This window comes from Lactococcus sp. SK2-659, assembly GCF_020218185.2.
Taxonomy (GTDB): Bacteria; Bacillota; Bacilli; order Lactobacillales; family Streptococcaceae; genus Lactococcus; species Lactococcus lactis.
This window is the reverse complement of the sequence record NZ_JAIWQZ020000002.1, coordinates 1-54936: the sequence shown is the minus strand read 5'-3', so window position 1 is coordinate 54936 and position 54936 is coordinate 1. Positions and strand designations below refer to the sequence as shown.

At 36.0% G+C, this 54936-nt stretch carries 69 protein-coding genes, 1 tRNA gene and 1 riboswitch (1 of these 71 only partly in view); of the genes, 47 read left to right on the top strand and 23 right to left on the bottom strand.

Annotated features, from left to right (window positions below):
• From LDP15_RS07380 to LDP15_RS07370, 3 genes are all read left to right on the top strand, one after another.
• Positions 1-162, top strand: partial view of a C39 family peptidase gene (locus LDP15_RS07380; RefSeq protein ID WP_225513535.1) — the 3' portion only. Its footprint begins 582 nt before the window's first position; 162 of the gene's 744 nt are visible here — the last part of the coding sequence; its start codon lies beyond the left edge, outside the window; the stop codon is at positions 160-162.
• A 113-nt stretch (positions 163-275) separates the two neighbouring features.
• Entirely contained in the window at positions 276-1415 is a 1140-nt protein-coding gene (dnaJ, locus tag LDP15_RS07375) for a molecular chaperone DnaJ (protein WP_010906396.1), read from the top strand.
• Positions 1416-1548: 133 nt separating this feature from the next.
• The gene (locus LDP15_RS07370) at positions 1549-2076 is read left to right on the top strand and encodes a YqeG family HAD IIIA-type phosphatase (RefSeq protein ID WP_003132009.1); all 528 of its coding nucleotides are present in this window, start codon (positions 1549-1551) and stop codon (positions 2074-2076) included.
• A 192-nt stretch (positions 2077-2268) separates the two neighbouring features.
• On the opposite strand, the gene zwf is transcribed toward LDP15_RS07370, so the two are convergent.
• Positions 2269-3780, bottom strand: a complete 1512-nt coding sequence (gene zwf / locus LDP15_RS07365) for a glucose-6-phosphate dehydrogenase (protein WP_015427223.1) — start codon at positions 3778-3780, stop codon at positions 2269-2271.
• A 70-nt stretch (positions 3781-3850) separates the two neighbouring features.
• Positions 3851-4030 carry a hypothetical protein gene (locus LDP15_RS07360; protein ID WP_003132007.1) on the bottom strand — a complete coding sequence of 60 codons (180 nt, stop codon included), beginning with the start codon at positions 4028-4030 and terminating at the stop codon, positions 3851-3853.
• Positions 4031-4215: 185 nt separating this feature from the next.
• Here LDP15_RS07360 and LDP15_RS07355 point away from each other — a divergent pair, with 185 nt between their 5' ends.
• From LDP15_RS07355 to glnA, 19 genes are all read left to right on the top strand, one after another.
• The gene (locus tag LDP15_RS07355; protein ID WP_010906392.1) at positions 4216-5067 is read left to right on the top strand and encodes a sulfite exporter TauE/SafE family protein; all 852 of its coding nucleotides are present in this window, start codon (positions 4216-4218) and stop codon (positions 5065-5067) included.
• Positions 5067-5444 carry a DUF1634 domain-containing protein gene (locus LDP15_RS07350; protein ID WP_003132003.1) on the top strand — a complete coding sequence of 126 codons (378 nt, stop codon included), beginning with the start codon at positions 5067-5069 and terminating at the stop codon, positions 5442-5444. Before LDP15_RS07355 ends, LDP15_RS07350 begins: the two co-directional genes overlap by 1 nt.
• A gap of 144 nt (positions 5445-5588) precedes the next feature.
• A tRNA-Leu gene (locus LDP15_RS07345) sits at positions 5589-5671 on the top strand.
• 71 nt (positions 5672-5742) lie between these two features.
• Complete coding sequence (locus LDP15_RS07340) at positions 5743-5949, top strand: hypothetical protein (protein ID WP_003132002.1); 207 nt, start codon at positions 5743-5745, stop codon at positions 5947-5949.
• A gap of 41 nt (positions 5950-5990) precedes the next feature.
• Positions 5991-6872, top strand: coding sequence for an NAD(P)-dependent oxidoreductase (locus LDP15_RS07335; protein ID WP_015427221.1), 882 nt, complete (start codon positions 5991-5993; stop codon positions 6870-6872).
• A 216-nt stretch (positions 6873-7088) separates the two neighbouring features.
• A complete protein-coding gene (locus LDP15_RS07330) occupies positions 7089-7436 on the top strand; it encodes a RicAFT regulatory complex protein RicA family protein (RefSeq protein ID WP_015427220.1) in 348 nt (115 codons plus the stop codon).
• A 192-nt stretch (positions 7437-7628) separates the two neighbouring features.
• Positions 7629-10151 carry a DNA mismatch repair protein MutS gene (mutS, locus tag LDP15_RS07325; RefSeq protein ID WP_015427219.1) on the top strand — a complete coding sequence of 841 codons (2523 nt, stop codon included), beginning with the start codon at positions 7629-7631 and terminating at the stop codon, positions 10149-10151.
• Between the two features lie 114 nt (positions 10152-10265).
• Positions 10266-10961 carry a hypothetical protein gene (locus tag LDP15_RS07320; protein ID WP_225513534.1) on the top strand — a complete coding sequence of 232 codons (696 nt, stop codon included), beginning with the start codon at positions 10266-10268 and terminating at the stop codon, positions 10959-10961.
• Between the two features lie 128 nt (positions 10962-11089).
• On the top strand, positions 11090-13060 hold the full coding sequence (mutL, locus tag LDP15_RS07315) for a DNA mismatch repair endonuclease MutL (RefSeq protein WP_042230802.1): 1971 nt from the start codon (positions 11090-11092) through the stop codon (positions 13058-13060).
• A gap of 112 nt (positions 13061-13172) precedes the next feature.
• Positions 13173-13766 (top strand): Holliday junction branch migration protein RuvA, encoded by a 594-nt coding sequence (gene ruvA / locus LDP15_RS07310; RefSeq protein ID WP_003131995.1) that lies wholly within the window; start codon positions 13173-13175, stop codon positions 13764-13766.
• A gap of 126 nt (positions 13767-13892) precedes the next feature.
• Positions 13893-14894: a Holliday junction branch migration DNA helicase RuvB gene (gene ruvB / locus LDP15_RS07305; RefSeq protein ID WP_003131994.1), complete on the top strand. Its 1002-nt coding sequence runs from the start codon at positions 13893-13895 to the stop codon at positions 14892-14894.
• Positions 14895-15029: 135 nt separating this feature from the next.
• Positions 15030-15914: an XRE/MutR family transcriptional regulator gene (locus LDP15_RS07300; RefSeq protein WP_015427217.1), complete on the top strand. Its 885-nt coding sequence runs from the start codon at positions 15030-15032 to the stop codon at positions 15912-15914.
• Between the two features lie 219 nt (positions 15915-16133).
• The gene (locus LDP15_RS07295) at positions 16134-16703 is read left to right on the top strand and encodes a hypothetical protein (protein WP_015427216.1); all 570 of its coding nucleotides are present in this window, start codon (positions 16134-16136) and stop codon (positions 16701-16703) included.
• A 304-nt stretch (positions 16704-17007) separates the two neighbouring features.
• The gene (locus LDP15_RS07290; RefSeq protein WP_225513533.1) at positions 17008-18126 is read left to right on the top strand and encodes an ABC transporter permease; all 1119 of its coding nucleotides are present in this window, start codon (positions 17008-17010) and stop codon (positions 18124-18126) included.
• A complete protein-coding gene (locus LDP15_RS07285; protein WP_015427214.1) occupies positions 18123-18719 on the top strand; it encodes an AAA family ATPase in 597 nt (198 codons plus the stop codon). Before LDP15_RS07290 ends, LDP15_RS07285 begins: the two co-directional genes overlap by 4 nt.
• Positions 18720-18823: 104 nt before the next feature.
• Positions 18824-18988, top strand: coding sequence for a hypothetical protein (locus LDP15_RS07280; RefSeq protein WP_021467656.1), 165 nt, complete (start codon positions 18824-18826; stop codon positions 18986-18988).
• Positions 18989-19131: 143 nt separating this feature from the next.
• Positions 19132-19569: a low molecular weight protein-tyrosine-phosphatase gene (locus LDP15_RS07275; protein ID WP_015427213.1), complete on the top strand. Its 438-nt coding sequence runs from the start codon at positions 19132-19134 to the stop codon at positions 19567-19569.
• A 100-nt stretch (positions 19570-19669) separates the two neighbouring features.
• Complete coding sequence (locus LDP15_RS07270) at positions 19670-20035, top strand: MerR family transcriptional regulator (RefSeq protein ID WP_003131985.1); 366 nt, start codon at positions 19670-19672, stop codon at positions 20033-20035.
• A 61-nt stretch (positions 20036-20096) separates the two neighbouring features.
• A complete protein-coding gene (glnA, locus tag LDP15_RS07265; protein ID WP_003131984.1) occupies positions 20097-21437 on the top strand; it encodes a type I glutamate--ammonia ligase in 1341 nt (446 codons plus the stop codon).
• 60 nt (positions 21438-21497) lie between these two features.
• On the opposite strand, the gene LDP15_RS07260 is transcribed toward glnA, so the two are convergent.
• The 15 genes from LDP15_RS07260 to LDP15_RS07190 all read right to left on the bottom strand — a co-directional run bounded on the left by LDP15_RS07260 (position 21498) and on the right by LDP15_RS07190 (position 30427).
• Positions 21498-21698, bottom strand: a complete 201-nt coding sequence (locus tag LDP15_RS07260; protein WP_003131983.1) for a hypothetical protein — start codon at positions 21696-21698, stop codon at positions 21498-21500.
• A gap of 441 nt (positions 21699-22139) precedes the next feature.
• A complete protein-coding gene (locus tag LDP15_RS07255; protein ID WP_195928055.1) occupies positions 22140-22859 on the bottom strand; it encodes a hypothetical protein in 720 nt (239 codons plus the stop codon).
• Between the two features lie 370 nt (positions 22860-23229).
• On the bottom strand, positions 23230-23496 hold the full coding sequence (locus LDP15_RS07250) for a hypothetical protein (protein WP_195928054.1): 267 nt from the start codon (positions 23494-23496) through the stop codon (positions 23230-23232).
• Positions 23497-23979: 483 nt separating this feature from the next.
• Positions 23980-24519 (bottom strand): hypothetical protein, encoded by a 540-nt coding sequence (locus LDP15_RS07245; RefSeq protein WP_195928052.1) that lies wholly within the window; start codon positions 24517-24519, stop codon positions 23980-23982.
• Positions 24520-24748: 229 nt separating this feature from the next.
• On the bottom strand, positions 24749-26383 hold the full coding sequence (locus tag LDP15_RS07240; RefSeq protein WP_225513532.1) for a phage/plasmid primase, P4 family: 1635 nt from the start codon (positions 26381-26383) through the stop codon (positions 24749-24751).
• A 10-nt stretch (positions 26384-26393) separates the two neighbouring features.
• The gene (locus LDP15_RS07235; protein ID WP_225513531.1) at positions 26394-27188 is read right to left on the bottom strand and encodes a bifunctional DNA primase/polymerase; all 795 of its coding nucleotides are present in this window, start codon (positions 27186-27188) and stop codon (positions 26394-26396) included.
• Positions 27189-27191: 3 nt separating this feature from the next.
• Positions 27192-27521: a hypothetical protein gene (locus LDP15_RS07230; protein WP_195928049.1), complete on the bottom strand. Its 330-nt coding sequence runs from the start codon at positions 27519-27521 to the stop codon at positions 27192-27194.
• Entirely contained in the window at positions 27518-27832 is a 315-nt protein-coding gene (locus LDP15_RS07225; RefSeq protein WP_195928048.1) for a hypothetical protein, read from the bottom strand. The genes LDP15_RS07230 and LDP15_RS07225 overlap by 4 nt, the downstream gene beginning before the upstream one ends.
• Complete coding sequence (locus tag LDP15_RS07220) at positions 27829-28083, bottom strand: hypothetical protein (protein WP_195928047.1); 255 nt, start codon at positions 28081-28083, stop codon at positions 27829-27831. The genes LDP15_RS07225 and LDP15_RS07220 overlap by 4 nt, the downstream gene beginning before the upstream one ends.
• Positions 28080-28319, bottom strand: coding sequence for a hypothetical protein (locus tag LDP15_RS07215; RefSeq protein WP_225513530.1), 240 nt, complete (start codon positions 28317-28319; stop codon positions 28080-28082). The genes LDP15_RS07220 and LDP15_RS07215 overlap by 4 nt, the downstream gene beginning before the upstream one ends.
• Positions 28320-28361: 42 nt before the next feature.
• Complete coding sequence (locus LDP15_RS07210; RefSeq protein WP_195928045.1) at positions 28362-28640, bottom strand: hypothetical protein; 279 nt, start codon at positions 28638-28640, stop codon at positions 28362-28364.
• Between the two features lie 11 nt (positions 28641-28651).
• Positions 28652-29077, bottom strand: a complete 426-nt coding sequence (locus LDP15_RS07205; RefSeq protein WP_195928044.1) for a hypothetical protein — start codon at positions 29075-29077, stop codon at positions 28652-28654.
• Positions 29078-29081: 4 nt separating this feature from the next.
• The gene (locus tag LDP15_RS07200) at positions 29082-29276 is read right to left on the bottom strand and encodes a DUF1655 domain-containing protein (RefSeq protein ID WP_195928043.1); all 195 of its coding nucleotides are present in this window, start codon (positions 29274-29276) and stop codon (positions 29082-29084) included.
• 74 nt (positions 29277-29350) lie between these two features.
• Positions 29351-30043: a Bro-N domain-containing protein gene (locus LDP15_RS07195; RefSeq protein WP_012898679.1), complete on the bottom strand. Its 693-nt coding sequence runs from the start codon at positions 30041-30043 to the stop codon at positions 29351-29353.
• A gap of 171 nt (positions 30044-30214) precedes the next feature.
• Positions 30215-30427 carry a helix-turn-helix transcriptional regulator gene (locus tag LDP15_RS07190; RefSeq protein WP_195928042.1) on the bottom strand — a complete coding sequence of 71 codons (213 nt, stop codon included), beginning with the start codon at positions 30425-30427 and terminating at the stop codon, positions 30215-30217.
• Positions 30428-30571: 144 nt separating this feature from the next.
• On the opposite strand from LDP15_RS07190, the gene LDP15_RS07185 reads away from it, so the two are divergent.
• From LDP15_RS07185 to LDP15_RS07120, 14 genes are all read left to right on the top strand, one after another.
• Positions 30572-31123: a helix-turn-helix domain-containing protein gene (locus tag LDP15_RS07185; protein WP_195928041.1), complete on the top strand. Its 552-nt coding sequence runs from the start codon at positions 30572-30574 to the stop codon at positions 31121-31123.
• Positions 31124-31325: 202 nt separating this feature from the next.
• A complete protein-coding gene (locus LDP15_RS07180) occupies positions 31326-32189 on the top strand; it encodes a hypothetical protein (RefSeq protein WP_195928040.1) in 864 nt (287 codons plus the stop codon).
• A 160-nt stretch (positions 32190-32349) separates the two neighbouring features.
• Positions 32350-32544, top strand: a complete 195-nt coding sequence (locus LDP15_RS07175; protein WP_195928039.1) for a hypothetical protein — start codon at positions 32350-32352, stop codon at positions 32542-32544.
• Positions 32545-32687: 143 nt separating this feature from the next.
• On the top strand, positions 32688-33041 hold the full coding sequence (locus LDP15_RS07170) for a potassium channel family protein (RefSeq protein ID WP_058223882.1): 354 nt from the start codon (positions 32688-32690) through the stop codon (positions 33039-33041).
• Between the two features lie 267 nt (positions 33042-33308).
• Positions 33309-33518 (top strand): hypothetical protein, encoded by a 210-nt coding sequence (locus tag LDP15_RS07165; protein WP_032944136.1) that lies wholly within the window; start codon positions 33309-33311, stop codon positions 33516-33518.
• A 66-nt stretch (positions 33519-33584) separates the two neighbouring features.
• Positions 33585-34247 (top strand): GIY-YIG nuclease family protein, encoded by a 663-nt coding sequence (locus LDP15_RS07160; RefSeq protein WP_195928038.1) that lies wholly within the window; start codon positions 33585-33587, stop codon positions 34245-34247.
• 50 nt (positions 34248-34297) lie between these two features.
• Positions 34298-34690: a tautomerase family protein gene (locus LDP15_RS07155; protein WP_023190162.1), complete on the top strand. Its 393-nt coding sequence runs from the start codon at positions 34298-34300 to the stop codon at positions 34688-34690.
• 129 nt (positions 34691-34819) lie between these two features.
• Positions 34820-35062 (top strand): hypothetical protein, encoded by a 243-nt coding sequence (locus LDP15_RS07150; RefSeq protein WP_010905057.1) that lies wholly within the window; start codon positions 34820-34822, stop codon positions 35060-35062.
• A gap of 135 nt (positions 35063-35197) precedes the next feature.
• Positions 35198-35422 carry a DUF6440 family protein gene (locus tag LDP15_RS07145; RefSeq protein WP_010905058.1) on the top strand — a complete coding sequence of 75 codons (225 nt, stop codon included), beginning with the start codon at positions 35198-35200 and terminating at the stop codon, positions 35420-35422.
• 536 nt (positions 35423-35958) lie between these two features.
• A complete protein-coding gene (locus LDP15_RS07140) occupies positions 35959-36276 on the top strand; it encodes a hypothetical protein (protein ID WP_119723797.1) in 318 nt (105 codons plus the stop codon).
• A gap of 275 nt (positions 36277-36551) precedes the next feature.
• Complete coding sequence (locus LDP15_RS07135) at positions 36552-36716, top strand: hypothetical protein (protein WP_023190160.1); 165 nt, start codon at positions 36552-36554, stop codon at positions 36714-36716.
• Positions 36717-36836: 120 nt separating this feature from the next.
• Positions 36837-37142, top strand: coding sequence for a bacteriocin immunity protein (locus LDP15_RS07130; protein WP_012898670.1), 306 nt, complete (start codon positions 36837-36839; stop codon positions 37140-37142).
• A 257-nt stretch (positions 37143-37399) separates the two neighbouring features.
• Complete coding sequence (locus tag LDP15_RS07125) at positions 37400-38584, top strand: site-specific integrase (RefSeq protein ID WP_119723796.1); 1185 nt, start codon at positions 37400-37402, stop codon at positions 38582-38584.
• A gap of 289 nt (positions 38585-38873) precedes the next feature.
• Entirely contained in the window at positions 38874-39320 is a 447-nt protein-coding gene (locus tag LDP15_RS07120) for a hypothetical protein (protein WP_015427212.1), read from the top strand.
• An 87-nt stretch (positions 39321-39407) separates the two neighbouring features.
• On the opposite strand, the gene LDP15_RS07115 is transcribed toward LDP15_RS07120, so the two are convergent.
• Complete coding sequence (locus tag LDP15_RS07115) at positions 39408-39680, bottom strand: chorismate mutase (protein WP_003131960.1); 273 nt, start codon at positions 39678-39680, stop codon at positions 39408-39410.
• A gap of 388 nt (positions 39681-40068) precedes the next feature.
• Between LDP15_RS07115 and LDP15_RS07110 the strand changes: the two genes are divergently transcribed.
• The 3 genes from LDP15_RS07110 to dnaX are packed head-to-tail and all read left to right on the top strand — an operon-like array spanning position 40069 to position 42937.
• Positions 40069-40557 carry a GAF domain-containing protein gene (locus LDP15_RS07110; protein ID WP_015427211.1) on the top strand — a complete coding sequence of 163 codons (489 nt, stop codon included), beginning with the start codon at positions 40069-40071 and terminating at the stop codon, positions 40555-40557.
• 31 nt (positions 40558-40588) lie between these two features.
• Positions 40589-41230 (top strand): phosphotransferase, encoded by a 642-nt coding sequence (locus LDP15_RS07105; protein WP_015427210.1) that lies wholly within the window; start codon positions 40589-40591, stop codon positions 41228-41230.
• A gap of 48 nt (positions 41231-41278) precedes the next feature.
• Positions 41279-42937 carry a DNA polymerase III subunit gamma/tau gene (gene dnaX / locus LDP15_RS07100; protein ID WP_015427209.1) on the top strand — a complete coding sequence of 553 codons (1659 nt, stop codon included), beginning with the start codon at positions 41279-41281 and terminating at the stop codon, positions 42935-42937.
• A gap of 33 nt (positions 42938-42970) precedes the next feature.
• Here dnaX and LDP15_RS07095 read toward each other — a convergent pair whose 3' ends face one another.
• The 3 genes from LDP15_RS07095 to LDP15_RS07085 all read right to left on the bottom strand — a co-directional run bounded on the left by LDP15_RS07095 (position 42971) and on the right by LDP15_RS07085 (position 45540).
• A complete protein-coding gene (locus LDP15_RS07095; RefSeq protein ID WP_017865200.1) occupies positions 42971-44437 on the bottom strand; it encodes an amino acid permease in 1467 nt (488 codons plus the stop codon).
• A 157-nt stretch (positions 44438-44594) separates the two neighbouring features.
• Positions 44595-44777: riboswitch (Lysine riboswitch) on the bottom strand.
• Between the two features lie 257 nt (positions 44778-45034).
• Positions 45035-45316, bottom strand: a complete 282-nt coding sequence (locus LDP15_RS07090; protein WP_015427208.1) for a hypothetical protein — start codon at positions 45314-45316, stop codon at positions 45035-45037.
• An 8-nt stretch (positions 45317-45324) separates the two neighbouring features.
• Complete coding sequence (locus LDP15_RS07085) at positions 45325-45540, bottom strand: lactococcin family bacteriocin (protein ID WP_080619335.1); 216 nt, start codon at positions 45538-45540, stop codon at positions 45325-45327.
• Positions 45541-45922: 382 nt separating this feature from the next.
• Here LDP15_RS07085 and LDP15_RS07080 point away from each other — a divergent pair, with 382 nt between their 5' ends.
• The 5 genes from LDP15_RS07080 (at position 45923) to LDP15_RS07060 (ending at position 49184) form a co-directional block, all read left to right on the top strand.
• The gene (locus tag LDP15_RS07080) at positions 45923-46777 is read left to right on the top strand and encodes an undecaprenyl-diphosphate phosphatase (RefSeq protein ID WP_012898664.1); all 855 of its coding nucleotides are present in this window, start codon (positions 45923-45925) and stop codon (positions 46775-46777) included.
• 191 nt (positions 46778-46968) lie between these two features.
• Complete coding sequence (gene rpsF / locus LDP15_RS07075) at positions 46969-47262, top strand: 30S ribosomal protein S6 (protein WP_003131954.1); 294 nt, start codon at positions 46969-46971, stop codon at positions 47260-47262.
• 29 nt (positions 47263-47291) lie between these two features.
• Entirely contained in the window at positions 47292-47792 is a 501-nt protein-coding gene (locus tag LDP15_RS07070; RefSeq protein ID WP_003131953.1) for a single-stranded DNA-binding protein, read from the top strand.
• Positions 47793-47965: 173 nt separating this feature from the next.
• Positions 47966-48211: a 30S ribosomal protein S18 gene (gene rpsR, locus LDP15_RS07065; RefSeq protein WP_003131952.1), complete on the top strand. Its 246-nt coding sequence runs from the start codon at positions 47966-47968 to the stop codon at positions 48209-48211.
• Between the two features lie 199 nt (positions 48212-48410).
• The gene (locus LDP15_RS07060; protein WP_015427206.1) at positions 48411-49184 is read left to right on the top strand and encodes a metallophosphoesterase; all 774 of its coding nucleotides are present in this window, start codon (positions 48411-48413) and stop codon (positions 49182-49184) included.
• A gap of 81 nt (positions 49185-49265) precedes the next feature.
• Here LDP15_RS07060 and LDP15_RS07055 read toward each other — a convergent pair whose 3' ends face one another.
• Together LDP15_RS07055 and LDP15_RS07050 are read right to left on the bottom strand one after the other, a co-directional pair.
• On the bottom strand, positions 49266-49574 hold the full coding sequence (locus LDP15_RS07055; protein WP_015427205.1) for a DUF960 domain-containing protein: 309 nt from the start codon (positions 49572-49574) through the stop codon (positions 49266-49268).
• A gap of 37 nt (positions 49575-49611) precedes the next feature.
• Entirely contained in the window at positions 49612-50460 is an 849-nt protein-coding gene (locus LDP15_RS07050; RefSeq protein WP_012898662.1) for a MurR/RpiR family transcriptional regulator, read from the bottom strand.
• Positions 50461-50824: 364 nt separating this feature from the next.
• Here LDP15_RS07050 and gnd point away from each other — a divergent pair, with 364 nt between their 5' ends.
• From gnd to LDP15_RS07035, 3 genes are all read left to right on the top strand, one after another.
• Positions 50825-51730, top strand: coding sequence for a phosphogluconate dehydrogenase (NAD(+)-dependent, decarboxylating) (gnd, locus tag LDP15_RS07045; RefSeq protein ID WP_042230655.1), 906 nt, complete (start codon positions 50825-50827; stop codon positions 51728-51730).
• A gap of 120 nt (positions 51731-51850) precedes the next feature.
• A complete protein-coding gene (gntK, locus tag LDP15_RS07040; protein WP_003131772.1) occupies positions 51851-53362 on the top strand; it encodes a gluconokinase in 1512 nt (503 codons plus the stop codon).
• A gap of 133 nt (positions 53363-53495) precedes the next feature.
• Entirely contained in the window at positions 53496-54911 is a 1416-nt protein-coding gene (locus LDP15_RS07035) for a gluconate:H+ symporter (protein WP_015427203.1), read from the top strand.
• Positions 54912-54936: the final 25 nt, after the last annotated feature.

Sequence of the window (54936 nt, the reverse complement as noted above, 5' to 3'; positions counted from 1 at the left end):
AAGGTTGTAGCTAATACGCATGCTGTTATTTTAGATGGATATAACGAAAAGAAAAATGAGTTTCATGTTACTGATCCAATAAAAGGAAAATATTGGTTGGCTGAATCTACAGTTGATTCGGTTTATAGTGGAACAAATCAATTTGCGATAGAATTTTTATAGTGTAATTAGCACTCTTATAAAAAGAGTGCTAATTTTTTTGCCAAAAATGAAAAAACGTGGTAAAATAGTGCTATTGAAAAATTGATTTAGTAAAGGAAGTGAGTAATTTAGAAATGAATAATACTGAATATTATGAACGACTAGGTGTCGATAAAAATGCCAGTCAAGATGAAATAAAAAAAGCTTATCGTAAAATGTCCAAAAAATATCACCCCGATTTAAATAAAGAAGAGGGTGCTGAAGAAAAATATAAAGAAGTTCAAGAAGCATACGAAACGCTTTCGGATGAACAAAAACGTGCTGCTTATGACCAATATGGTGAAGCTGGAGCCAATGGTGGCTTTGGTGGCGGCGGCTTCGGCGGAGCTTCTGGTTTCTCTGGTTTCGGCGGCGGCTCAGGTGGCTTTGGTGGTTTTGAAGATATATTCTCAAGTTTCTTTGGAGGAGGTGGTGCACAAGTTAACCCTAATGCACCCCGTCAAGGAGATGACTTACAGTATCGGATAAACTTAAAATTTGAAGAAGCTATTTTTGGCGTGGAAAAACAAGTCAAATATAATCGTGAAGAACTCTGTCACACTTGTGGAGGTTCTGGAGCGAAAGCTGGCACACATCCAGAAACTTGTCATAAATGTGGTGGCCGTGGACAAATTAATGTTGTTCGTGATACACCGCTTGGACGGATGCAAACACAAGTAACATGTGATGTTTGTAACGGAACAGGTAAAGAAATCAAAGAGAAATGTGAAACTTGTCATGGTTCAGGCCATGAAAAAGTGGCACATACTGTTAAGGTTACTGTACCTGCTGGTGTTGAAACTGGACAAAAAATGCGTTTGCAAGGACAAGGTGATGCTGGTGTGAATGGTGGACCTTATGGTGATTTGTATGTTGTTTTCCAAGTGGAAGCTTCAGACAAATTTGAGCGTGATGGTGCAGAAATTTACTACAAGATGCCAATGGACTTTGTTCAAGCTGCTTTAGGTGATGAAATTGAGGTTCCGACTGTTCATGGGAATGTGAAGTTGAAAATTCCTGCTGGAACACAAACGGGGGCTAATTTCCGTCTAAAAGGTAAAGGTGCGCCAAAACTCCGTGGTTCTGGTAATGGTGACCAATATGTTATTATCAATATTGTCACTCCTAAGAATTTGAATCAAGCTCAAAAAGAAGCACTCCAAGCTTTTGCTAAAGCAAGCGGTGTTGAAGTCTCTGGTTCAGGTAAAAAAGGTTTCTTTGATAAGTTTAAATAAAAATAAAAGTCGCTCTTGGCGGCTTTTTTTTGTTCTGTCAGTAATTTTGTTCTCTATTTTTTTGCTGACAAGTTTGTCAGTATTTTTAGGGAAGAAAACAGGAATTTCTGTAAGTTTTTGATATAATAGGGGCATGAAAATTGATAATTATAAGCCTGATTATTTAGTGGAAGCTGTCTATCAACTAGACCCTAAACGTCTGCAAGCCTTGAATGTTCGTGCCGTAATGGTGGATTTGGACAATACTTTAATTGCCTGGGATAATCCTGACGGAACTCCAGAGCTTTTGGCTTGGCTTTTGGATATGCGAGAAAATGGTTTAAAAGTGGTGGTTGTATCAAATAATAAACAAGCAAGAGTTGCTCGTGCTGTGGAAAAGTTTGGTGTTCAATATATTTGGCGGGCAATGAAACCTTTTGCTTGGGGGATAAAAAAAGCATTGAGATTGCTTGATGAGCGTCCTGAAAATGTGATTATGGTTGGTGATCAATTGATGACGGATATTAGAGCTGCTCATCGTGCCGGCGTCAGAAGTATTTTGGTCAAACCTTTGGTTGCATCAGACTCTTGGAGTACACAAGTTAATCGTTGGCGTGAACGACGCGTTTGGAAAAAATTGATTGCTCGAGATGGTGAGCCTGTGTGGAAAACAAGTTTATAAAAATAGATTTCAAAAAAGAATTTTACCTGTGGAAAAATAAATTCACAAGTAAAATCCTTTTTTTATCTTATTTTACTGATAAAAACGAAAAGTTTTCCACAGAATTGTGAAGTCTTTCCACAAATGTGTGGAAAACTGTGTAAAGGTTTGTGGAAAAGATAAAAAACCTATCGTTAAGATAGGTTTTTTTCGTTATTTATTGTAGTAACCACGTTCTTGATACCATAAATCAGGTTGCCAAGCCCATTCGTGACCATTTTTTTCTAGTAAGTCAAATGCAGCCTTAGGTCCCATTGTGCGAGCCGCATAAGTTGGGAGCTCAGAAGTTTCTTTATCCCAAGCTTCTCGAATAACATCAATAAGTTCCCAAGCGCGAGCCGCTTCTTCCCAATGTGAGAAATTTGTTCCGTCTCCATTAAGGACGTCTAGGAAAAGTTTTTCATATGCTTCAGGAGAATTTCCAAGAAATTCACTATCGTGTCGGAAATTCAAACGCAAAGGCTCTAAATGGAAGCCTTGACCGGCCGCTTTTCCATTTACTGAAAGTGAAAAACCTTCAGTTGGTTGAATGTAAATGGTCAAAACATTTTGAACGGATTGGTCATCGCAATTTTCTGCAAAGAGATTGTCTTTATCTTTTTTGAAAACGATATTAATACGAGTTCCTTTTTCAGTCATACGTTTTCCTGAGCGAACATAGAAAGGAACGCCTGACCAACGCTCATTATCAATGACAAATTTTCCAGCAGCGAAAGTTTCAGTTCGACTGTCTGTTGCAACAGAATCTTCTTCGCGATAACCTAGGTAATCTTCACCGTCAAAACGTCCTGCGATATATTGACCACGAACGAAGTTTTCTAAAGCTTCCTCAGAAGAATATTGACGGATTGCGTTAAGAGCTTTAACTTTTTCTTTTACAATATAAGCTTCATCAAATTTTTCAGGTTTTTCCATGGCAATGAGGCTGAGTACTTGTAAGACATGGTTTTGAATCATATCTTTTAAAGCACCAGAAGTTTCGTAGTAACCGCCACGGTCTTCGACGCCGATAAATTCGGCAAAAGTAATCTGAACGTTATCAATGTGTTGATTATTCCAAAGCGATTCAAAGATTGGATTGGCAAAACGAACAGCCGAAACAGCTTGAATCATTTCTTTTCCAAGGTAGTGGTCAATTCGGAAAATTTGTTCTTCACTAAATACTTTCGCGAGGCTGTCATTAAGTGATTTTGCCGTATCGTAGCTTGTTCCAAATGGTTTTTCAATGACGATTCTCTCAAAACCTTCACCTGTCAAAATATTTTCTGATTTAAGGTGTTCAGCGATAGTGCCAAAAAATTGAGGAGCCATTGCTAAAAAGAAGACTTGATTGCCCGCAGTTTTATACTGTTTACGCAATTTTTCACCCAAATCTTTTAAGTTAATGTAATGTGAGCTGTCGCTAACATCGTGACTTTGATAATAAAAATGGCTGGCGAAATTTTCGGCTTCCGTTTTTGAGTTCATTAAATCTTTGATAGACTCTAAAACAACTTCACGATAATATTCGTTTGTCCATGGACGGCGAGCGGTACCAATGACTGCAAAATTGTCAGCTAGCTCACCTTTTTTGAAAAGGCGAAAGAGTGAAGGGTAGAGCTTTCTTTTAGCGAGGTCACCAGTTGCTCCGAAGATGGTGAAAAGTGCTTGTTTTTGTTCGGTCATATTTTTTCCTTTTTTAAAAAACAATAATTAATTTACTGACAGACTGATTTAGAAGTTCTGTCAGTAAAATTTAACCATTTGTATTAGTTTCATTGACGTAATCATGAGCGTACTGTTCAATATCGGCTTTGAGTTCAGCTTTCATTTCTTGAAATTCGGATTCGCTATAATCGCGCTCGGCTATTTTAGCATTATAAAAGGGAATTGCTAGCTCTTGACGAAGTCGTGTCTCAAGTTCTTGTCTATTCATTTTAACCTCCAATAAGTTGCCTCAAAAACTCTTGTGAAGCATTAATCTTATAAGAATTATATCATAAATTGGGGTTGTAAAAAATAGAATAGGATTTAAATGTTCTTGATAAAGTATCTTAATCAAAGGAACAAGCAGCTTTAAAAAGTTTTTGGTAGAATAGGGTTATTAGATTGGAGAAACACATGTCTTTATTAGTATTTACTCTGTTGATGTTACTTCTTGGTTTCGTCGCAGGGGTATTTGGCTCAATTTTGGGTCTTGGGGGTGGAATTATTATCACGCCTATTATTACGACATTTTTTGGTGTTGATATTAAATATGCCATTGGGGCAAGTATTGTTGCCGTTATTGCAACAAGTTCTGGTGCGGCCATTTCTTATTTGAAAGATGATATGATTAATGTTCGTACCGCTATGTTTTTGGAAATATTTACCACAATTGGTGGTTTAGTTGGTGCAATTTTAGCAGGATTTTTTGATGCTACGATTTTAAATATTTTATTTGGTTGTCTTTTGATTTTCCAAGGCTACAATATGTGGCGGAAAATGCATAAAGGTGAGGAAGTTGTTCAAAAGGTTGAGTCAGATAAGATAGCTGAGAAGTTAAAATTAAACTCAAGTTATTACGATAAACAACTTGGCAAAGAAATTCCTTATCAAGTAGAAAAGGTTCCAGGTGGTGCTGCTGTAATGCTTGGTGCTGGTGTTGCATCAGGTCTTTTGGGAATTGGTTCTGGGGTCTTTAAGGTCATGGCAATGGATTCAATGATGAAAATGCCTTTAAAAGCTTCAACAGCGACTTCAAATTTGATGATTGGGGTAACAGCAGCGGCTTCTGCAACGGTTTATTTTTTCAATGGCTATGTTAATCCAAGTTTAGCAGGTCCGCTTGCTATTGGGATTGTTGCCGGTGCAGCTTTGGGCTCAAAAATTATGCCTAAGTTACCAGCAAAAACAATTCGATTGATTTTCATTCCAGTTATTTTAATTATGGCATTGCAAATGTTGCTTAAAGGATTGGGGGTATCGTTCTAATGGTAAATAAAGAATTAACAAAAGAAGAGTTACTCAAAATAGAGCGAAATATCGGAAAAATTCTTAGGATTGGTGTATTTGTTAGTACTACAGTCATTATTATTGGAATTTTGATGTTTCTCCTAAGCGGCCATTCAGGTTACGCTGAAGGGGTTTGGCCAGATAAATTTAATGAAATTTTAAGCGGTTTAGTTGAATTTAAAGCATTGGCTTGGTTGATGACTGGATTATTCCTCTTAATTTTGACTCCTGTTTTGCGAGTAGTTGCTTCAATTGTGGCTTTTGCAAAAGAAGGTGATAAACTTTATGTGGCAATTACAACTTTGGTTTTGATTATATTAATTGTTGCGATGTTTGTAGGGCACGGAGGTGCTTAAATAGGGCGTCATAGCGGATTTTCAACTTGCATTTTTTTTATTAAACTGATATTATAGAAAAGTGTTATGACCCATAGGGGAAGTGCCTTTGAAGTAGTTGCTTTAGCGACTTACGTAAAATGACGAGCTTATGAGAATTCGCAAGGGGAAGTGGTGGAATGGCAGACACGCATGCTTCAGGTGCATGTGCGAGAAATCGCGTGAGGGTTCAAATCCCTTCTTCCCCATGATTAAGTGGACGGTTGGCTGGAAGCTGGCCGTTTTTTGCTCTTTTGAGCTTTTTAAGAGATGGAGAAATATGACTAGATTAACAAGAGAAGAACTAGAGAAAATCATTGATGAAAATCCTTTACGCTCTTTATCAAGTATTGGCGAAGAAACAGGAAATTCACGAGTGGCTATTGAAAAATGGTTGAAAACTTATCAATTGGATGAATATCGTAACCGAAAAATCAAACGGTTGCGGGGAGATAAAGCCCGTAAACGTCGTGATTACCAAAATTAGACGAAACAGATTTTATAAATCTGCTAAGTAAAGGAGAAGAAATGTCAAAAATAGCATTTATTGGTACGGGTGTGATGGGAGCCGCAATGGCTGGTCATCTTATGGACGCAGGTCATGATTTAATTGTTTATAATCGGACAAAATCAAAAACGGACGGTCTTGTGGCACGTGGTGCAACTTATGCTGAAAATCCACAAAAGGCTGCGGCTCAAGCTGAGTTTGTGATTACAATTGTTGGTTATCCTAAGGACGTCCGCGAAGTTTATTTTGGTGCAGAAGGAATTTTCAAAAATGATTGTTCAGGAAAAGTTCTTATTGATATGACGACGACTGAGCCAACTTTAGCACAAGAAATTTATCAAGAAGCTAAAAAAGTTGGAGCTTTCGCACTTGATGCCCCTGTTTCTGGAGGAGATTTGGGTGCAAAAAATGCGACACTGACCATTATGGTTGGTGGTGATTCAGAAACTTATGAGAAAGCTTTACCTTTATTTGAAAAAATGGGAAAAACTATTACTCATCAAGGGGTGGCTGGAAGTGGACAACACACCAAAATGGCTAACCAAATTTGTATTGCGGGTACAATGACTGGAATGACAGAGCTTTTAGCTTATGCCCAAAAGGCTGGTTTGGATTTGGATAAAGTTTTAAATACTGTTGGGGGAGGTTCTGGTGCCACTTGGTCTTTGGCTAATTACGGTCCTCGGATTCTCCGTGAAGATTATAGTGCAGGATTTTTTGTTAAGCATTTCATCAAAGACTTAGGGATTGCACTTTCTGAGGCAGAAAAAATGAATCTTAAACTTCCTGCAACTAAAGGGGCAAAGGAACTCTATGAGCAATTAGCTGATAAAGGCTTTGAAAATGATGGGACTCAAGCTTTGATTAAACTTTGGTGGCCAAATGGACATCGTCCAGAATAAGAGAAATAGCGCAAAACAGCCTGAACATTTCAGGCTGTTTTTATAGATAAAAAAGTTGAAGTGATTGAAAAACTAAATATATTTTATAGATTTCACCCTAATTTATAAAGCGAAGTATCGTCACTTTACCAAATATGTTATAATTATTTTATAAAGTCTAAGAGTTTTAATGAAAGAAATAATTAGTAATTAATGAAATTTTAAGGAGGGCTTGAGATGCACTATGATGACTTAGTGGATTTGCTTGTTGAAAAAATAAAAAGTCTTGATTATGTTAAAGATTTTCAACGAGCTGAAACAGCACTAATGGCTAATCAAGAACTTTTTAAAGCTCAAGAAGAAATGAAAGCTCTACAAAAAGAGGCTGTTTTATATCAAAAAATTGATAAAATACAAGCTTACAAAAAGACTTCACAGTCGGCTCAAGTCATTGAAAAACGGATTAAGCATCATCCTTTGGTAGAAGATTATGCTACAAAATTAGAGGATGTCAATGATTTAGTTCAATATATCACTGGTGAATTAGAAGAAAAAGTAAATCTTTTGTTGGAAACTGGTGAATAAAAAGTACTGACAAGAAATTCTGGCATAGGATATGCCATGTAAGCTTGCTTATGGAGATGCTAGAATTTTTGTCAGTAAAAATATAATAAAAAAATACTGACAGAATTTCTGTTTTAGGATATTTAGTGTTAAATTTTCTTACGGATATGCTAAGAATTTCGTCAGTAAAATTTAGATGGGATAGGAAGAAAAATGGCTGAAAAAATTTCACCAGGAATGCAACAATATTTAGACATCAAACAAGATTATCCCGATGCTTTCTTGCTCTTTCGGATGGGTGATTTTTATGAGCTTTTCTATGATGATGCAGTGAATGCTGCCCAAATATTAGAATTAACCCTGACTTCAAGAAATAAAAATTCAGAAAATCCAATTCCAATGGCTGGTGTTCCTCACCATGCAGCAGCTGAATACATTGATAAATTGGTTGATTTAGGCTACAAAGTGGCTGTTGCTGAACAAATGGAAGACCCGAAAAAAGCGGTCGGAATTGTTAAACGGGCAGTAACACAGGTGATTACCCCAGGGACAACGATTGACACTGCAAATTCGGTTGATAATAATTTCTTGGTGGCAATTGACTTCAAAGATAAACATTATGCTCTTTCTTATATGGACTTATCAACTGGGGAATTCAAGGTGACAGAGCTCAGCGAATTTTCAGCGGTGGTAGGAGAAATTGCTTCACTCAAGGCGCGGGAAATTGTAGCTGGTTTTACTTTAGATGAAAGTCAATTAAAAGTTTTTGAAAGACAAATGAATCTTTTGATTTCAGAACAAATTGAAATTCCTGAAAATTTACTAATAGATTTGTCAGGATTGACCGCTTTAGAAAATCAAGTCGCTTCAAAATTGTTGGCTTACGTAAAAGAAACACAAATGCGTGATTTGAGTCACTTACAAGAAGTTGAACATTATGAAATTAAAGACTTTTTGCAAATGGACTTTGCGACAAAATCATCTTTAGAGCTGACGGCAAATAAAAGAGAAAATAAAAAACATGGCACACTTTATTGGTTGCTTGATGAAACGAAAACAGCGATGGGAACCCGAATGTTACGGTCGTGGATTGACCGTCCTTTGGTTTCAAATTCAGCCATTCAAAAACGAATGGAAATTGTTCAAATTTTCTTAGACCATTTCTTTGAGCGTTCTGATTTGATAGAAGCCTTAAAAGGGGTCTACGATTTAGAACGTTTGGCTTCACGTGTTTCTTTTGGTAAGGCTGTTCCAGTTGATTTTTTGCAGCTGGCTAATTCTTTATCAAATGTTCCTGCTATCAAAAATATTTTGGGAATGCTTAATGAAGCTCCATTAGAAGAGTTAAAAAGCCAATTAGACGAAATTCCAGAATTATCTGGTTTAATTAATTCAGCTATTAGTGAGAATGCCTCAAGAACGATTACTGAAGGGGGCATTATTAAAAAAGGCTACAATGCTCAATTAGATAAATATCGGGAGGCTCTTGAAAATGGGACTTCTTGGATTGCTAAATTGGAAGCAGATGAAAAAGCCAAGACAGGAATTTCCACACTGCGAATTGATTATAATCGTAAGGATGGTTATTATTTTCATATTACCCAAAGTCAGCTGAATAGTGTTCCTGAGCATTTTTATCGGAAGGCAACTTTGAAAAATTCTGAGCGTTTTGGTTCTCAGGAATTAACTGAAATTGAAGAAATTATGTTGGAAGCGCGTGAAAAATCATCATCTCTAGAATATGATTTATTCATGGGCCTTCGGACTGAAACGGAGCAATATATTGGCAGACTACAAGCTCTAGCCAAAACAATTGCTGAAATTGACTGTTTACAAAGTCTATCTGTCGTTGCCGAAAAACAAGGTTATATCCGTCCGACGCTTACAGACGGTTCAAGAATTGTTGAAATTAAAGGCGGTCGTCATGCGGTAGTTGAAGCGGTCATGGGTGCTCAAGAATATGTGCCAAATGACATTGAACTGCCTGAACAAACAGATATTCAGCTAATTACAGGACCAAATATGTCAGGTAAATCAACCTACATGCGTCAATTTGCTTTGACGGTGATTATGGCTCAAATTGGATCTTTTGTTCCAGCCGAAACAGCCAATTTACCAATTTTTGATGCCATCTTTACACGGATTGGTGCCAGTGATAACTTGATTTCAGGGGAATCGACCTTTATGGTTGAAATGTCTGAGGCCAATCATGCCATTCAAAAGGCAAGCAGTCGCAGCCTGATTATTTTTGATGAATTAGGTCGAGGAACGGCAACTTATGATGGGATGGCTCTAGCTCAAGCAATTATTGAATATGTTCATGACCATATTGGGGCAAAGACCTTGTTTGCTACGCATTATCATGAATTGACAGACTTAGATGAAGCGCTCGATCATCTTGATAATGTCCATGTTGCTACCTTGGAGCAAAATGGGAATGTGACTTTTTTGCATAAAATAACAGAGGGGCCAGCTGATAAATCCTATGGGATTCATGTGGCGAAAATTGCAGGTTTACCACAGCCTTTGTTAGAGCGAGCAGATTTGATTTTGCAGAAGTTAGAAAATAAACCTTTGCCTGCTAAAAAAGTTGCTGATGAACAAGAACAACTTAGTTTATTTGATTTTGCTGAAAATTCTTCAGAAATTATTGAAAAGATAAAAAGGCAAAATGTTGATAATATGACTGCAAGAGAGGCTTTGAATTTCTTGTGGGAACTTAAAGATTCACTTTGAACTTGGTATCGAAGCTTATTCTGTAAATAAGCTAAGGAAAAAGGCTATAATTACTTAAAAAGAGATTCATTGAAAGATGAATTGAGTAGAAGCTAACATAAAAAGGAGCTAAACATGGAAAATGAAAAAGAACTTAAAGGGCAAGAAATTCCAGAGACTCAAGTGGAGCCAACTGAAGAATTAAATTCTGAGAATCTTGCTTCTCAAGAAGAAACAACTAAGAGTGATATTAGTGAATGGGATGCCTCTGAGCCTGTACTTGATGAGCCAGTAGTTGCCAAGGCTGAAGTTTCAGAAGGTTTTGTAAGTGAACCAGTGATTGCAGAACCAGTAATTGCTGCTAGTGAACCACTTGATTCAAAAGTCGAAGAGAAAACGAGCGAACAATCAGCTTATGCAGATATTCCTCAGAATCGCTCACTAGAAAATCAAGATGAAATTAAAACTAAATGGAACTGGGGAGCTTTCTCTTTTCCAATGTGGTTTGGGATTGCCAACCGTGCTTATTTGGGACTCTTGATTTTGATTGGATTAATCCCATGGATAGGTTGGATTTTTGGGATTGTATGGATGATTGTTTTTGGTTTTAATGGCGAAAAATGGGCACTTGAAAATCGAGATAATAAATATCGTGATGAGGAAGAGTTCCGTAAGGTCATGGACGGTTGGAATCGAGCAGGTTTCGTTGCATTCATTATTGGAATTGTATTATTTGTGATTGCAATTTTGATTCTTATTTTCGTATTAGTCTTTGCTTTTAACAGCTATAATAATTTTGATAATGATTACCGCGATTTTGGAAACTACTAATTAATGTAAAAATGATAGACAATTTTCATCTTGTCTATCATTTTTTGTCAGTAAAAAATGAAAAGCGAGCCCTTGCTTTTTGTGTTATAATTAGAATTAATTTTAAAAAACAAGAGAGCGAGATTATTGTGGGAAAAATTATTGAACTAAATGAAGCGCTCGCCAATCAAATTGCTGCTGGAGAGGTGGTTGAACGGCCTGCTAGTGTTGTCAAAGAATTAGTCGAAAACTCAATTGATGCTGGAAGCAGTAAAATTATTATCAATGTTGAAGAAGCTGGTTTGCGATTAATTGAAGTCATTGATAATGGTTTGGGTTTGGAAAAAGAAGATGTGGCTTTGGCTTTACGTCGTCATGCAACAAGTAAAATCAAGTATTCGGCAGATTTGTTTCGGATTAGAACACTCGGTTTTCGGGGGGAGGCTCTGCCATCAATCGCTTCTGTCAGCCAGATGACCATTGAAACAAGTACGGCTGAGGAAGAATCAGGAACAAAACTAATTGCTAAAGGTGGAAATATCGAAACTTTAGAACCACTTGCTAAGCGCGTGGGGACGAAAATTTCTGTTGCTAATCTTTTTTATAATACACCAGCAAGACTCAAGTATATCAAGTCCTTGCAGGCTGAACTTTCTCATATCACAGACATCATCAACCGATTGAGTCTGGCTCATCCAGAGATTTCCTTTACTTTAGTTAATGAGGGTAAAGAATTTTTGAAAACGGCTGGAAATGGTGATTTACGTCAGGTTATTGCTGCAATTTATGGCATAGGGACAGCGAAAAAAATGCGTCAAATCAAGGGCTCAGACTTAGATTTTGAACTAACAGGTTATGTCAGCATACCAGAGCTGACAAGGGCTAATCGTAATTATATTACGATTTTAATAAATGGTCGATTTATCAAAAACTTTTTATTGAATCGGGCAATTTTAGAAGGATATGGCAATCGATTGATGGTGGGACGGTTCCCTTTTGCTATTTTATCGATTAAAATTGACCCAACACTTGCTGATGTTAATGTTCATCCGACAAAACAAGAGGTGCGTTTGTCTAAAGAGCGTGAATTGATGGCTTTAATTTCTAAAGCAATTGATGAGGCTTTATCAGAAGGTGTTTTGATTCCAGAAGCTTTGGAAAATTTGCAAGGAAGAGCTAAAGAAAAGGAGAGTCTTTCTGTTCAAACGGAACTTCCTTTGCAAAATAATCCTTTATATTATGATAATGTTCGCCAAGATTTTTATGTCAGAGAAGAGGCAACTTTTAAAATCAATAAAAATCAAGATTCAAATGATTCGTCTGAACAAACTTTTGATAATTTTACAGAAAATCAACTTAATACAGATGCTGTCAGTGAAAAAATGACTGACAGAACTGTTGAAAGTACTACTGAAATTACTGACAACAGTCTAGAAAATACTGTCAGCAACTTTGGAATTGATTTTGATAATGAAGCAAAGATAAGTCAGTCATCAACTTTTCCGCAGCTTGAATACTTGGCACAATTGCATGCGACTTATTTACTTTGTCAGTCCAAAGAAGGACTTTATTTGGTTGACCAACATGCGGCTCAAGAGCGAATAAAATATGAGTATTGGAAAGATAAAATTGGTGAGGTCAGTATGGAGCAACAAATTTTACTTGCGCCATATTTGTTCACTTTAGCCAAAAATGATTTTATTGTTTTAGCCGAGAAGAAAGATTTGTTACATGAAGCCGGTGTTTTCTTAGAAGAATACGGAGAAAATCAGTTCATTTTAAGAGAACATCCAATCTGGTTAAAAGAAACCGAGATAGAGAAATCAATTAATGAAATGATTGATATTATTCTCTCATCAAAAGAATTTTCACTCAAAAAATATCGTCATGATTTAGCTGCAATGGTTGCTTGCAAAAGTTCAATTAAAGCTAATCATCCCCTTGATGCCGAATCAGCTAGAGCTTTACTCGCAGAATTAGCAACTTGTAAAAATCCTTATAGTTGTGCGCATGGACGGCCAACGATTGTTCATTTTTCAGGGAATGACATTCAAAAAATGTTCCGGAGAATCCAAGAAACGCATCGTTCAAAAGCAGCTTCGTGGAAAGATTTTGAGTAAAAAGTGACTAAACAGATTAATGATGAAGTTGGTCAGTAAAAAAATAGATAAAAACTACTGACAGACTTGAATAAGGGAGTTTGTCAATCAAAAAAATTAGAAAAGTAAAAAAATGTTTGAATATCTTAATGGAAAATTAGTAAAAATTTCCCCAACAAATATTGTAATTGATGTAGCAGGAATTGGCTATCTTATCAGTGTAGCTAACCCTTACGCTTGGTCGGCTTTGATGAACACAGAAGTAAAAATTTATGTTCATCAAGTCATTCGTGAAGATGCCCACAGTCTCTATGGTTTTGTTAACGAAGCCGAAAAAGCTTTATTCTTACGTCTGATCAGCGTTTCTGGGATTGGGCCAAAATCAGCTCTGGCCATCATTGCGGCGGCTGATAACGAAGGTTTAATCACTGCTATTGACAATAGTGATATCAAGTATTTAACTAAATTTCCAGGAGTTGGTAAAAAAACAGCCATGCAGATGGTGCTTGATTTGGCTGGGAAATTTGATGCGACAGGAACTGTAGGTATTTCTCTTCTTGATGCTGGACCTGCTGGCAATCTTGCTTTGGAAGAAGCGATTGAAGCGCTACAAGCTTTGGGTTATAAAGCAACAGAATTGAAGAAAATTGAGAAAAAATTAGCTCAAGAAACAGGTCTGACCAGCGAAGAATATATCAAATCAGCCTTAAAACTTATGATGAAATAAAAAAGTTTGAAGAAAGAACTGACAGACATCAAAAACAGTCATTCAAGTCTTTCTGTCAGTAAAATTTACTGACAGCTTCACATAAGTCATCAAAAATCATCTCTAAAAGGAGAATTACAAGATAAGATGAACGATATATTAAACAAAGAGCCAATGGAAGAAGATTACGGTATTGAAAAATCTCTACGTCCGCAATTTTTTAATCAATATATTGGTCAAGATAAAGTCAAAGAACAATTAGAAATCTTTATTAAAGCAGCAAAAATGCGTGAAGAAGTTTTGGACCACGTACTACTTTTTGGTCCTCCGGGACTTGGTAAGACAACAATGGCATTTGTCATTGCCAATGAGTTGGGAGTTAATATTAAACAAACAGCGGGTCCTGCCATTGAAAAGCCAGGAGATTTAGTTGCAATTTTGAATGAATTGGAACCTGGTGATGTGCTATTTATTGATGAAATTCATCGGATGCCAATGCAAGTTGAAGAAGTTCTTTATAGCGCTATGGAAGATTTCTACATTGATATTATGCTTGGTTCTGGTGATGGTTCACGCTCGGTTCATTTAGATTTGCCGCCATTTACTCTAGTTGGGGCAACAACAAGAGCTGGAATGCTTTCTAATCCATTGCGTGCCCGTTTTGGAATTTCAAGTCATATGGAGTATTATCAAGAGCGTGATTTAGAAGAAATTGTTAAAAGAACAGCTGATATTTTTGAAGTCGAAGTTATTGATAATGCCGCTTTAGAGATTGCTTTACGTAGTCGAGGGACTCCGCGGATTGCCAATCGTTTACTTAAACGAGTGCGTGATTTTGCTCAAATAATGGGGGATGGCCGAGTGGATAAAGCAATTACCGATAAGGCCTTGTCTATTCTTGATGTTGATGCCGCTGGTTTGGATTATATTGACCAAAAAATCCTCCGCACAATGATTGAAATGTACCACGGTGGTCCTGTTGGGATTGGAACTTTGGCGGTAAATATTGCCGAAGACCGTGAAACGGTCGAGGATATGTATGAACCTTATTTGATTCAAAAAGGATTTTTGATGAGAACTAAACAGGGACGTAAGGTGACCCAAAGAGCCTATGAACACCTAGGTTATGTTTACAATGAAGAAGATTGACAGTTAGTATCTGTCAGTAAAAAAGTTTGTCAGAGCTTGACAAGCTTTTTTATATTACAAAAAAATCGCTGTTGTAACAATAATGAGAAAAGTGTATAATATGACCATAAAGTTGCGACTGGAGAGACAAGACAAATGGTCAATCAATACTATGGTTTAAAACTTCAAGAACTCTGTGAAGCTAAAGAAATCACGAAAAATGAAATTATCAAAAAAACAGGAATTCCTAAAAGTAGCCTCTCTCGTTTTTTTAGTGGGGAAGGTTATTTAAATCTTGACCAAATTGATGCTTTACTTGAATTTCTTCACCTGGAACTTTCTGAATATGATTATTATCTTAATAATTTTAAACATAATTTTTACGAAGAATTATTTAGTAAAATTGACCAAGCGGCAACGAATAATAATATTGAAGAACTAAAAGATATTGCCTGGCAATGTGAGCAAATTGGCGAACATTTGATTGCTCTTTGTGCCAAAGCACGCTTAGAAAAGTTGACAGAAAACGAAGTGGTTGAGTTAAGTTCTTTTATTTTAGGAATTGAAATATTTAGTTTTTATGAACTTCTCATTTTGTCAGATACCATTGAGCAATTTTCGTCAGAAATGATAAAAGCGATTATTCAAGATTTGAGCCATCATCATCAAAGGTTAGCCAATCGTACACGTTATCGCAAAATTATTTGTCAAATCGCCTGTCGCGGAGCAGTGACTTGTATCCAAGAAGGGAAAGAAAAGGAAGCGCAAGAATGTCTGGCTCTGGTCAAAGCATATTGTCATGAAAAAGACGCATATTCTAGATTGATTTATCGCTTTACTAAAGGTTATTATTGTATTTTTTATGGTCAAGGTGAAGAACGACTTCTGGGAATTGAAAGCATGAAAAAAGTCATCGAAATTTTTGATTGGGAAGGAAGTATAAATTTAGCAAAAACCTACCAAAAACTCTATGATAAATATGTGAAAAACTATAATTTTCCTCAATGGTTAAGTGATATTATAGGGAAAGATTCAATTTGAATCTTTTTTTTGTGCTTTCGAAATCGGTGCTACAATAAAGTTAAGGAGACAAAAATAAAAACAAACGAGGAAAAACCAATGGACAAATTCGCAAGCTACTGAGCGCAGCCAAGAAAACAAAGTAAAAAATGAAAGGAAGCTCTCAACATGAGAAAAATATCATCAGCTTGATTCAGAAAAGATAATTTCTTTCTGAATTTGGGCAGAAAGAGGTAAATTATGAAAACAAAACAAATTTTATCAACTCTTATGAGTTCGGTGGTTGTCTTGTCAGCGTTATCTCCGCTTGTAGTTAATGCAGATATCATTACAACCGAAATGCCACAACAAGCTACGTTAGTTAATTATAAAACTTTGGGTGAAAATGACACTCTAGATTTAGAAGTAGAGTCGGAGGTAATTTATCAAAATCCTCAAACTGGTGAAATCTATACTTCTGATGAAGTAATTGTATCAGGTGTTCCTCAAAACCCACGCCTACGTTCAGTATCTGCAAGCCCTATTTCGGTGGGAATTCTTTGGAAATATAATACAAAGGCTAGTGGTACATTGATGCGAGATACATTTCGTAAATGTGCAACGGCCGAAGGGGCAGTGGGGGTTATAGGTGCCATTGCTGCGGTAGGGTTGGAAACAGGTCCTGTTGACGCTGTACTTGCTGTTATACTAGCTGCCGGAACGCTTGCTTTTCATTCACGTTTCTCAGAAGCGGCAGATATGATAAACCAACATCCAAATTCAGGAAAAATTTATATGTACTTGGACCATTGCACATATGCCAGCTATTGATTGGTGGTGAGAGAAATGAAAGAATATTATATTATTTGGTTTATCGTTTTTTTAATCATTCTTTCTAAAAGTAAAAATAGTACTCAAAAGAGGAGTTTGATTCCATTTCATTGGTTACTGGTCTTACTTGGAGTGTTTGCATTACTTCCAATAATTATATCAATAGTGTTTATTAACAGTAAATTTTGAAATAACTGGAGAAGACCCAGTCGGGTCTTTTTATAGTGAGGTAAATCTAATGAAATACTTCAAATTTGAATTAAAAAAGTTTATTCTAAACAAAAGAAACAGGTACTTATTAGCTTTGATTTCTTCTCTAATTGTTGTTTACAGTATTTATACAACAATTTCGTTTAGCGATATTGTTGGCGATAATACTACAACACTCCTTCAAGAGGTCCAGACTACTGAAAAATCAGTTCAGGATAACATCAAAAATACTAAAGATATTCTAAAAACGACAAAAGTGAAAGCAGAGCTTGCTGATCTGAATGATTCGTTAAATTACTATCTGCAAGAAGATAACATTTATCAAAAACAAATCGCAGTTATAAATGCCAATGATATTAATGGATATTATCGTTTACAAAAAGAAGTTGACCAATTACTCCTTAAACAATATGGTAACCAATCATCATCTGGTCAAGATAAATTCCTGAAAGCAGAAATTAAGTATATCAAGACAGTTCAAGAGAGAAAGTTAGATTTTGAAGTAATTCCTACCATGCAATCTCATGCTTTTGGAAATTTTCATCAGCAGTTCATTCCAATTTTAACGAGTAGTCTATTCATTGTCTTATTTGCTTCCATGGTTTCAATCCTTGTCGCCACTAGTTATGAATCAAAAGAAAACAGATTTTATCGATTTGCGGGAATTGATTTGCAGAAAAATTTAATAATAAAAGTTTTATCTGGAACTTTAGCGACCTTTGCTTGGATTATTATTTCTAGTATCATTTATTTTCTGGTAATTGGGGTGGTGAATGGTTTTGGAGCATGGAATTATCCCGCCTATCTTGGCAATTCGGATTTGAAAACAGGATTTACTTTGACTAATCTCACAATTCCAAATGGAATTTTGGATTTAGGAAGTATCCTCTATCTGTTTTTTGTCATCTTTTTCTTGGCTTCATTAGGTGCCTTGATTTCTGTTTTTGTAAAACGGAGTATGGTTGTTGTTGGGGTTATAGCTCTATTTGTCATGGGATATTCGATGATAGGAAATGTTTCTTGGATAATTTCAATTAGACGTTTTGTGCCACTTTCTTATCTTGAACCTCTAAAACTTTTTGGAAATCCTAGTGCTCTTTTTGGGAAATATTCTATATTAATCGGGGCTGGCTATCTACTTTCTTTAAGTGTATTATTTTTGCTCATTTCTGTCTTCATTATTAAAAATCAAAAAACAAGGAGAATCTCATGATATTAAAAATAAAAAATTTAAAGATACCAGACATTGCTCCGCTTAATTTTGAGATTTCTGAAAATGGTTTGTACGGTCTGATTGGACGAAATGGGATTGGGAAAAGTACACTTTTCGGCATTCTTTCAGGAGAAATAGAAAATGGGCGTGTCGCTTATCTTCCCGATGTAGAATCTTTTGAAGAAAGTTTAAAAATGCATGATTATTTTAAAATTTTGAAAAATAGTGAACAGGATAGAGCAAGAGAGTTAAGTCTTACTTTTGGTGCAGATAAATTTGCGAAAAAGAGAATTGGCCAATTTTCTTTAGGAATGAAAGAGCTTTTTGCGACAATTTTATCATTTTCTATCGACTGTGATATTTTAATCATTGACGAGCTATTCAGTGGGCTTGACGTTTCCAAAAAAGCCCTAGTTTATGAAGAAGTGAAAAAAATCGCTCAAGAAAAAATTGTTTTATTAACCTCACACAATCTCAAGGAAATTGAACATTTCTGTGACCAAGCTTATCTATTGTCCGAAAAAGGACTGACTTTGGTGACAAATTTTGATGAAGCGGCAAAAGAAATCGGTTATATGGATGTATTTTTTTAGTGAAAGGGAATTAATGCGAAAGAATACTACATTATTTGGTTTATATATTTTCTAATAATTGTTTCCGATTAAGAGATAAGTCGAATGAAAGATAAGGAGAACTTATGTCAGTAATTACACCTGCCCCTCAACCTAAAAGTGATATTTTTCGGGAGGTTGAACAACTCCAAAATTCTTTTAAAAATAATGAAAGTAAAGTTTTGGTAGATAACAATAAAATTTATAAAAAATTGGAGGAAAAAAAGGAAAAAATTAAGCAGAAAGATTAGTTCGTCTGTCAGTAAAAAAGTTTGTCAAATTTTGGCAGACTTTTTCATTTTAGAATTCTGTCAGTAATATCTTGTGAAATAGGGTATAATAGAATAAATGCTCAAAATTAGTTAATTTATAAATGATATAAAGTAAGGAAGTCATGGAAAAGATTGTTTTTGTCTGTTTAGGAAATATTTGTCGTAGCCCAATGGCAGAATTTGTCATGAAAGATTTAGTTGAAAAGGCAGGGAATGAATCAAAGTTTTTGATTGAAAGTCGAGCAACTTCTTCTTGGGAGCATGGAAATCCAATTCATTCTGGAACCCAAACAAAACTAAAAGAACAAAAGATTGCTTTTGATCTTCACAAGGGAAGTCAAAAAATCAGTAGTGAAGATTTTTATGAATTTGATAAAATTATCGCAATGGATGAATCTAATTTAGAAAATCTTAGAAAAATGGCACCAGAAGGAACGCGTCAAAAAATCGCGATGCTTTTAGAACAAGGTGTTCCAGATCCATGGTTCACGGGCGATTTCCAAGAAACTTATCAACTTGTTAAGACGGGTTGTCAAAGATTATTGGATGAAATTGTATAAAATATTTCAAATAAAATAAACCGATGTGAGAAAATCTCACATTAAAACTTGACTTTGCTAATAACAAGGTCTATAATGAAAGGCATGGAGGCGAGAATTGGTGAAAGAACGTGAATTAAGACGCTCTATGGCAGTACTTCCAATAGGAACTGTCATGAAACTCACTGACCTAAGCGCAAGGCAGATTCGTTATTACGAAGAGCAAGAGCTTATTTTCCCGGAGCGAAGTGACGGTAATCGTCGCATGTATTCGCTCAATGACATAGATGCTCTATTTGATATTGCTGACTTATTGCAAGAAGGTAATAATATTGCAGATATCAAAGAAATTTATGCCAAAAGGGATGCTAAGAAGGCTCAAACTTTATCTATCGGAGAAGTCCACCATGCACTTGAACGCGAATTTGCCCAACAAGGTAGATTCGGAACTCCTGATCCCACTCATTTTACCCAACCGCGGATGTAAGTTTAGTTTACTTTATTTGTCAACTAAGTTTACAGCGAAAATTTAACTAGGAGAGTAAAGCATGACAATCACAGCAGCAGACATTCGTCGCGACGTCAAAGAAAAGGATATTAAATTCTTGCGTTTGATGTTTACAGACATTCTTGGAACACTTAAAAACGTTGAAGTTCCAGCTACAGATGAACAATTGGACAAATTGTTTGAAAACAAAATGATGTTTGACGGTTCATCAATCGAAGGATTCGTTCGTATCAATGAATCAGACATGTATCTTTATCCAGACCTTGACACTTGGATTGTTTTTCCTTGGGGAGATGAGTATGGTAAAGTGGCAGGTGTAATTTGTGATGTTTACACTCCAGAAGGTGAACCTTTTGCTGGAGACCCACGTGGTGTCTTGAAACGTAATCTTAAATCAATGGAAAAATTAGGCTTCAAGAGCTTTAACCTTGGACCTGAACCAGAGTTCTTCCTTTTCAAACTTAATGAAAATGATGAACCAACACTTGAAGTGAATGATAAAGGTGGTTATTTTGACCTTGCACCAACTGACCTTGCTGGAAACACAAGACGTGAAATCGTAAATGTATTGACAGACCTTGGTTTTGAAGTTGAAGCTTCTCACCACGAAGTAGCAATCGGTCAACATGAAATTGACTTTAAATATGCCAACGCTTTGAAAGCTTGTGATAATATTCAAATCTTTAAACTTGTTGTTAAAACAATTGCGCGTAAACATGGTTTACATGCAACGTTTATGGCAAAACCAGTTCACGGAATCAACGGTTCTGGGATGCATTGTAACATGTCTTTATTTACAGAAGATGGTGCCAATGCCTTTGCTGATCCAACAGGAGATATGGGACTTTCAGATGTTGCACATAGCTTTATTGCTGGACTTTTGAAACATGCTTATAACTTTACAGCAATTACAAACCCAACTGTTAACTCATATAAACGTTTGGTTCCTGGTTATGAAGCACCCGTTTATGTCGCTTGGGCTGGACGTAACAGATCACCTTTGATTCGCGTACCTGCTTCACGTGGTTTGTCAACTCGTGTTGAACTTCGTGCGGTTGACCCAACAGCAAATCCATATCTTGCATTGGCTGTTCTATTGGCAGCTGGTCTTGATGGTGTTGAACATAAATTGGAAGCGCCAGAAGCAATCGAATCAAATATTTACGTAATGACAGAAGAAGAGCGTAAAGCACATGGCATTACAGATTTGCCATCTACTTTGCATAATGCCGTTAAAGCATTGCGTGAAGATACAATTGTGACTGAAGCGCTTGGAGAACACGTTTTGGTTAACTTTGTTGAAGCGAAACGCATTGAATGGGCAAGCTATGCACAATTCGTATCGCAATGGGAAATTGATAACTATTTAGAACTTTATTAATTGATATAAAAAAATCACTGACAAAGCCTGTCAGTGATTTTTTTGGACCATTTAAATATTTTAGTTGTTTTCAGTAATTGTCAAAACGTTGAAGGCAGTTTTTCCGTCTTCGGCAATCAAGAATCCTTTGTGTTCAGCAACATAGTCAATAGCTGCTTGGAAATCAGCGAATTCTTTGACGATTGAGCAAGTGTTTGTGGCACCGACATAATTGTTTTCTGAGTCCTCGTAATAATTGATTCCTTTAAATTTAAATTTCATAATAAAAAGTCCTTTCTTTGTTATAGTTTTAGTATACCACGACAACCCATTAGAACCAAATAGAGGGTATTATACGCATTTTATGCAATTATGCAATAAAAAATGACCCATTAGACCACAATATACATGTTTTTAAACGTAGTAAAAAGCGTAAAAAAACACGAACGTAGTAAAAAGCGTTAAAAAAATGAACAAATTTTTGTCAGGCAAGGGGCTGTATATCAACGATATATGGCTTTTTATTTTGCTGACTTTTTTAAACGAACGTAAAAAAATATTTTGAGATTCCCGTGGTTGAGCGATTCTTAATTTTTGAAATATGTTTAAGTCGTTTTTTTATATATGAAAGGATGAAATAACGCTATAGTAAAACCGCCAAGAGTTGTCTCAGCGGTTTTTTTATTTAAAAAGTACACTCCTATTATATCATTTTTCTTTCGTCTATTCTCCATATTCTTTACGAAGCCATGCTCTATATTTAGTTTCTTCTAGAATGATAAGACCACCCCCATCATCATGATAAGCTCCCGTCTCTTCAATTTCCTTTTGACGATATTCTTCACGATACTGATTCATCTCAGCGTTATATTTTTGCACTTCTCGCATCGCGATGAGTCTTGGGTCAAAATCTTTGTGAACAGCACGAAGAATGCCTTTTAGTCTTTCAGATACATGCCGCTCTCCATGAGCTTCTTTATAAGATTGTAAGGGTAAAAGTTCTAAATCATATTCTTTCAATTTATTTTCTAAGTTGCTACTAAGCTCACGTTCTGAACTTCTGTATTCACTAGTTTCTTCCTCCGCGGCTTTCATAAGTGGAATAATTTTAGAATCAAGGTCATTTAAAAGCTTATCGATTTTTTTATTATTTGAGCTTTCCCATGTCTTACTATCTTCATCATGAGCTTTTTTCAACTGAGGCAATACCTCTAAATCAAGGACGGCTTGTTTTTTATCTCGTTCTAGCTCCTCGAGTGAACTATCAATTTCCTCGATTTCATATCTTGCTTCACGTTTTTTGGCTGCACTTGAAAAAGGAACCTTGCTATCAATTTTCTTCTGAAGCGTTTCTCGTCTTTTGACCAGCTTCGCCTTTTCATCGTTAAATTTCTTTTCTGTCTCTAGAATTAATTGATAAATTTTTTGTGTGTTTTCTAACATTTTAGTTCTCCTCATTTTTAAATAATTGTTCTCAGTTTGTTAACATTTAGCTGTTTTTTAACAGTTATTTTAACAATATTGACCATTTTAGGGCGGTTTTTCCCTTATATTTTTTAGAATTACAAAATCTCCTCAATCGTTATTTTTATTGACTTTGGAGTGTTTTCAACGTTTTCAGCATATTTTTCAACAAAAACACTATAAATAGCTTAACAGAGCCGTTTATTTGTATTTTTGTTTTCAGTTAACACCCCCCTATCAAAAAAATAGCTTTATTTTTGGTTAAAAGACCCCAACCGGTCTGTGGTAAATTTGGAAATAGACCCAATTATTTTAGACCCGGGGGTAGTTTTGACAGAAAAGATAAGATTTATTCTTTTTCTTCGTTTTCTAGTTCGGAATCTTTAAACATTAAGAGTAAGTGTCCATCGTCGTACTGTTCAATGAATGCCTGTACGGCTCGTATGAGGAGCTGACCAACCACTCGCTCCGTTAGCCTTCTACTCTTAGCAATAGAAACAATCCCCTCACGTTTAAAGTAGTAGCATTCAAAGATATTGCGTTGCTCTCTGTCGTCAATCTTATTAAGAGCTGACATAATCAGATTAGATTGATAAGGCTGTGACTTATGTCTCATGATGATAGCTAAGATGTCCCTGAGCTTTAACCATTGCTCATGACTTAATCCCAAGTAGTTCGCCTTTGGTTTCTTGATATACATTGCTTCCTCCGTGATATAATAGATATATCGAAAGGAGTACTATGACAACCCTAGGTTTCTAAGTATCTTATCTAAATCTTTCGCAATATCTTTCTGGATATATTCCTCACGTTCAACTGTATTGCAATGCTTAGCTTCTAGATGTAATTGAGCAGCATGATTTAATGTCTGCTTGATACTCACCCAATCAGACTTTGATAAGCGGTTATGCCTGACTGGAATCCCTCCCCCAAACAGAGCTGAATCCGTGGCGCTTTGTATGATCAGATTGATTAAGCGCCTTATCTATTTTATCCAGCTTCTTTTGATTCTCTAATCTCAATCGCTGAATGTTAGAGTGTGGTTTAAAATTTAACATCTTATTCTCCTTACGGCTGTCCTAACTGACAGTCTTTTTATTTACTCTTCTAATTCAAAGCCGATGAGTTCCGCGATATTGTCTAAGGCTTGTACATTCATATCTACTAAATCAGATAATTTAATAATCGTTCCGTCTGTATATCTTGGAATATGGTTAGGGTCTGCAGTAATCATTGAATCGTTAAGCGAGTATAAGTCTTGTACCTGTTCTTTGAGTGCCAATTCATGCGGTTTGTTTTTACTCTCTGCTGAAAGGCTCATTTCATTCAATCCTAATGCCTTAATCAAACGCTCAATACTATCCGTCAGTAATTCCGCAAAGACTTGCACGTCATTGCCTGATATTTCATGAGGTGCAAAGGTCAGTTGTTGCATTTCCTCAATGATTGATTTTACTGTCTCCTGTGGTTCATACTCTTGCGGTTCTGTCAGTTCGTCCGCATAGATTTCAAGAGTTTCAAAATCTTTGTTGATATTTTTTAGTGCCTCTTGGCTGGCTTCATTATCAATGCTGTTACTATATTTTTCAATCAAAAGTGCTTTTGCTTTGTTCAAGTGTTCTGTGATTTCGTTGCTCATTTTATTATCTCCAATTTTTCTATGCGATGATTTGTAGTATTTTTTATGCCAACATTTGTCAACAATTCAATTTGTCGGACAGCGTGCTTTTCTCATGTTTTTATTTCCTCTGATAAATTCCTAGCGAAGTAGGAAAAGTACGGTAACACGGTAACAACTCTCCGTAAACGGCTTAACCGTGCGGTTAAAGTTGTTACCGCTATCGGTAACATGTTACCGTAGTACGGTATCATTTTCGCTTTTTCTTACGTAAATATCCTTTAGTGACCTTTTTTTGTTTGTCTTCGTCCCAATGAAATAGCCGTCTAAAAAGCTCGTATTGCTCGGCTCGGTGTAAATCAATCGCTCTGTTAAAGCCTGCTGTATGAGGTCTTTTACTTGTTTTTTCCCATTCTTCTTTAATATGGTCAGGTAGTTTATTCTCAAACTCTCGCTTAGTAAAGGGCTTTACTCCCTCATCTTCACACCATGCACGATATAAGGCACTTAGAAAAGCAGTCGGTAGAAAATCACTTACAAATTCCTCAAACATATCATTTACAAAGGCTAGTACATTGTCATTAGATATTTTAAAATCATCTAATAGCCCTAGTGTAGCTTTCGGTTCATCAAACTTATCAAAGTTGAGGGATAATGCAATTTTAAGGACATACTCTAAAACGTCTTTGCGTTTAATATAATCATCTTTGATTTTCCAGTCGTCATTATCTGCCGTGAAAGACTTGTTAAAGGGAACAATAAGCAAACGCCTATAAGTTCCGTTCGACTTGTTTCTGAACTTAGGTAAGAAGTTAGTGGACTGAATGACTAATTTATTAAAGACGGCTAGTGTCGGTTGCTTTCCTTTCGCTTCAATCGGTACTGGGTCGCCAGTAACCACGCTGAAATAGTTCCCTGCATTGTCTAAATAGCTGACTTGACTATCATCTCCAATAATGCACGTCTTCCCAACGACTTGGGAAAGGGCGAACCGTTCCGAAAACTGTTCTGCTTTGACACTTGCGACGTTCTCACGTCCGATTAAGTTCATGATGAGGCTCTGAAAAGTCCCTTTTCCGTCGTTTCCTTTACCGACTAGCCACACGCCTTTACGATAGGAATAGTTGCCGTTGGTACTTGCGGAAATAATCTGCCATAAAAGGCTAACAAGCTCTTTATCTCCACTCATTAAATCAAGTAACCAGTCGTCTACGTTCCAGCCGTTAATATGAGGTACTTTTGCCTTGGCATTGTACTTTGTAGCAATCGTTGAGGTAAATACGTACTTAGGACTAAATGGCTCTAATTGTTGTGTTTTCTTATTGAAAATACCGTTCGCAACTGGGATAAGATGAGCTTCTGCGGTTTGTTGTTTAACCTCTGCTAAGGTTTCAAGTTTGAACAAGACTTCTTTTGACCGTGCCTGACTGTATGACGGCTCTAGCCAGTAAATGAGCCGATGAAAGAAGTTTTCATTTGTTTCATATATCCCTAGTTCAGGGTTATAAACGCCTAACAGTCCGCTCTGGTGGTCTAATTTGATGACTTTGAGCGTTTTATAGATGATTCTAGCCGTATCTAAGGGACTTAATGACTTGGGTGCGTTGCCGTCCTCTTTAGGTGTGCTTAAAAATAAGTTACGGTGTTCAAAGAATAGTTTTCTAACTGCTCTAAGCGTTTGAGTGCTTGCTTTGACATAGTCAGGGCTATTGATGATTTCTTTTTCTTGTTCCAGCCAGTCTTTTAAGCTTTCCTGATAACCTGCTATATTAACGACTTTCTTGCCGTCTTCGCCATAATCTGTGAAGTCCTCTATTTTAGGTTTCGGACTTCTTACTGTTTCCTGTGGTGTTTCTGCCACAAGTTTTTCTAGTTGGTCTGTCATGAGTTCCTTTCTATTTCATCTTGAATACACTTTTCCAAATGGTCGCCAGCTCGTCATCAGGTAATGGCGGACTGGTTCGATTGTTAAAGGTTCGCAATAAGTCCATGCAATGATTGTTATCAATGCCGATTTTTCTCCAGTAGTGGAGAATACGGTTCGTGTCATTGTTTCGATTCCCTTTTCGTGCGCCTTGGTTGAATAGCTCCCACATTTCAGCGCCATAAGTTCGAATGCCTAGCGTTGGGTTCTGTCTTTTTTGTGGTCGCTGTATCATTTCAAGTAACCAGTCAGGACAATCGCAAAGGTTATCAAAAGTTAAAGGCTTGTTAGTTTCTGTATCATTCAAAGGCATATAATCGCCGTCTGTCCGTTTGCTCGGATATATGGGTGTGAAGTGTGTCTTTATCTCTACGCCGTCCGCTAGTTCACTGACAATCGGCTGATTAAATAGCTCTTTCGGAACTTTAAAGAAAACATGCAAGCCGTTTCCTGTGGGAGTTTTCTCAACATAGGTACTTAATATTTCCCCCTCGCTGTGTTCATTCCACAATCGACTGAATACAGCTCTGCCATTCTGTCCGTTTTGGTGCTGGTCTAAGTCAATACAAATCAAACCGCTATTTCTAAGATTAATCATAATGTTGCGGTTCGGTATTTCATCAAACCATTCGCTTACTGTGATTTCGTCAAGTGTTCCGCTTGAAGTTCCTTTTATAACAGCTCTCTCGCTTTTACCTGCTGGATAACCAGCGATAACAGAAAAGCCGCGACTAATACAGTTTAGGGCTTGTTCTTTTGGTGTCAATAGTCAGTCCTCCTCAAAGAGTTGGTCAATCCAATCAAGTTCTGCAAGGGTGTAGCCATTGACTGCATTATTAATCGCTATGCCTGTGCGTTGTTTTTTTATGATTCCAGCTCTGCGTTCTTCCTCATTGACTGGGATAAAATAACCGTTATCAATTGAGCCAATGGCGCACCCTTGCTTGTGGAGGTACTCAATGCGACCTTGTAAGGTACGAAAATCAATGTTAAGGTTTTGTGCTAAATTTCTGCCTTTGACAGCTCGGTCAATTCCTCGATGTTCAGCAAGAAATTTAATAATATTTTGGTCTAATTTTTGTAAGTCAGTTAGTTTCATGATTTCCCCTCCGCTTCGTCATACGTTCCCCATATAGAAATAACAGTCTTTATAAACTCGTCTATATCAGTGCTTTGCCTTGCGTCCGCAATTAATATATTCAGCAAGATATTGACAGTTTCAAGGTTTGAGATGTCATCAAACTGCGGTGTTACTGCGAGTAAATCGTCATCTTTAAATAAGGCTTCAATTGTAATATTTTTTATTTCAATATCTGGTTGAGCTTTCAGCATTTTATACATTTCTTCGTGACTGAAATCTAAATCTTTAATTTCTTGTTTTTCTTCATCACTTAATTTTCTTAATGTCATTTTTTATTTTCCTTTATCTGTAATTTCATGGCAGCCAGTTGCTTACCTAAAATCGGCACTGGTTGCGTGCATAAGCTGCTTTTCACTCCACTTGGTAATATAATGCCTGTACTTACTTCAAACTGCTGTATTAAGTCATATTTAACCGCTTGTGCATTGTAAATTATCTTAAATGGGTGTTTGCCTATCGGTCTAAAACTATTCCGTCCGTACCGTTTTATAGCCGTGTAGCCTTGATAGTGTTCTATCATTTCGCCACCTCATCAAAGAGACTAATCTCTCCGCCCTCTTTTTCGCCCTCAAATCGGACACCGTGCTTATATTTACGAACTTTAAAGTTATAATAAACTGTGCCTGTATTTGCGTTTAATGGGTCTAATTTTTCAATCTGCTTGTCTGTCAGCTCCGTATGATAGGCTTTCAAACTTCGCAACCCTACGCTATCAATACCAGCCACATAAGGGCAAGCTCTAATAATATTTGTCATTTTCTCAATCCTTTAATAAAATTTGCCTTGCCTGACAAGCTGCTAAGTATCTATGATGATGAATTTGCATATATCATCAATCAAATAGTAAATAAGTGAAGTCTTGTATCTTGGTTTATAGCGATTCAATCCGTGCTTTTCCCAATTATCAAGTGTGCCGTCTGATATATCCATTTCTTTTATCACTTCTTGCCTAGAAATATAAGGCAATTTGCGGTCTCGCTTTAGTTCTAACAGCTTATTCGCGTACTGGTTAAAGTCAGTAATCACAGAATCAACTAAGCCATGCGCCACAAGGTTTGTTAGAGTGTCGTCATTCATGGAGTGCCTCCTTACTTATCCCAAGAAGTCCAATTTTTCTTTTCTTCTGCCATTCCTGCTTCGTACATTCTACGAGTGACTAAAGCATTAAATTCACGGCATTGTCTTGCAACGCTTCCGCCTGATATATCTTTTATAGCCTGATTTTTCACAGTGTTATAAAGTTGCCAATAATTTCCAAATTCTTCGGTTTCTTTTTCAAGCCATTTTGTAGGTTTGTGAGCTTTTTTACCACGATTAAATCCTACGCTGTAAGCTGTCATTAGCGCTTGGTAGATGTCGTATTTTTCTAATTTCAAACCGTCACGTTCTTCAAGCCAGTTAAGAGAGAAAAATAAATCTTCAAATACTGGGTTAAATTCTATATAATTGCATTGTTTTGCGATTGCTTGCTCGATTTCTGTGCGTACGTTCAATTTTTCGTCTATTGTTGCCATTTTCTTACCCCTTAACCATTTCTACTTGAATGTCATTTTCTAAAGTTGTGAAAGTCACAACTGATTGACCGTCAAACAAGCGATAAACGTACTCATTAAGCTGTATAAAGTGCCTTGCTTTGGCTTTTAATAAGTCCATAAGCTCGAAAGCGATTGAATCGTCAAGGATATAAGTTTCTTTGTTTGCTGGTTTATTCATGTTGAAAATTCCTCTCATTATGGTAAAATAAGAGCATGAAATCACGTTAGTGCGTGACTCATGCTAATTTTGTATTAATCCTTTTCGTTTGGTCGCGGTAGGGATTTTTCTTTTGTCAAAAATTCTTTGATTTGGTGTCGGTCAAAACCTAAATCTAGTAAATTAGTAATACTCGATTCATAAGTTTGCAGTAATTGCAATTCTTCGGGGCTATCAAGCATTTGTTTAAGTTTTGCGTTAGGACGTCCTAGCGCTTTTCTCATGCCTTGGACACTCTTATATTTGCCGTTAGTAACCAGAGCCGTCAGCATATTAGCAAAGATAACGTGATAGTTCGGCTCAAAGTGTGGACTTTCCTTAATGGCGGTGGACAAATCTCTACGTGTGATAGTAGCTTTCGCCATTTCTTTGGCTTTGACTAATTCGCCTTTGAAATAAGCATTCAATACGCTACGTGTCCATTCACGGAATTTTCGAGCCGTTTCACTCTTTGGTGCAAGGAAAAGAATTTCTTTGATTCCCTCAAACGTAAATACTCGAGTATCGTATTGCTTTCCGTCACCGTGTGCCAATTTGGCACTAACTGAAAATTCTCTGTTTTTGAGATACTTATTTTTCTGTACTAGTTTTGTAATACCATATCTAGTTTGATATCCAATACACTGAGCAAGTTGTTCAGTTGTCATGAAAATTTCATGATTATCGTTACGCCAAACATCACAGGTAATACCATTGAATAATTCTTGATTGACTAATTGTAAGTTCATTTATCCTCATTTCTACTTCGTTTAAAGACATTGCGGTCATGTTAGGACAGTAGTTTAGAGCCATGCTTAGGCTGTGAAATCAGGAAAGATACTTACAAGGACGTGAATACCTTGTGTACGTTCGTTAGATAGAAATTACTCATAACTATCGACGATTGTTCTCTTTGATGATTAGTTGTTAGTGATTTCTTCTGTATCAGTAGCAAGCCATTGCGTTATTTTCTGATAAGTAGTAGGTTGTACATTAAATTTTTGCTTATTACTTTCAATACGTCCATAAGTTAATGGAGTCAATCCTAACTTTTCAGCAATAACATGTTTTGGCAAATCTAACTCAGCTCTTTTTTTACGAAGAGCTGTTTTGATTTCTAGCGTTAATTCCATTCATTTCTCCTTTTTGTTTAATTTCAACAAATTCATTATAATTTATCTAATTTCGAAAGTCAAGTGATTTTTGTTTATTTTAGAAAAAAATATTTACATTTTTTATAGAAACTGTTAAAATATTTGTTAGGAGGTCATCTAATCATGGCTAAAAACAGAATAAAAGAGTTTAGAAAAGCTCAGAAATTAACACTTAACAACTTGGTAGAATTGTTGGCGAAAAAAGGAATAAAAGTTAATGAAAGCCAACTCTCTAAATTTGAAAAAGGTACAAGTTCCCCTCGCAGTGAGGAGATATGGTCAGCGTTAGCAGATATTTTTGACACTTCTATAACTAATGTAATGGGGTTTACCTCTGGAGATATAAAGAAAATAGCCGATCCATATTTCCCTACTATTCTTTCTAATTTTCTGAAAGACGCTGGTAAAGAAAAACTTAGCGGAGAAGAAGCTTTAAGATACATAGAAACTTTGGGAGATAATAAGGACTTCCTAGCTTATATGAGTAATGAACTAGAAAAACTTACTCGTGATGATGTTTTTATTACTTATAATAAAAAAGTTAGTACTACAAACATAAACGCGAAAGAGTTAGAAGAAATCAACAACAACTTAAATAACAAGAATAGAGAGAAATGGCTGGAATACGGCAAGGATTTACTAAAAATTCAAGAATTAGACGAAGACCAAGAATGACCAAAATGTTCGACATCAGCCATTTCGACATAATCACACGCGACATATTAAATATATACAACTTCTTAGACCTCTACGGCTACCATCACAACGCCTATGACGAAGCGTGTGCGTTGCTGTATGAGCTGTACTGGTTTGAGTCGGTGGGTTAAAGAAATGTAGTTCTTAAATTAAAAAAATACTAAAAAGAGAAAGAAGTAATATGGGAAGTTGGCGAAATAGACCAAAGCATATATCAGAACTTAAGGCGGATATTCCTTATATTGTTGCTATAGATGAGAGTGGTAGTCCTAGTTTAAAATATTTACAAAAAAAGCTATCCTCAAATACTGAAGATAACTGTGAACTTAATGATATTCATTTTAATGTAACTGCTTGTTTAATGGAGACCTCTCATTTTATAGAATCTCAAGATATGGTTATGGGAATAAAAAATAAGTTTTGGTCAGAGGGATGTGCTAATTATAAAGGGGATAAAAAGAGAGTTTGCTTTCATTCTACAGAAATTCGTAGAAGAACTAATGCCTTTAATTTTGATAGCTTAGATAAGCACAAAACTTTTATTAATGAATTAGGACAAGTTATGTCTGATATGAATGTAAAATTATTCTCTTCACATATCAATAAGCTGGAACTAATCAAACAGTATTCTACCCCTTATAACCCCTATGAGCTTTCACTAACTTTTATTTTTGAAAGACTTTCTTATGAAATCGGCAAAAAGAAAGCTGTGATAGTATTGGAATCCAGGGGTAAAAAAGAAGATAAAGTTTTGTTGAAACATATCGTGAAAATGATAGACCAAGGTACAAGATTTCTTAATAAGTCAAAGTTTTCTTTTATTGAAGGTGTTTACTTTAATGGAAAATGGGAAGAAAAATCGAACAATCTAAAATCATATTGGATATTGGAGATGGCTGATTTGTACTGTTATCCGCTTTTTAAATTCGGAAAACTAAACGAAAAAGACCAGACTTTCCAGTGCTGTGAAGAAAAGATAATTTGTTATCCCGACTACATTGGGAAAGGTTTCAAAAAGTTCCCATATAACAAAAAAACGCCCTAAAAAGGACGTTCGCCCGCAATCTCGCGAGCCCCAGAGAGTCATTAGCTCTCACTAATATTATAACATAATCGGAATAAGTTACATAATATATAGTGGTGAACTTTGCATTTCTCTAAATGAATATTTACAAATATAACCATTCAAGGAAAGGTCTAGCAACATGAAACTATCGGACTACTTAAAGAGTATTGATCACTTAGATGAAAAAATGGAAAAGGCTGTAATTATAGCTGGGTATGAGAGAATGCTTGGAGAACACTACAGACTACCACAAGAACAGTTTGCTGACCTGATGGAATTGCCTTTACCAAAATTAAGAAGAGTTATTCATGAAATGAAAAGAGCAATAGATTAGAACTTTAATAGTGATAAAGTCTATATAGCTGTGAACCTTAACATTTCTTAACAAGCTCTAAAGGTTATTGTAATAAGATATATAGAACTCTTTAGTGTTTTAATGAATATAATGTTAAAAATATAAAGAAAAGAGAATTTAAAATGCTGTCTTTACTACTATCAATTGAAAAATTATTTGAATCTTTTAGGTATATCCTAAAAGAAGAGGATACTAGATCGCTTTTAATAATAATGGCCACAATATTAGCAATTGGAACTGGTTTTTATTCTGTTGTAGAAAAATTGAGTATTTTAGACGCATTATATTTAAGCTTTATTACATTGACAACAATAGGTTATGGAGATTTTTACCCCGTCACTCCTTTGGGTAAAATATTTACAATGGTGTATTCTCTAATTGGATTGGGTATAATGGCTATGTTTATATCTGTTGTTTCTAAGTCATATATTAAGTCAAAAGCTACAAAAAAACATAAAAATAAATCAGTTGATTGACATCATAGCTGAAAAAGAATTAGGGTGCAATATATCGTTAATAGCACTTTTCTCAACAAGTTGGAATAACTGTATTAGTGGATAAAGACGGTAAACCGTTTCTTTTTGATACAATCAGGTCCATTGTTTATTTTATTATCAAATCTAGCTTTATCTCTTTTAAATTTTGGTTCTCAAAGGGCTCAGAATAGAGTCATGTTGACATTAATTGCAGTACTATTAATCTATTTAACTACTATAACTTATAACTAAAGAAAGTTAATAAACATGAAATTACGTGAAGCGATAGAAAGTATTCCTGATGAAGACTGGCTAGACCTAACTGAAGAACCTAGAGGGAATTATAGAACATTCCTTGGCAGGGCACCCAAATATCTTATACATGGTGAGGTATTAGACTATGAGGTAGTATATATAAAGAGAATACAGCATAGCACTGATTATACTTTGCATAGATTTATAGTAAAAGAGATCTAGTACCCATAAATTTTAGAATCATAAAAAGCGCTTTTAGAGCGCTTAGAGTTTGAGAGGAAAATAATAATGTCTGAAAAAGGGTATGTTTACGCTTTGGAAAACAAATCATTCCCAGGGATGATAAAGATAGGGCAAACCAAAAATTTACATAAACGCCTGAAGCAATTTAATAATACAGGAATGCCAGACAGTAATCCTACACTATTACTTTTTGCTTTCAGATTAGAGAACTATCAAAAAGCTGAAAGACTACTTCATAATGTCTTTACAGACAAAAGACAATCAAATAAAAAGGAGTGGTTCACGGTTAGTTTTAATCAAGTTAAATCTGCTTTTTCGCTACTAGCAATAAATTCTGAAAATGAGCTAATACATCCTAGTGAGTATAACTCAGAGATCATTAAAAAAATAATTCCAATTAAAGAAAGAAAAATTGGGCAACGTCCAAACAGAACTTTTGATTATTTAAATATTCCAATTGGTGGACGACTTGTTTTTAAGGGAAACAAAAACTTAATCGCAAGAGTGACAGACAGGAGAAATAGAGTTATTTGCCCTTGTTGTAAAACTGAGCAGTCTTTATCAAGGGCAGCGATTTGTTGTTATGATGAAACTCATCAGTTATTAGATTCTCAAAAAGGCCGAGATAGAAATGGATTTGCTTGGTTTGAATATAACGGTTTACAGTTAGATAAAATAAAACCAGTAGTAAATTCTGAATTACTATAGTGCTTAATTAAAGTGTTTCCACTCACTAAAAATGGATAAAAGGAGAAAAAATGCCATTAATGAAACTTGATATGATTAAAGATAGCTATTCAACTGATGAAATTACGCAAATACTTGAGATCTCTTATCGGGTCATGTTAGAAGCTTTTGAAGCACCCGAGGGAGACCGCTATCAAATTGTAACTCAACATGAAATATTTGAAATGCAGATACTTGATACTGGTTTGGGAGTAAATCGTACAGATAAAGTAATAGTTTTTAGTTTAGTCACTCGCCCACGAACTGTGGAACAAAAAGTTAATTTTTATAAAGAATTGGTTTCTAGATTGAATGAAAAACTTGAAATAAGGCCAGAAGATATAATGATAAATTTGACCGTTAATAGTGATGAAGACTGGAGTTTCTTTGGGGGAAGAGCGCAATTCCTTACAGGAGACTTATAAAATACTTGCTTATAACAGTCCAATACCAGTATGCTAAGAAATGCTAAGGTTCAAATCTATATAGCAAGTCCTAAATTTTAGGAATGCAAAATAAAAAGCGCTTGAGCGCACGCGAAAGAGGAAAATAAAGTGGATAATATTACGAACGAATCAGATAACCTTATTCAAATTTTTAGTCATAACCCATTAGCACTTATCTCATGTATTATATTGGGTATTGGCCTTCTATTTACTTTTGCTAGTAGACAGTTTATTTTAGTTAGAGTGCTTTTAGGAAATGTAAGTTTTATTAAACAACGAATTCTTGGAGTTATTTTTGGAATAGTTGGTGCCTTATTACTTCTTTTTGCAACAGGTAACTTGAATCTTTAATAAAACAAATCACTTGCTCAGCTAATTTTATATAAATATATATCGGCAAAGAGACTTTGATTTGAGAAAAAGAGGTGTGAATATAGTACAACACTTTTTCATTTCGTGTTGTGTCTTGGAACGAAGCGGAAAGGAATGATTATAACAATGATAACAAAAAAAGAGATAAAAGATCGCTTTGAAAGAACTTCTGGAGGTATTTTAAGCGGTGTAGAAATAATTACTGATAAAAATACTGGCGTACAATATATGGTGGTTAATAAAGATTCTGACGGTTGTGGAATAACACCGTTGATAGACAAGAATGGCAAACCACTGTTAGCTAAACCAGATTCTGAATCGCATTTTGATTTATATTAGTATATAAACTCTAGATAAATTTTGGGATTATACCCTGATAAGTCAATTTCATGCCAACATTTGCCAACAATTAACAAGTGTACTTTTAGGTACGCTTGTTCAGTATGATACTGACAGCATGTAAATTTTGTATGTTGCTAGAATTTGCTGTGTATTTGTAACTACGGAGCTATAACATTTTTGTTTTGAATGGGTACACCTCAAAGTTACCCCTGACCGACGTGATGTCGGTATAGACTTTGTCTAGTGTTGATAACCTCCACAATTTTGAGGGCGTTAAAATCTTTACACCCTTAACAGTATTTTAGTGGTATAGCTTTCTTCCACAAGTGGCAAAAACGAAAATTTCGTTGTTGTTATTAAGGGGTCGTGATTCGCGACTCCTTGCTAGGTAGTAATGATTCGTTACACCCTTTTTTAGGGCGCCAGAAATGTCAGAATACTTTCTCACATTTTTGTGATTAACCTTGTCAGAACCTTGCTAGTTTTACCTAGCCAAAATATTATGATATCAAAGAAAGAAGTTATATGATTTTATGGAAGCAAAATATAAAAACAAATCAGTCGAAGTATGGGAAATTAGTAAAACAAATGAACAACCTGATTGGGTTAAGCAAGCGTTTAAAGAGAATTATCTTTCTTGGTATGATGATAGATTAAAAATTCTTTTAACCGGTATAAATCCAACAGCTAAAAGAAATATTAAATTGGGAATAATGAACGGTATTTTGAGCGTTGGACAAGGCTTTGGTGGAACTTATGCAATGGGGGATATAGGAGATGTTCTCGATATTACCAATGGCACTGTGGTTTCAAATAAATATTTTAAAAAACATTACTCCAGTAAAGAATAAAATTTTGTTTCATTTTTTTGAATCAAAGTTAAATAATAAACATTTTTGTTCATAACTATCTGAGGTCGCATTTTACGACTATTGCCACAATCTAATTAGGACAAGTAACTTTTTACTTTACCTCAACTATCGGAAATTTACGAAAGTTCATATCTGTGAAAACCAAAGGTATGAATATATTTTTTAATTCATATCATACGTGACGGAGTATTTCAAACTCCTCAATATAATCAAAGTGGTTTATATCCACTATAAAAATAGAAAGAATTTACACCATGAAAAAAGACGACGTTATCAAACTATCAGACGGACAGACTGCCACAATTGTTACTGGCGACGAATCAACGAGTTTGACCAATTGCTATATTGTACGGCTAGAAAATGAAGATATAAGAGTAGTTGATAGAAAAACTCTAACGCTTGCGGAATCATTAAAATAATAGTCGTTTATAATAAATTCCCCCTTTTTCCACTAATTCCATAAGTAAATATTTACTACTTTTTACTTAACCCCAATACGTGCAAACCTGAATCACGTTAAAAGCTGATAGGAGGTAATTATGGCAGATAATGATAAAACATCTCAAATAAAATTAGATTTTTTAAATACACTCTATAATCTTATCCTTAGCGAGGATATAAAAGAAGAAGAACGTAGAGTGCTGACTAAAGCAAAGAATCTAGTAGAAAAAGGAGAGTATATTCCCAATGTCATCAGGCGTATGCAGACAAATTTTACGTTGGATGCCATAAATAGTAACCTCTCCCCAAGTGTAAGTGAGTTTTATAGTACATTGCCCAAAACTCTTGCAGAGATTCTACCAGCATTTCCAGGTACTGGCTCTAGTTTAGGGATTCCTCTCTAATTATCTTGTTACCCTTGATACCTTACTTTTACTCTTAATATAGAGAAAGGTAACAGCATAAACCCTTGATATAACTATCTTTATAATACTTTGTTACTCTTGTTACCGTAAATAATACTATATCAGTTGAGAATTTCATAACTTTATAAACTAATAAACCAGTTAACTAATTAATCGTATAAGCTCTAATAACAATATTTCTCAATCCTTGTACATGCCTTGCCTGACATTAGTACAAAAATGGAAAGGAAGAAAATATGAATATTAAAGAATATATAAAAAAAGACGGTACAAAGGTGTACCGAACTAACGTTTATTTAGGCGTAGATAGTCTGACTGGTAAGCAAGTACGAACAAGTGTAAGTGCCAATAGTAGAAAAATGTGTGAGATTAAAGCACGCCAATCTATAAATAATTTTATCAATAACGGGTCAACAATTGCAAGAGAAAAAGTCGTCTTTGATAACTTTGAGGCTTTGGCTTTGAGTTGGTTTGAAAGTTATAAGCTGACAGTTAAAGCAAATAGTGTACGTTCAGTGAAAAATTATCTAAAAGTATACATTTTACCAGCTCTTGGGACATACGTTTTACCAAAAATAACTCCGATATTATTACAAAGTATTGTTAACGATTGGTCTAAAAATGCTAATACGGCTGTAATAGTTAATGGTAAGCGTGAAAAAGGTAAAGGTAAAAATTTTAAGATAATGCTCAATATCATCAAACGTATTCTTGATTATGGCATGCAACTAGGAGCAATAAAGAGCAACCCAGCTACTAAAGTTTTTCCTCCTAAATTAAAGGTAAGAACTGTAAGTAAGATTAAGTATTTTGATGACAAAGAGCTGAAAATGTTCTTAGAATATCTTGAATCGTTAGAGCCAAGTATAGAGAACCAGCTACATAATGCCTTATATCGTCTATTATTGGCTACTGGTTTACGTATTGGTGAGGCTTTGGCTTTGAATTGGTCTGATATTGACTTCTCCGAAAAACTTGTTAATGTAACAAAGACAACTTTGCAGAGCAGAGAAGTGCAAGATAGTCCCAAAACTAAAGGAAGTAATAGAATTATTTCGCTTGATAATGCCACTTTACAAATTTTAGCCAATTGGCGTAAATACCAAAATAACCATAATAAAGTTATAGGTTTGTCTGATAGTGTAGTATTCTCTTATGACGGTCAAAGATTGATTTATGAAAGTGAGAGGTTTCGCCTTTCTTCTCACTTGAAATCAGCAAGACTTCCAAATATCGGTCTGCATGGTTTCCGCCATACTCATGCCAGCTTGTTAATGAACAACGATGTAAACCCTAAAGAGATACAAGAGCGGTTAGGACACTCTAAAATAACAACAACCTTAGATACATATAGCCACCTTGCCAAGGACAAGAAAAAAGAGACTGCCGAAAAGTTCAGCAATATCTTAAAAGCATTATGATTTTTTGGGGCGAACGTAGTAAAAAGCGTAAAAAAAGATAGTTTTAATTAGTGGAATACTTGTTACAAAGGGATTTATAGCTCTCTCTTGTTATATAGTTTTATTATAGCAAATGGCACTTATTTTTTACTGGTAAAACTTTAAATCAAAGTTGAAATCACAAAAAGAGCCATATTTTTTGAAAAATTCACAAAGTCAGTGTAAACTTGAGATAGGTTTTATGAATTTAATGCGAGAAAGGAAGCGAATCTTAATACTTTTTACTAAAAGTAGATTTGCATAGGAAAATATGGAACTCAATGATTTGAAAGATTCACTGACTGCTTTAAAATATGGTGAAATTGCAACTGTCGCGATGATTGACCGAGGCGCATATGCTGAAATTGAAGAGTCTATTGAAGCGGAAAGTAAAGATCAAAAGATAAATTCTGGAATCTTTAAAGAGCTTGCTGCTACAGTTAAAGATGAAAACGAGGATTTAGTGGTAGTTGGTCGTTCAGATATTGATCAAGCACTGACTCCAGAAGATTTTTCGCGATTTATCGGTCAAATGACCAAGGAAAAACATATTATTTTTGTTGAGTGTCTCTATTTGGGAACAACAGAAATTAAAGGTTTTCTTAACAGCTTGAAAGAAAGTAATCTTTTAGAAAATAGTAAATTGGTTCTGCTTGATTTGCCGCAATTAGAATACATGATGTTGCGAGACAGTTTAGCTGGACAATTTAAATTATAAAAAAAGTTACTGACAAAATTATCGCTCAGTCTGTAAGTTGCGTAAGCAAGCAGATAGGAGTGATAGAATTTTGTCAGTAACTTTTTCTTATTGTTCACGGTTTTCTCTTTGATAAAGGCGAGAATTTTTCATAATATCTTTAAAAGTATTAATGATTGTTTCTTGATAAGCAGAATTTTTAATATTTTGGCGAGCCAAATCTAATACGGCTTGTTCGCGAGAGTTATCTAAAATAGTAATTTTTTGTGCTTGTTTTTCTTGGCTAATTTCTTGAACAATTGTCATACGTTTTTCAAGAAGTTGAACGATTTCTTGGTCCACTTGGTCAATGTTGTTCCGGAGTTCTTCTAGTTTATTCATGGTTTTTATTATATCATAGCTAGCAACACGAAACAACGTTTCATGTTGCTGACTTCTTTCTCTCATTTATGACCGAACTCAGCGAGAACGATAATTTCCCACCAAGTGAGTGCGGCTCGCTATGTTGCTTTAGCAACATAACGAGAGCGGACAACGTAGCGTAGAGAAGTAAACTTCGTTTCACTTCGTTGTCCATATCACAGGTGTCCCTTTTGTCAGCATTGCTAAAGCAACGGACAAAAGGGCTCACTCTAAGCCAGCAAGCTGGCAAGGCGAAATGGCAGGAAGGACGGCGTAGTAGAAGCAGTGATGCTTATATCAAAACTAATCTAAAATTTGCCTTTAAAAAATGATATAATGGATTATATTATTTTTGAGGAGCAACAAGATGAATAAAGAAGAAAAAATCGAAGGTTATGAGTTGCTTAATTTGCAACTAAAAGCGCTTCTTAGTGAACAAAATTATACACTTTCAAACTTAGCCAATGCAAGTAGTTTACTTTGGAGCTTTTTGCCTGAGCAAGTTTATACAGGTTTCTACCTCTACAACGGTGAAAAATTAATTTTAGGGCCATTTCAAGGGTCTGTGTCTTGCGTTGAAATTATAATGGGCAAAGGGGTTTGTGGGGAATCAGCTCAAAATCGCCAAACCATTATTGTTGAAAATGTAAAGAAACACAAAAATTATATTTCTTGTGACGGTCGAGCAATGTCTGAAATTGTTGTTCCAATGGTTAAAGACGATAAATTAGTTGGGGTTCTTGACTTAGACAGTTCAGAAATTGGTTTTTACGATGAAATCGACCAAAAATATCTTGAAGAATTTGCTAACATTTTATGTGAAATGACTGATTTTAAATTTTTTGAAGTAGGTTAAATCAAAATTTTAAAGGGTATCGGAGAAAAAAATGAGTGAAATAGTAAAAAAATTTATTGCTGACCGTTTTGGGGAAAAAGAAGGAACATCTGTAAATCCAGGTAATATTGGAGATGTTCGTGAATTTGCGCAAGAATTAGGAAGTTTTCTCTATCAATTACATCGGCTACCAACAACAGATGCAAAGTCACCTAGTTTTGAAAATGCTTTTGCTGGTTCTGATTTGATTTTCTTTGAAGCTGAGATGATAGAACTTTTGAAAGTCTATCAAAAAGTTGTTCCTGCTGACCTTTTGCAAGAAAAATTTGATTTTGCAGCAAAAACAAAATGGTCCAAGAAACCTGTTTGGGTTTTGGGAGAATTGCTTACGCAAAATTTAAAAGTTACTGACGGAAAGTTAGTTAATGTCAAAATTTCTGACAAAGCTGTTATTGGTGATCCAGCTTTTGATTTAGCAATCGCTTGGACGATTTTTGATGAAAAAGCACGTAAAATATTTTTTGCGGCAACCGAAGCAGATGAGGCAACGATTAATCGAGCAAGAATGTTCGCCCTCAGACAGGCTCTCAGAAATTATCAATCACAAGATATTGATGAATTGATTCAATCACGTGATGCTTCAACTGAAATTTTAAAAGACTTAAACTATAGTCTTGGGCAAGATTTCTATTGAAACAAGCGGATATGAAAAGAATACTAAGTAAAAAATTGGAAGAGAAAAATGGCATATCAAGCATTATATAGAAAATATCGAAGTCAAAGATTTGATGAAATGGTGGGGCAAGAAGTTGTAGCAACAACATTAAAAAATGCGATTGTCAATCATCAAATTTCACATGCTTATCTTTTTTCTGGTCCAAGAGGGACAGGGAAAACCTCAGCAGCTAAAATTTTTGCTAAGGCAATAAATTGTCCTAATCAAGTGGATGGAGAGCCCTGCAATAATTGCTTTATTTGCGACTCAATCACTAAAGGAAGCTTAGATGATGTCATTGAACTTGATGCGGCATCAAATAATGGGGTTGATGAAATTCGAGAAATTCGAGATAAATCAACTTATGCAGCTAGTCAAGCCACTTACAAGGTTTATATTATTGATGAAGTGCATATGCTTTCAACAGGGGCTTTTAATGCACTTTTGAAAACACTTGAAGAACCTACAGAAAATGTTGTTTTCGTCTTGGCTACTACTGAATTACAAAAAATTCCAGCAACCATTATCTCGCGTGTTCAACGTTTTGCTTTTAAATCAATCACAACAGGAGACATTCGGACTTATTTAGCAAAAATAATGGCTGATGAAGGACTTGAATTCGACGGTAGAGCACTCGATGTTATTGCTAAAGCAGCTGAAGGTGGAATGCGTGATGCCCTCTCTTTATTAGACCAAGCCTTATCGTTTTCATCAGGAAAATTAGAAGAAAATGATGCACTACTTGTCACAGGGTCGATTGCTGCAGATGCTTTAGTAACATATGTTGCAGCACTTTTTGAGCACGATGAAGCAAAAGCGCTGATGGAACTTGATAAGATTTTTGCTGAAGGAAAAAATATGCTTCGATTTACGGAAGATTTATTAGCATACCTTCGGGATTTACTCTTGGATAAAAATTCTCAGTATGACCGGGGTCAAATTTTTTCATGGATTGATATTGCAATTGAAAGTTTGAAAACGATAAAGGAAACGACTCAAACAAAAATTGCGGCAGATGTCATGACCATGCGTTTGGCTGAAATTGGACAAAATAATTTACTGACAGCTCCGCAAGGAGAAATCCCTAATCAGCTGACAGCCGAAATTGCTACTTTAAAAACCGAAATTAATCAATTGAAAGCTCAAATTTCAGCTGGTCAAATTCGGGTAAATTCAGATTCACAAAATAATTTACTGACAGAAAAAGTTAAAGCCAGTCCGAAACCAATAGCATCTAAAAAACGCCAAATTAACAAAGATTTAATTTATAAAGCTTTGGCTGAGGCGACAAATGAAGCTAGAAAAGCTGCTCTAAGTGCGTGGCCAGAACTTGTTGCTTCGGTAACTAAACCGGCAGACCGAGCTTTACTTAATAATACAGCCCCTGTCGCTGCGTCAGAAAATTTCCTTGTGGTGACTTTTCCTCATGAGAATCTTGCTAAAAGGGTCAGTGAAAATGAAGAATTGCAACTTTTTTGTGGGAATCTCTTGAGTTCAATTGTTGGATTTGCGCCAGAAATTATTTCTCTTGCTGAACAAGACTGGCAAGAAGTTCGAGCAGAATATGTTTCTAATTTAAAATCTGAAAATGTTCAAGAAGATGAAGAAGATGAAAAAGAGCCGGATGAAACGGTAAATTTAGCTAAAGAACTCTTTGGTGAAAAAGTAGTTGAAATTAATGATTAAACTAATAAAAAAGCCGCTCATTGAGCGACTTTTTTAATCTTTATGACGACTTAAATCAACCTCTTTAAGGGGGATAAGTTTCGTTTTGTTTTTAAATTTATAACCCAAGTAAAGGATGAAGAAGAGTGGAATTGCGGCATACATGATGACGCCTTGCACCCAAGTTTTACCAAAAAGAAGCATTGGGTCTTGGCCGAGTGTGACTAAAACGGTCATAATTAAGGCTAAGATTGGACCGAATGGGAATAGTTTTGCATGATAAGGTAATTTTTTAACATCTTTTCCTTGAGCGACATAGGCGCGGCGGAAACGGAAGTGGCTAATTGCAATCCCAATCCAAGCAATAAATCCTGTTAAACCAGAGGCTGAGACAAGGAATGTAAAGAAGCTAACTCCGTAAATTGATGTCAAGAATGTGAGTAAAGCAACAGCAGTTGTAGCTAATAAAGCAATGAAAGGAATCCCGTTTTTTGAAGTTTTTGAGAAAATCTTTGGTGCGCCACCATCTTTAGCTAGCGAATAAAGCATCCGAGTAGAGGCATACATTCCAGAATTTGCTGCTGAAACGACAGAAGTTAAAACAACGGCGTTCATGATAGAAGCTGCAATAGAGAGACCAACACGTTCAAATACAATTGTGAAAGGGCTTTGAGCAGCTGAATCTCCTCCAACTAAGTGTGGGTCGGTAAATGGAATGATAGCCGCCATCACGAAGATAGATAAGATATAAAAGACAAGAATACGCCAGAAGATAGAGTTCATAGCTTTAGGAATTGATTTTTCAGGATTTTCAGCTTCACCAGCTGTAATTCCGAGCAATTCTGTTCCTTGGAAAGAGAAACCAGCGACTAAGAGTACGCCGAGAATCCCTCCACCAGTAGTGAAACTACCAAGTCCTCCGACAAAACCATGATTACCAACTGAAAGATTTTTAGCGACGTCAATATGACCGCCCATAATTCCAAAAATAGATAAGAAACCAATAATCAAGAATAAAACAACAACAGTAATTTTAATGGCTGACAACCAATATTCAGTTTCGCCAAAAGTTTTAACTGATAAGGCATTGATTGCAAAGACAATAATTAAGGCAATCAGTGAAAAAATCCAACTTGGAACATCTGGTAACCAGAATTTGATACAAAGGGCAACGGCTGTTAAATCAACCGCTACGGTAATTGCCCAGTTTAACCAATAATTCCAACCTAGAGCAAAACCAAAAGCTGGGTCAACATAACGTGTTCCATAGTCTGAAAAAGAACCAGAAGTGGGTAAATAAGTGGCCATTTCACCAAGTGATGTCATGAGGAAGTAAACCATTGCTCCGATAAGAACATAGGCAGTCAGTGCACCAAATGGTCCTGCCGTGTGAATGACATCGCCTGAAGTCAGAAACAATCCAGTTCCGATTGTTCCGCCAAGGGCAATCATGGAAACATGACGTGATTTTAAGCCGCGTTTTACTTGCGTCTCAGTAGTTGAGTTTGAAGAATTTTCCAAAATTCTCTCCCTAATAAAATTTATTCTACACCGACTTGTTTGACTCAGACTCAACCTTACTCCTGTTTAGTTTAGAAAAGTCTGAGAAAAACAAAAAAAGCAATCCTACTAGATAGAATAGATTGCTAAAGGTCCGACAAAATTTTAAAAATTTTCTTGAACGAATAGCCCTCCGCATGGTTATTAACCATTTGCGACAGTCTAGTGAGTTTTCCTCACTAGCCCAAGAACCTTGCTGAGCAACAAAATTCTTTCGGCAACCTCTCCTCCTCTAAATACGCGTCTTTGTTGTGCTCCAACTCGGCGTAGATTCATATCAGTTGCGACCTCTATCGATGTGTTATTTGTAATTCTAGCGCAATTTTAAGATGATGTCAAGGAAGAGGAGATTAGATAAGTTATAAGTAATCATTTTTTGGGTAAGTGATGGTCATTTGTTTAAATAAGGTGTACAAGCGGAGTGGCAAGAGTAAATAAGGATATAAATATTAGGTGACAAAAAACTCCTTTACAAAGGAGTTTTTTGTCAATATGTCATGTAAAGAAAGTCATAAAGATTTTGTAACTCAGGGAGATTGATGATTTTTTCTACTCCCTTCATTGATAAACCCAGACATTTGCGTTGGTAAAGTCAGACTTTACCGTATCTAAAATTATACTAACTGGTTTTGATAATATAATATCATTGCCTGAACCATCATTGCGTTTTAGTTTTTGGTAAAGTTCACTTTGTGTGACCCATTTTATCTCTTTTGACAATTCTAATTTTGCGTTTTCCCAGTACGACTCGGTAACACGATGCTCGTCCAATATCATTGTCTGCCAATTTAATGTCCCCATATTTTTTGAAGCAGACAGAGACGTTACAAAATATTTCAATATTCTCCTTATCTTCCTGGTTTCATTCCAGGACCACCAACCCATGAACCGCCACCAGGTATATAGGGAACATACCCGCTTGATGCTACCTTTTTTTGTACCCAACTAGGAGTGCTTTGAAAAGAACTAAGTACTCCGTCAATACCTTGCCACCAAGTCATTCTGCCAGTTATCTCTGACAATTCTTCGTCAGAAATAATTTCAAAATTATTTGGATTTTTCATTTGTAAATCCTCCTTTTTCTATTATCTTCATCGATCATAAGCGCTTACATTTGTTTTGTCAAGGTTTTTTTAAAATTAAATAAATTTTTTATAATCGATTCTTTTTTATTTTTACTCATTATGGTCGAATGAAATGGGGACAATAATTTTTTGCTTGGGATAGTCGTTGTCAGATTGCTGACTTATGAATGAGCTAGTTGTTTCATCAGAAAGAGTAGATATCTATCTTCGCCTTTGATTAGACAGTTCATTCGTTCTAGCCAGCACATTTACGCCTTGGCCTGTTACAAGCAGTGATGTTTATGTTATACTTATGAGGATAGGACTGCTATGTCAGTCAATAAAAATCAGTCTTTTTACTGAAATTTTCTAGGAGCAAAATATGGATTTTATTCGTGCCATTATTTTAGGTATTATTGAAGGAATCACTGAGTGGTTACCTATTTCCTCAACAGGACATTTGATTATTGCTGATGAATTTATTCGTCTTAATCAATCAGCAGCTTTTAAAGAAATGTTTGATGTTGTGATTCAGCTAGGAGCAATTTTGTCAGTTGTTGTTCTTTATTTTCATAAACTGAATCCATTTAATAAGTTAAATCCAGCTGACAAACAAAAAACACCACGTGAGATTCAATTAACTTGGCGTTTGTGGTTGAAAGTTTTGATTGCGGCTTTACCAGCAGCGATTATTGGTTTACCGCTTAATGACTGGTTGGACAAACATTTTTACCACTTTGTTCCTGTTGCCTTCATGTTAATTATTTATGGGGTAGCATTTATTGTCATTGAGCGTCGGTGGGTACCAAACCATGAATTTTCCGTAATGAATATTGACCGTTTGCCTTATCGTGCCGCTCTTTATATTGGATTATTCCAAGTGCTTTCTTTACTTCCAGGGACATCACGTTCAGGTGCGACAATTGTCGGTGCTTTATTAATTGGTGTAAGTCGTGAAGTTGCCGCAGAATTTACCTTTTTCTTGGGTATTCCAGTTATGTTTGGGGCTAGTTTCATCAAAATACTTCACTTTTTCAAAAATGGGAATTCTTTAAGTTTTGAACAATTTGGGGTCTTGTTAGTAGCTTGTATAGTTGCCTTTGGGGTATCAATGGTTGCCATCAAGTTCTTGACCGATTATGTGAAAAAACACGATTTTACTTTCTTTGGGAAATATCGGATTGTGTTAGGGATTATCCTTCTTATTTATGCAATGTTTAAAGCCTTTTTGGGCTGAGAATGAGATAAATTATGCCAACTCTCTTTAGTTGGTATTTTTTATTTTAAAATAGTTCTCTTTGCTGAGGGAAAGTTTAAATGTATTCTTGCTAAAAATAGAAAAAAGTGATAGAATATAACTCTGTGGGAAAAACTCACAACTTACGCAGGACTCAACCTGCGTCATTAGTCCAAAAGGAGGAAAAATCAATGACTAAATACGAAATTCTTTATATTATTCGCCCAAACATTGATGAAGAAGCAAAAGCTGCCCTCGTTGAACGTTTCGATGGAATCTTGACTGACAACGGTGCTGCAAATCTTGAGTCTAAAGACTGGGAAAAACGTAAACTTGCTTACGAAATCAATGATTTCCGCGAAGGTATCTACCACATCGCAACTTTTGAAGCTGAAACAACTTCAGAAGCTTTGAGCGAATTTGACCGTCTTGCTAAGATCAACCTTGACATTCTTCGTCATATGATCGTTAAAGTTGAAGCTTAAGAGCTTTCATTTCTAAGGAGAAGTTCATCATGATTAACAATGTTGTATTAGTAGGACGCATTACTCGCGATCCTGAACTTCGATACACCCCTCAAAATCAAGCTGTCGCAACATTTTCATTGGCTGTAAATCGTCAATTTAAAAATGCGAATGGCGAACGTGAGGCTGATTTCATTAACTGCGTTATTTGGCGCCAACAAGCTGAGAATTTGGCGAATTGGGCTAAAAAAGGAGCTTTGATTGGGGTAACTGGTCGAATTCAAACACGTAACTATGAAAATCAACAAGGTCAACGCGTTTATGTGACTGAGGTTGTGGCTGATAGTTTCCAAATGTTGGAAAGTAGATCTGCTCGTGAAGGTATGGGAGGCGGAACTTCTGCTGGTTCATATTCTGCACCTAGCCAATCTACAAATAATACTCCACGTCCACAAACGAATAACAATAATGCAACACCGAATTTCGGTCGTGATGCTGATCCGTTTGGTAGCTCGCCGATGGAAATTTCGGATGATGACCTTCCATTCTAATAGGGTGAAATAATTGACGCTAAAGCGCCTAATTATTTCACGGAAACCGCTATGGCGGATTTCCTAACCCTCTTACTAGTTATTATGAAAAGCAGAATCGGCTTTTCATAATAACGTCGTAATCCTAAGAAAACTTTAAACAGACATCTAAAAATAATATAAGGAGAAATAAAATGGCACAACAACGTCGTGGCGGCTTCAAACGCCGTAAAAAAGTTGACTTCATCGCTGCAAACAAAATCGAAGTCGTTGACTACAAAGACACTGAACTTTTGAAACGTTTCATCTCAGAACGTGGTAAAATCTTGCCACGTCGCGTGACTGGTACATCTGCTAAAAACCAACGTAAAGTGGTTAACGCAATCAAACGCGCGCGCGTAATGGCTTTGCTTCCATTCGTAGCTGAAGACCAAAACTAATAAATGAAAGGCTGCTTCGGTAGTCTTTTTTTGTATAAAAATTTGACAAATAGAGTTGATATTTACTGACAGAATGCTCGGTTCCGTCCGAATTTACTGACCAGAAATTTGTCAGAAAAAGAGAATAGATTGATAACTTCATCAAGTATTTTTGATTAATACTATGTTTTTGTCAGTGAATTTATGATAAAATGGACAAATGATTGAATTGATAATAGGAGCAGTGCTCTTAAGTTTGTTAATTTATGGAATTTTTATAGAGCCTCATTTGATGAAAGTGAGACATGTAAAAATCGCTCAAAAACAAAATTTAAAAATTGCTCATTTTACCGATACCCACTTTGCTTGGCACACGACTAGTCGTCGTTTTAAAAAATTTGCTCGAAATATTGCTAATGAACAGCCAGATTTAATTATTTTTTCTGGAGATTTATTTGATAAGGTTGCTTGGGCAAAAAATCGAGATTGGACTGATTTGCTGACGATATTGTCAGAACTTAAAGCTCCTCTTGGAAAATTTGCGATACTTGGTAATCATGATTTTGATGATGAAAAATCGTCAAAGTTTGTTGAAGAGTTTCTAGAAAAAGCTGGTTTTGTTCTGTTGAAAAATTCATCAGTTGTCAAAGATAATTTATCTATTTCTGGGGTTGATGACTGGCGTGAGGGACGGCCTGATTTTGAACTTGAGCCCATTGATGCAACATTTTCGCTTTTAGCCCTTCACGAACCGGATACTATTTTAGACATGGAGACAATTAAGGAATTTGATTTAATTCTTTCTGGTCATAGTCACGGAGGGCAAATTCGGATAGGAAATTGGCGTTTACGTAATAAGGGCTCAAGTAGTGCTGATGCTGGTTTGTATCAGCTCAATGACCGAACAAAATTGTATGTTAATCGTGGAATTGGTTTGACTTTCTTACCTATTCGTTTTGGGGTGCCTCCAGAAATTGTGTATTACTACATCTAAAAAAATCTGTCAGTAATTTTGACAGATTTTTTTATTTTTTTATTTTAAAATTTACTGACAGCTTTGTTAAAAATTCTGTCATTACATTTCTCTTGCAGTCATGATCGTTTCGCGTCCCATATTATCAACGGCTCGGTAGTGTAGAGGCCATTCAGGATTAAAAGGGTAGTCAAAATCAACGAGGATGGTTGTTGGGCTGTTGTCTTGAGAAAAACGAATAGAAAGTAAATTATCTGAATTAACCAAGTCGAAATTGATAATTGTTTCTAGTGGAAAAACGCCCTTGAGGTGATGGTCAATAATAAACCAAAAGGCATCAATGACTTCTCCAGGAATTGACGCAACGGTATCAAAACTTGCGTAGCGTCGTCTAGTGTTAGAAAATGCCATAAAATCACATCCTTTCTATAAGATAAATGGATAAATTCTAGGAAATACGGGAATCTCGAATGACTTTTCGGATTTCAGATAAAGTCCCTTCAGAAACATTTTTCATTTTCATTCCGTACATCATAAACAAGGCATCAAGCAAACTAATTTGAGAAACTGTGGAAGCAACGGCTTCAGGTCGAAATGAAATTTCTTCGGAAATTGAAATTAGCGCAACATCGGCCGCTTTAGCTAAAGGTGAACTCGCAAAAGAAGTCAATGCAATAATTGGAACCCCGCGACTCTTCAAAATTTCAACCAAGTGCATTGTATCTCTGTTTTTTCCTGTATGTGAAATAACAAAAGCACAATCGTCGCTCGTTAATTTTGCAGCCTGCATTTGTTGAAAATGAAAATCCTGATGATAAACGCAGTGCAAAGGCATTCTCAAAAATTTATGAAAAGCAATCAATGCAACAGCGTTTGAACCACCCAAACCAAAAAAACCGCAAGTGCTGGCATTGAGCAAAATTTCCATGGTTTGGTCAAGTTGTCTGTTAGTGATAAGGTTTAATGTAGAATTTAATGATGAAATATTGCCGTTGAAGTTTTTTGTCAGTATTTCTTTGTAATCGTCAGTTGGTGAAAGTTCGCTAAAAAATTCATCATTTCGTGTCGAGTCAGTGGCATGAATGGCGAGTTTTAATTCTTGGAAGGAATTAAAGCCGATTTTTTTAGAAAATCTAGAAATTGTAGCCGTAGAGACATGAGTTTTTTGAGCAAATTCCTGAATTGAAAGCCTCGCTGCACTATCAATATTCGCAATTAAATAGTCAGAAATTGCCTGATCTGATTTACTGAGGTTATCATAATAACTTCGGATTCGGCTGATTAAAGTACGCGACATATCAAGCCTCCTTCTAATTGACTACATTATATCATAGCCAGTAACACGAAACAATGTTTCATGTACTGGCTATCATTTTATTAGGACCGAACGATGCGTAGGATAGCTGTTGTCAGTTTACTGACTTACAGATATGCTAGTTGTTACACCTAGAGCGGAGTAATAAGGTATCTAGGGAGTTCGCTATAGCGTGTTATAAGTAGTGATACTCAAGATTTCTCGATTTCTCAAAAATTCCAAACTCCTAACTTGAAATTGTTTTGACAAATCAGAAAATATTTTACAAAAATTATTGTTGACAAATGAAAAAAAATTACTTATACTAAAGTTATAAAATGAAAGCGATGCCACGGAGGAAAAAATGATGAAATTTGGTATGATTGGTTTAGGGAAAATGGGAATGAATCTTGTGAAAAATGCCGTTGACCATGAGATTGAAGTTGTTGCTTACGACCTAAATACAAAAGCGGTAGAGGAAGCTAAGGATTACTCAGACAAAATTACCGCTGTCAGCACAATTGAAAATTTACTGACAGAATTGCCAGCAACCAAAATTGTTTGGTTGATGCTTCCAGCAGGAACTCCTACAAATTCAACGATTGAAATGCTCTCTGAAAAGTTGTCAGCTGGAGATATTCTGATAGACGGTGGAAATTCTAATTACAAAGATAATTTAGAACAAAATAAATTACTGACAGAAAAAGGAATTAAATTTTTTGATGTTGGAACTTCTGGTGGAATGGCTGGAGCTCGTCAAGGCGGGAATTTTATGATTGGTGGAGATGATGAAAAATCTTGGACAATCATAGAACCAATCTTCAAAGCAATCTCAATGGAAGATGGCTACCTCTATACAGGGAAACTTGGCAGTGGTCATTACTTGAAAATGATTCATAATGGAATTGAATATGGGATGATGCAAGCGATTGCTGAAGGATTTGAAATTTTGGAAGAGTCACCATTTGATTATGACTATGAAGCCGTTGCAAAATTATGGAATCACGGCTCAGTAATCCGAAGCTGGTTGATGGAGCTTGCTCAAGAACAATTTTCAAAAGACCCTAAACTAGACCAAATTATCGGACATGTTCAATCTTCAGGAGAAGGAAAATGGACCGTTGAAGAAAGCTTGGACTTGGGCGTTCCTGCCCCGGTCATTGCCTTGTCACTAATGATGCGTCAACGCTCATTACAAGAAGATACCATGACTGGAAAAGTAGTTGCCGCTTTGCGCAATGGCTTTGGCGGACATGACGTAGAACAAAAATAATTTACTGACAGATGAGAAGCGTAAGCTAACTAGGATAAAAAACTTCTGTCAGTAAAAAACTACTGATGATGAAAGAATTTTAAAGTCTGTCAGTAAATATATAGAAGAAAAGGAGCCTAAATGCAATATTTAATAGGCGTCGATTTAGGAACCACAGCGACTAAGGCAGTGCTTTTTGAGAAAAATGGAAAAATAGTTGCAAGTAGTAGCCAAGCCTATCCCCTCTATCGTGATGCTAGTGGGATGGCAGAAGAATCTCTTGAAGAAATTTTTGAAGCAGTTTTAGTGACAATCAGGGAAGTTTCAATTAACTTAGAAGATGAAGACGAACTTTTAGCCGTTTCATTTAGTACACAAATGCACTCACTAATTGCTTTTGACGAAAATTGGCAGCCACTTACAAGATTAATCACTTGGGCTGATACAAGAGCAGTAAAATACACCGAACAAATTAAAGCCTCTAAAAATGGTTTTGATATTTATCGAAGAACCGGAACGCCTCTTCATCCAATGGCTCCTTTATCTAAATTTATCTGGTTAGAAGCTGAACATCCAGACATTTATCAAAAAGCAGCCCACTATTTGGAACTTAAAGGATACATTTTCCAACGACTTTTTGGAACAAATAAAATGGATTTATCAACCGCAACAGGTACAGGTATCTTCAATATATTTGAACTTCATTGGGATAAAGAAGCACTAGAGATGACTGGAATCAAAGAAAGTCAATTGCCTAAAGTAGTAGAACCCTATGAGATAGAAGAAAACCTTCCTCACGAATATGCCAAGAAAATGGGAATTCAAAGCAGCACCAAATTTATTTGGGGTGCAGCCGATGGTCCGTTGTCAAATTTAGGAGTAAATGCGATTAAACCGGGTGTTGCAGCCATCACAATTGGAACATCTGGTGCGATTCGAGTAGTTACTGACAAACCTAAAACAGATGAAAAAGGACGCACATTTACCTATGCATTAGACAAAGAGCATTGGGTAGTCGGTGGTCCCGTAAACTCTGGTGGAGATGTTTTCCGTTGGGCTCGTGACCAAATTTTTGATGGAAAAATTTCTTTTGATGAAGTCACGGAACTTGCAGCAAACATTTCCCCGGGCGCTGATGGATTGCTTTTCCACCCCTATCTTGGAGGCGAGCGAGCACCGATTTGGGATGCCAATGCCAGAGGTTCATTTTTTGGCCTAAACTACGGACATAATCGTAGTCATATGGCCAGATCTGTTCTTGAAGGGGTTATCTTCAATATTTATATGGTTGCGCTTAGCCTTGTTGAAGTAGTAGGTGACCTAAATATGATTCAAGCGACAGGAGGGTTTACAAGCTCTGAACTCTGGACACAAATTCTAGCAGATATTTTTGAACAACCAATCAATGTGCCAGAGAGCCGAGAAGCTGGCTGTTTAGCCGCCATTATTATGGCTGAAAAAGCCCTCGGCCTAATTGAAGATATCAGCGAAATCGAAACGATGGTAGGAACAAACGAGACCTACCAACCCAATCCAAAAAATTTCGAAATTTACCGAGAAATTAGTCCAATATTTATCCGACTTTCTCGCTCTCTCTTGGCAGAATATGAAAATATTGCCAATTTCCAAAGAAAATTTGAAGAAGAAAAATAAACTTATATTCTTTAAAGACTCAATACTTCCACATATCACAAAAAAGTATTGAGTTAATTTTTAAAAGCAAATTGTAAGCGCCAGCAATCGTGCTTACACAGTATATTCAATATTTTTTGAAAGGAAAAAATATATGATTGATTTACTTGTACTTTTAATTGGGGTCTTAATCCTCCTCCTGATGATTATCAAATTTAAAATTAACACTTTTGTGTCCTTGATTGTCGTAGCGGTTTTAGTTGGGTTAGGACTTGGAATGCCGCTCGGTCAAATCCCTGTTTCAATCCAAAACGGAATTGGAGGCTCATTAGGAGAGTTAGCAATTGTTTTTGGTTTTGGAGCAATGCTTGGAAGACTAATTGCTGATGCTGGTGGAGCCTATCGTATCTCAAAAACGCTTATTAACAGTTTTGGTAAAAAAAGAATTCAATGGGCAATTATGGTTGCCAGCTTTATTATTGGGATTGCCCTCTTCTTTGAAGTTGGGATGGTTCTCTTGATTCCGATTGTCTTTGCCGTCGCCTTAGAAGCAAGTGTTCCCTTGATTTACCTCGGAATTCCAATGGCAGCAGGACTTTCAGTAACTCACGGATTCTTACCTCCCCATCCAGCACCAATTGCAATTGCCGGTGTACTAGGCGCAAATCCTGGAACTGTTCTCCTTTACGGAATTATTGCAGCAATTCCAACAGTCATTATCGCAGGCCCAGTTTTCACAAAAATTGCTAAAAAATGGGTCCCAGAGGCCTTTGTTGTAAAAAATAAACTATCCGCCTTTGGTGAAATCAAAGAATGGAAATTAGAAGAAACTCCAGGATTTGGAATTTCTATCTTGACAGCATTAATGCCAGTAATCTTAATGGCAATCAGCACCATTTATTCTATCGCGACTAATGATGGGAAACCCTTTGCCGCAGTAACAACAAGTGCAATGAAAGCAGGGAAGGTAGTAACGACCACTACTTACCCATCAAGTTTTGTTGAAAATGTGATGATGTTTATTGGTAATCCCGTATCGGCGATGATTATTTCACTACTCTTTGCCTTAGTTACTATGGGTTGGATGCAACGTAAGAAAAATTCAGAAATTGCAGTATCAATTGCAGATTCAGTTAAGTCAATTGCGATGCTTTTGTTAGTTATCGGTGGTGGAGCAGCCCTTAAACAAATTCTTATTGATGGAGGGATATCAGTCCAAATCGCCAATATGTTTAAAGATTCACCACTTTCGCCATTGTTGCTTGCTTGGATTATTACCGTCATTCTACGTGTAGCCCTAGGTTCTGCAACCGTGGCCGCTTTAACAGCAGCAGGTTTAGTTCAACCAATGCTTGCATCAGCTTCTCCAAATACAGCCGCACTAATGGTTTTGGCAATAGGGGCAGGTTCAATTGCCGCATCTCATGTTAACGATGCAGGATTCTGGATGTTTAAAGAATACTTTGATTTAGATGTCAAACAAACATTAAAAACTTGGACAGTACTAGAAACGATTATCGCAGTTGTAGGTTTAGGAATGGTCATGTTGATGAGTATCTGGGTACATTAATAAAAAAATAAGTCAATTTTGACTT

Excerpts from the sequence above, each read along its gene's own strand:
- dnaJ (WP_010906396.1), top strand. The coding sequence starts at position 276 with ATGAATAATACTGAATATTATGAACGACTAGGTGTCGATAAAAATGCC.
- LDP15_RS07370 (WP_003132009.1), top strand. The coding sequence starts at position 1,549 with ATGAAAATTGATAATTATAAGCCTGATTATTTAGTGGAAGCTGTCTAT.
- zwf (WP_015427223.1), bottom strand. The coding sequence starts at position 3,780 with ATGACCGAACAAAAACAAGCACTTTTCACCATCTTCGGAGCAACTGGT.
- LDP15_RS07360 (WP_003132007.1), bottom strand. The coding sequence starts at position 4,030 with ATGAATAGACAAGAACTTGAGACACGACTTCGTCAAGAGCTAGCAATT.
- LDP15_RS07355 (WP_010906392.1), top strand. The coding sequence starts at position 4,216 with ATGTCTTTATTAGTATTTACTCTGTTGATGTTACTTCTTGGTTTCGTC.
- LDP15_RS07350 (WP_003132003.1), top strand. The coding sequence starts at position 5,067 with ATGGTAAATAAAGAATTAACAAAAGAAGAGTTACTCAAAATAGAGCGA.
- LDP15_RS07340 (WP_003132002.1), top strand. The coding sequence starts at position 5,743 with ATGACTAGATTAACAAGAGAAGAACTAGAGAAAATCATTGATGAAAAT.
- LDP15_RS07335 (WP_015427221.1), top strand. The coding sequence starts at position 5,991 with ATGTCAAAAATAGCATTTATTGGTACGGGTGTGATGGGAGCCGCAATG.
- LDP15_RS07330 (WP_015427220.1), top strand. The coding sequence starts at position 7,089 with ATGCACTATGATGACTTAGTGGATTTGCTTGTTGAAAAAATAAAAAGT.
- mutS (WP_015427219.1), top strand. The coding sequence starts at position 7,629 with ATGGCTGAAAAAATTTCACCAGGAATGCAACAATATTTAGACATCAAA.
- LDP15_RS07320 (WP_225513534.1), top strand. The coding sequence starts at position 10,266 with ATGGAAAATGAAAAAGAACTTAAAGGGCAAGAAATTCCAGAGACTCAA.
- ruvA (WP_003131995.1), top strand. The coding sequence starts at position 13,173 with ATGTTTGAATATCTTAATGGAAAATTAGTAAAAATTTCCCCAACAAAT.
- ruvB (WP_003131994.1), top strand. The coding sequence starts at position 13,893 with ATGAACGATATATTAAACAAAGAGCCAATGGAAGAAGATTACGGTATT.
- LDP15_RS07300 (WP_015427217.1), top strand. The coding sequence starts at position 15,030 with ATGGTCAATCAATACTATGGTTTAAAACTTCAAGAACTCTGTGAAGCT.
- LDP15_RS07295 (WP_015427216.1), top strand. The coding sequence starts at position 16,134 with ATGAAAACAAAACAAATTTTATCAACTCTTATGAGTTCGGTGGTTGTC.
- LDP15_RS07285 (WP_015427214.1), top strand. The coding sequence starts at position 18,123 with ATGATATTAAAAATAAAAAATTTAAAGATACCAGACATTGCTCCGCTT.
- LDP15_RS07280 (WP_021467656.1), top strand. The coding sequence starts at position 18,824 with ATGTCAGTAATTACACCTGCCCCTCAACCTAAAAGTGATATTTTTCGG.
- LDP15_RS07275 (WP_015427213.1), top strand. The coding sequence starts at position 19,132 with ATGGAAAAGATTGTTTTTGTCTGTTTAGGAAATATTTGTCGTAGCCCA.
- glnA (WP_003131984.1), top strand. The coding sequence starts at position 20,097 with ATGACAATCACAGCAGCAGACATTCGTCGCGACGTCAAAGAAAAGGAT.
- LDP15_RS07260 (WP_003131983.1), bottom strand. The coding sequence starts at position 21,698 with ATGAAATTTAAATTTAAAGGAATCAATTATTACGAGGACTCAGAAAAC.
- LDP15_RS07255 (WP_195928055.1), bottom strand. The coding sequence starts at position 22,859 with ATGTTAGAAAACACACAAAAAATTTATCAATTAATTCTAGAGACAGAA.
- LDP15_RS07250 (WP_195928054.1), bottom strand. The coding sequence starts at position 23,496 with ATGAGACATAAGTCACAGCCTTATCAATCTAATCTGATTATGTCAGCT.
- LDP15_RS07245 (WP_195928052.1), bottom strand. The coding sequence starts at position 24,519 with ATGAGCAACGAAATCACAGAACACTTGAACAAAGCAAAAGCACTTTTG.
- LDP15_RS07240 (WP_225513532.1), bottom strand. The coding sequence starts at position 26,383 with ATGACAGACCAACTAGAAAAACTTGTGGCAGAAACACCACAGGAAACA.
- LDP15_RS07230 (WP_195928049.1), bottom strand. The coding sequence starts at position 27,521 with ATGAAACTAACTGACTTACAAAAATTAGACCAAAATATTATTAAATTT.
- LDP15_RS07225 (WP_195928048.1), bottom strand. The coding sequence starts at position 27,832 with ATGACATTAAGAAAATTAAGTGATGAAGAAAAACAAGAAATTAAAGAT.
- LDP15_RS07220 (WP_195928047.1), bottom strand. The coding sequence starts at position 28,083 with ATGATAGAACACTATCAAGGCTACACGGCTATAAAACGGTACGGACGG.
- LDP15_RS07215 (WP_225513530.1), bottom strand. The coding sequence starts at position 28,319 with ATGACAAATATTATTAGAGCTTGCCCTTATGTGGCTGGTATTGATAGC.
- LDP15_RS07210 (WP_195928045.1), bottom strand. The coding sequence starts at position 28,640 with ATGAATGACGACACTCTAACAAACCTTGTGGCGCATGGCTTAGTTGAT.
- LDP15_RS07205 (WP_195928044.1), bottom strand. The coding sequence starts at position 29,077 with ATGGCAACAATAGACGAAAAATTGAACGTACGCACAGAAATCGAGCAA.
- LDP15_RS07200 (WP_195928043.1), bottom strand. The coding sequence starts at position 29,276 with ATGAATAAACCAGCAAACAAAGAAACTTATATCCTTGACGATTCAATC.
- LDP15_RS07195 (WP_012898679.1), bottom strand. The coding sequence starts at position 30,043 with ATGAACTTACAATTAGTCAATCAAGAATTATTCAATGGTATTACCTGT.
- LDP15_RS07190 (WP_195928042.1), bottom strand. The coding sequence starts at position 30,427 with ATGGAATTAACGCTAGAAATCAAAACAGCTCTTCGTAAAAAAAGAGCT.
- LDP15_RS07185 (WP_195928041.1), top strand. The coding sequence starts at position 30,572 with ATGGCTAAAAACAGAATAAAAGAGTTTAGAAAAGCTCAGAAATTAACA.
- LDP15_RS07180 (WP_195928040.1), top strand. The coding sequence starts at position 31,326 with ATGGGAAGTTGGCGAAATAGACCAAAGCATATATCAGAACTTAAGGCG.
- LDP15_RS07175 (WP_195928039.1), top strand. The coding sequence starts at position 32,350 with ATGAAACTATCGGACTACTTAAAGAGTATTGATCACTTAGATGAAAAA.
- LDP15_RS07170 (WP_058223882.1), top strand. The coding sequence starts at position 32,688 with ATGCTGTCTTTACTACTATCAATTGAAAAATTATTTGAATCTTTTAGG.
- LDP15_RS07165 (WP_032944136.1), top strand. The coding sequence starts at position 33,309 with ATGAAATTACGTGAAGCGATAGAAAGTATTCCTGATGAAGACTGGCTA.
- LDP15_RS07160 (WP_195928038.1), top strand. The coding sequence starts at position 33,585 with ATGTCTGAAAAAGGGTATGTTTACGCTTTGGAAAACAAATCATTCCCA.
- LDP15_RS07155 (WP_023190162.1), top strand. The coding sequence starts at position 34,298 with ATGCCATTAATGAAACTTGATATGATTAAAGATAGCTATTCAACTGAT.
- LDP15_RS07145 (WP_010905058.1), top strand. The coding sequence starts at position 35,198 with ATGATTATAACAATGATAACAAAAAAAGAGATAAAAGATCGCTTTGAA.
- LDP15_RS07140 (WP_119723797.1), top strand. The coding sequence starts at position 35,959 with ATGGAAGCAAAATATAAAAACAAATCAGTCGAAGTATGGGAAATTAGT.
- LDP15_RS07135 (WP_023190160.1), top strand. The coding sequence starts at position 36,552 with ATGAAAAAAGACGACGTTATCAAACTATCAGACGGACAGACTGCCACA.
- LDP15_RS07130 (WP_012898670.1), top strand. The coding sequence starts at position 36,837 with ATGGCAGATAATGATAAAACATCTCAAATAAAATTAGATTTTTTAAAT.
- LDP15_RS07125 (WP_119723796.1), top strand. The coding sequence starts at position 37,400 with ATGAATATTAAAGAATATATAAAAAAAGACGGTACAAAGGTGTACCGA.
- LDP15_RS07120 (WP_015427212.1), top strand. The coding sequence starts at position 38,874 with ATGGAACTCAATGATTTGAAAGATTCACTGACTGCTTTAAAATATGGT.
- LDP15_RS07115 (WP_003131960.1), bottom strand. The coding sequence starts at position 39,680 with ATGAATAAACTAGAAGAACTCCGGAACAACATTGACCAAGTGGACCAA.
- LDP15_RS07110 (WP_015427211.1), top strand. The coding sequence starts at position 40,069 with ATGAATAAAGAAGAAAAAATCGAAGGTTATGAGTTGCTTAATTTGCAA.
- LDP15_RS07105 (WP_015427210.1), top strand. The coding sequence starts at position 40,589 with ATGAGTGAAATAGTAAAAAAATTTATTGCTGACCGTTTTGGGGAAAAA.
- dnaX (WP_015427209.1), top strand. The coding sequence starts at position 41,279 with ATGGCATATCAAGCATTATATAGAAAATATCGAAGTCAAAGATTTGAT.
- LDP15_RS07085 (WP_080619335.1), bottom strand. The coding sequence starts at position 45,540 with ATGAAAAATCCAAATAATTTTGAAATTATTTCTGACGAAGAATTGTCA.
- LDP15_RS07080 (WP_012898664.1), top strand. The coding sequence starts at position 45,923 with ATGGATTTTATTCGTGCCATTATTTTAGGTATTATTGAAGGAATCACT.
- rpsF (WP_003131954.1), top strand. The coding sequence starts at position 46,969 with ATGACTAAATACGAAATTCTTTATATTATTCGCCCAAACATTGATGAA.
- LDP15_RS07070 (WP_003131953.1), top strand. The coding sequence starts at position 47,292 with ATGATTAACAATGTTGTATTAGTAGGACGCATTACTCGCGATCCTGAA.
- rpsR (WP_003131952.1), top strand. The coding sequence starts at position 47,966 with ATGGCACAACAACGTCGTGGCGGCTTCAAACGCCGTAAAAAAGTTGAC.
- LDP15_RS07060 (WP_015427206.1), top strand. The coding sequence starts at position 48,411 with ATGATTGAATTGATAATAGGAGCAGTGCTCTTAAGTTTGTTAATTTAT.
- LDP15_RS07055 (WP_015427205.1), bottom strand. The coding sequence starts at position 49,574 with ATGGCATTTTCTAACACTAGACGACGCTACGCAAGTTTTGATACCGTT.
- LDP15_RS07050 (WP_012898662.1), bottom strand. The coding sequence starts at position 50,460 with ATGTCGCGTACTTTAATCAGCCGAATCCGAAGTTATTATGATAACCTC.
- gnd (WP_042230655.1), top strand. The coding sequence starts at position 50,825 with ATGAAATTTGGTATGATTGGTTTAGGGAAAATGGGAATGAATCTTGTG.
- gntK (WP_003131772.1), top strand. The coding sequence starts at position 51,851 with ATGCAATATTTAATAGGCGTCGATTTAGGAACCACAGCGACTAAGGCA.
- LDP15_RS07035 (WP_015427203.1), top strand. The coding sequence starts at position 53,496 with ATGATTGATTTACTTGTACTTTTAATTGGGGTCTTAATCCTCCTCCTG.